The sequence below is a fragment of the Psychrobacter sp. TAE2020 genome (assembly GCF_018919485.1).
Lineage (GTDB): Bacteria > Pseudomonadota > Gammaproteobacteria > Pseudomonadales > Moraxellaceae > Psychrobacter.
This window is the reverse complement of the sequence record NZ_JAHLMU010000001.1, coordinates 557,697-615,367: the sequence shown is the minus strand read 5'-3', so window position 1 is coordinate 615,367 and position 57,671 is coordinate 557,697. Positions and strand designations below refer to the sequence as shown.

General features: G+C 42.8%; 42 protein-coding genes and 1 other RNA gene (2 of these 43 cut by a window edge). 33 read left to right on the top strand and 10 right to left on the bottom strand.

Annotation, left to right across the window (positions count from 1 at the left end):
- The 11 genes from KPY62_RS02400 to KPY62_RS02350 form a co-directional block, all read left to right on the top strand.
- Positions 1-1,056 carry the 3' portion of an NCS2 family permease gene (locus KPY62_RS02400; protein ID WP_216580662.1) on the top strand. It extends 240 nt beyond the left edge of the window, so only the last 1,056 of its 1,296 coding nucleotides appear in the window; its start codon lies beyond the left edge, outside the window; its stop codon occupies positions 1,054-1,056.
- Between the two features lie 739 nt (positions 1,057-1,795).
- The gene (gene putA, locus KPY62_RS02395) at positions 1,796-5,074 is read left to right on the top strand and encodes a bifunctional proline dehydrogenase/L-glutamate gamma-semialdehyde dehydrogenase PutA (protein ID WP_216580661.1); all 3,279 of its coding nucleotides are present in this window, start codon (positions 1,796-1,798) and stop codon (positions 5,072-5,074) included.
- 11 nt (positions 5,075-5,085) lie between these two features.
- Complete coding sequence (locus KPY62_RS02390; RefSeq protein ID WP_216580660.1) at positions 5,086-5,775, top strand: 1-pyrroline-5-carboxylate dehydrogenase; 690 nt, start codon at positions 5,086-5,088, stop codon at positions 5,773-5,775.
- A gap of 710 nt (positions 5,776-6,485) precedes the next feature.
- Positions 6,486-8,162 carry a xanthine dehydrogenase small subunit gene (locus KPY62_RS02385; protein WP_216580659.1) on the top strand — a complete coding sequence of 559 codons (1,677 nt, stop codon included), beginning with the start codon at positions 6,486-6,488 and terminating at the stop codon, positions 8,160-8,162.
- 94 nt (positions 8,163-8,256) lie between these two features.
- The gene (gene xdhB, locus KPY62_RS02380; protein WP_216580658.1) at positions 8,257-10,851 is read left to right on the top strand and encodes a xanthine dehydrogenase molybdopterin binding subunit; all 2,595 of its coding nucleotides are present in this window, start codon (positions 8,257-8,259) and stop codon (positions 10,849-10,851) included.
- Positions 10,844-11,806 (top strand): xanthine dehydrogenase accessory protein XdhC, encoded by a 963-nt coding sequence (gene xdhC, locus KPY62_RS02375; RefSeq protein WP_324033736.1) that lies wholly within the window; start codon positions 10,844-10,846, stop codon positions 11,804-11,806. Before xdhB ends, xdhC begins: the two co-directional genes overlap by 8 nt.
- A gap of 261 nt (positions 11,807-12,067) precedes the next feature.
- On the top strand, positions 12,068-13,471 hold the full coding sequence (gene guaD / locus KPY62_RS02370) for a guanine deaminase (protein ID WP_216580657.1): 1,404 nt from the start codon (positions 12,068-12,070) through the stop codon (positions 13,469-13,471).
- Between the two features lie 231 nt (positions 13,472-13,702).
- A complete protein-coding gene (locus KPY62_RS02365; protein ID WP_216580656.1) occupies positions 13,703-16,066 on the top strand; it encodes a WG repeat-containing protein in 2,364 nt (787 codons plus the stop codon).
- A gap of 80 nt (positions 16,067-16,146) precedes the next feature.
- The gene (locus KPY62_RS02360) at positions 16,147-17,157 is read left to right on the top strand and encodes an alpha/beta fold hydrolase (protein WP_228730530.1); all 1,011 of its coding nucleotides are present in this window, start codon (positions 16,147-16,149) and stop codon (positions 17,155-17,157) included.
- Between the two features lie 80 nt (positions 17,158-17,237).
- Positions 17,238-17,840, top strand: a complete 603-nt coding sequence (locus KPY62_RS02355; RefSeq protein ID WP_216580655.1) for a DUF1543 domain-containing protein — start codon at positions 17,238-17,240, stop codon at positions 17,838-17,840.
- A gap of 1 nt (position 17,841) precedes the next feature.
- Entirely contained in the window at positions 17,842-18,159 is a 318-nt protein-coding gene (locus KPY62_RS02350; RefSeq protein WP_216580654.1) for a hypothetical protein, read from the top strand.
- Between the two features lie 128 nt (positions 18,160-18,287).
- On the opposite strand, the gene KPY62_RS02345 is transcribed toward KPY62_RS02350, so the two are convergent.
- Positions 18,288-18,890 (bottom strand): hypothetical protein, encoded by a 603-nt coding sequence (locus KPY62_RS02345; protein WP_216580653.1) that lies wholly within the window; start codon positions 18,888-18,890, stop codon positions 18,288-18,290.
- 318 nt (positions 18,891-19,208) lie between these two features.
- On the opposite strand from KPY62_RS02345, the gene hrpA reads away from it, so the two are divergent.
- Together hrpA and KPY62_RS02335 are read left to right on the top strand one after the other, a co-directional pair.
- Positions 19,209-23,381: an ATP-dependent RNA helicase HrpA gene (gene hrpA / locus KPY62_RS02340; protein ID WP_216583042.1), complete on the top strand. Its 4,173-nt coding sequence runs from the start codon at positions 19,209-19,211 to the stop codon at positions 23,379-23,381.
- 293 nt (positions 23,382-23,674) lie between these two features.
- A complete protein-coding gene (locus tag KPY62_RS02335) occupies positions 23,675-24,328 on the top strand; it encodes a DUF4124 domain-containing protein (protein ID WP_216580652.1) in 654 nt (217 codons plus the stop codon).
- Between the two features lie 125 nt (positions 24,329-24,453).
- Here the strand turns inward: KPY62_RS02335 and KPY62_RS02330 are convergent, their stop codons facing one another.
- The gene (locus KPY62_RS02330; RefSeq protein WP_216580651.1) at positions 24,454-25,170 is read right to left on the bottom strand and encodes an SIMPL domain-containing protein; all 717 of its coding nucleotides are present in this window, start codon (positions 25,168-25,170) and stop codon (positions 24,454-24,456) included.
- A 291-nt stretch (positions 25,171-25,461) separates the two neighbouring features.
- Here KPY62_RS02330 and ffs point away from each other — a divergent pair.
- From ffs to KPY62_RS02275, 11 genes are all read left to right on the top strand, one after another.
- Positions 25,462-25,558: signal recognition particle sRNA small type (gene ffs, locus KPY62_RS02325), an RNA gene on the top strand.
- Positions 25,559-25,877: 319 nt separating this feature from the next.
- Entirely contained in the window at positions 25,878-26,750 is an 873-nt protein-coding gene (locus tag KPY62_RS02320) for a DNA polymerase III subunit psi (protein WP_216580650.1), read from the top strand.
- Between the two features lie 189 nt (positions 26,751-26,939).
- Positions 26,940-28,067 (top strand): 3-phosphoserine/phosphohydroxythreonine transaminase, encoded by a 1,128-nt coding sequence (gene serC / locus KPY62_RS02315; RefSeq protein ID WP_216580649.1) that lies wholly within the window; start codon positions 26,940-26,942, stop codon positions 28,065-28,067.
- Positions 28,068-28,443: 376 nt separating this feature from the next.
- Positions 28,444-30,273 (top strand): extracellular solute-binding protein, encoded by a 1,830-nt coding sequence (locus KPY62_RS02310; RefSeq protein WP_216580648.1) that lies wholly within the window; start codon positions 28,444-28,446, stop codon positions 30,271-30,273.
- Positions 30,274-30,480: 207 nt separating this feature from the next.
- Positions 30,481-31,260 carry a hydroxyacylglutathione hydrolase gene (gloB, locus tag KPY62_RS02305; RefSeq protein WP_216580647.1) on the top strand — a complete coding sequence of 260 codons (780 nt, stop codon included), beginning with the start codon at positions 30,481-30,483 and terminating at the stop codon, positions 31,258-31,260.
- 84 nt (positions 31,261-31,344) lie between these two features.
- A complete protein-coding gene (gene yejB / locus KPY62_RS02300; RefSeq protein ID WP_201624386.1) occupies positions 31,345-32,415 on the top strand; it encodes a microcin C ABC transporter permease YejB in 1,071 nt (356 codons plus the stop codon).
- The gene (locus KPY62_RS02295) at positions 32,415-33,503 is read left to right on the top strand and encodes an ABC transporter permease (RefSeq protein ID WP_216580646.1); all 1,089 of its coding nucleotides are present in this window, start codon (positions 32,415-32,417) and stop codon (positions 33,501-33,503) included. Before yejB ends, KPY62_RS02295 begins: the two co-directional genes overlap by 1 nt.
- Before the next feature lies 1 nt (position 33,504).
- Positions 33,505-35,148, top strand: a complete 1,644-nt coding sequence (locus KPY62_RS02290; RefSeq protein WP_216580645.1) for an ABC transporter ATP-binding protein — start codon at positions 33,505-33,507, stop codon at positions 35,146-35,148.
- A gap of 289 nt (positions 35,149-35,437) precedes the next feature.
- Positions 35,438-36,643: a peptide-methionine (R)-S-oxide reductase MsrB gene (gene msrB / locus KPY62_RS02285; protein WP_216580644.1), complete on the top strand. Its 1,206-nt coding sequence runs from the start codon at positions 35,438-35,440 to the stop codon at positions 36,641-36,643.
- A gap of 222 nt (positions 36,644-36,865) precedes the next feature.
- On the top strand, positions 36,866-37,660 hold the full coding sequence (locus KPY62_RS02280) for a YdcF family protein (protein WP_216580643.1): 795 nt from the start codon (positions 36,866-36,868) through the stop codon (positions 37,658-37,660).
- 176 nt (positions 37,661-37,836) lie between these two features.
- The gene (locus KPY62_RS02275; protein ID WP_216580642.1) at positions 37,837-38,967 is read left to right on the top strand and encodes an S-(hydroxymethyl)glutathione dehydrogenase/class III alcohol dehydrogenase; all 1,131 of its coding nucleotides are present in this window, start codon (positions 37,837-37,839) and stop codon (positions 38,965-38,967) included.
- Between the two features lie 296 nt (positions 38,968-39,263).
- Here the strand turns inward: KPY62_RS02275 and folE are convergent, their stop codons facing one another.
- Positions 39,264-39,860, bottom strand: coding sequence for a GTP cyclohydrolase I FolE (folE, locus tag KPY62_RS02270; protein WP_216580641.1), 597 nt, complete (start codon positions 39,858-39,860; stop codon positions 39,264-39,266).
- Positions 39,861-40,176: 316 nt separating this feature from the next.
- Between folE and KPY62_RS02265 the strand changes: the two genes are divergently transcribed.
- The gene (locus KPY62_RS02265; protein WP_216580640.1) at positions 40,177-40,986 is read left to right on the top strand and encodes an enoyl-ACP reductase FabI; all 810 of its coding nucleotides are present in this window, start codon (positions 40,177-40,179) and stop codon (positions 40,984-40,986) included.
- Between the two features lie 136 nt (positions 40,987-41,122).
- A complete protein-coding gene (locus KPY62_RS02260) occupies positions 41,123-41,821 on the top strand; it encodes a YoaK family protein (RefSeq protein ID WP_216580639.1) in 699 nt (232 codons plus the stop codon).
- Positions 41,822-41,889: 68 nt separating this feature from the next.
- Here the strand turns inward: KPY62_RS02260 and KPY62_RS02255 are convergent, their stop codons facing one another.
- Positions 41,890-42,051 (bottom strand): hypothetical protein, encoded by a 162-nt coding sequence (locus tag KPY62_RS02255; protein ID WP_201624371.1) that lies wholly within the window; start codon positions 42,049-42,051, stop codon positions 41,890-41,892.
- A 556-nt stretch (positions 42,052-42,607) separates the two neighbouring features.
- Between KPY62_RS02255 and KPY62_RS02250 the strand changes: the two genes are divergently transcribed.
- On the top strand, positions 42,608-44,029 hold the full coding sequence (locus KPY62_RS02250; protein WP_216580638.1) for an SLC13 family permease: 1,422 nt from the start codon (positions 42,608-42,610) through the stop codon (positions 44,027-44,029).
- A 127-nt stretch (positions 44,030-44,156) separates the two neighbouring features.
- On the opposite strand, the gene KPY62_RS02245 is transcribed toward KPY62_RS02250, so the two are convergent.
- Complete coding sequence (locus tag KPY62_RS02245) at positions 44,157-45,383, bottom strand: cupin domain-containing protein (RefSeq protein ID WP_216580637.1); 1,227 nt, start codon at positions 45,381-45,383, stop codon at positions 44,157-44,159.
- Between the two features lie 123 nt (positions 45,384-45,506).
- Here KPY62_RS02245 and KPY62_RS02240 point away from each other — a divergent pair, with 123 nt between their 5' ends.
- Positions 45,507-45,692: an NF038104 family lipoprotein gene (locus tag KPY62_RS02240; RefSeq protein WP_201622783.1), complete on the top strand. Its 186-nt coding sequence runs from the start codon at positions 45,507-45,509 to the stop codon at positions 45,690-45,692.
- 24 nt (positions 45,693-45,716) lie between these two features.
- On the opposite strand, the gene KPY62_RS02235 is transcribed toward KPY62_RS02240, so the two are convergent.
- The 3 genes from KPY62_RS02235 to mnmA all read right to left on the bottom strand — a co-directional run bounded on the left by KPY62_RS02235 (position 45,717) and on the right by mnmA (position 49,136).
- Positions 45,717-46,358 carry a DUF2238 domain-containing protein gene (locus tag KPY62_RS02235; RefSeq protein WP_216580636.1) on the bottom strand — a complete coding sequence of 214 codons (642 nt, stop codon included), beginning with the start codon at positions 46,356-46,358 and terminating at the stop codon, positions 45,717-45,719.
- Positions 46,359-46,378: 20 nt separating this feature from the next.
- Entirely contained in the window at positions 46,379-47,782 is a 1,404-nt protein-coding gene (gene purB / locus KPY62_RS02230) for an adenylosuccinate lyase (RefSeq protein WP_216580635.1), read from the bottom strand.
- Between the two features lie 154 nt (positions 47,783-47,936).
- Positions 47,937-49,136 carry a tRNA 2-thiouridine(34) synthase MnmA gene (mnmA, locus tag KPY62_RS02225; protein ID WP_216580634.1) on the bottom strand — a complete coding sequence of 400 codons (1,200 nt, stop codon included), beginning with the start codon at positions 49,134-49,136 and terminating at the stop codon, positions 47,937-47,939.
- Between the two features lie 146 nt (positions 49,137-49,282).
- Between mnmA and ispF the strand changes: the two genes are divergently transcribed.
- The 5 genes from ispF (at position 49,283) to KPY62_RS02200 (ending at position 54,593) form a co-directional block, all read left to right on the top strand.
- Entirely contained in the window at positions 49,283-49,777 is a 495-nt protein-coding gene (gene ispF / locus KPY62_RS02220) for a 2-C-methyl-D-erythritol 2,4-cyclodiphosphate synthase (protein ID WP_216580633.1), read from the top strand.
- A gap of 203 nt (positions 49,778-49,980) precedes the next feature.
- The gene (grxD, locus tag KPY62_RS02215) at positions 49,981-50,331 is read left to right on the top strand and encodes a Grx4 family monothiol glutaredoxin (RefSeq protein ID WP_216580632.1); all 351 of its coding nucleotides are present in this window, start codon (positions 49,981-49,983) and stop codon (positions 50,329-50,331) included.
- A gap of 257 nt (positions 50,332-50,588) precedes the next feature.
- On the top strand, positions 50,589-51,176 hold the full coding sequence (locus KPY62_RS02210) for a hypothetical protein (protein ID WP_416384023.1): 588 nt from the start codon (positions 50,589-50,591) through the stop codon (positions 51,174-51,176).
- Positions 51,177-51,519: 343 nt separating this feature from the next.
- On the top strand, positions 51,520-53,415 hold the full coding sequence (gene mnmG, locus KPY62_RS02205; RefSeq protein ID WP_216580631.1) for a tRNA uridine-5-carboxymethylaminomethyl(34) synthesis enzyme MnmG: 1,896 nt from the start codon (positions 51,520-51,522) through the stop codon (positions 53,413-53,415).
- A 218-nt stretch (positions 53,416-53,633) separates the two neighbouring features.
- Positions 53,634-54,593, top strand: a complete 960-nt coding sequence (locus KPY62_RS02200) for an AEC family transporter (RefSeq protein ID WP_216580630.1) — start codon at positions 53,634-53,636, stop codon at positions 54,591-54,593.
- A gap of 137 nt (positions 54,594-54,730) precedes the next feature.
- On the opposite strand, the gene KPY62_RS02195 is transcribed toward KPY62_RS02200, so the two are convergent.
- Together KPY62_RS02195 and KPY62_RS02190 are read right to left on the bottom strand one after the other, a co-directional pair.
- Complete coding sequence (locus tag KPY62_RS02195; protein ID WP_216580629.1) at positions 54,731-55,867, bottom strand: HmuY family protein; 1,137 nt, start codon at positions 55,865-55,867, stop codon at positions 54,731-54,733.
- A protein-coding gene (locus tag KPY62_RS02190) for a TonB-dependent receptor plug domain-containing protein (protein ID WP_216580628.1) crosses the window boundary here: on the bottom strand, positions 55,800-57,671 show its 3' portion. It continues 366 nt past the right edge of the window; the window shows 1,872 of its 2,238 coding nt (coding positions 367-2,238); its start codon lies off the right edge, out of view; its stop codon occupies positions 55,800-55,802. The genes KPY62_RS02195 and KPY62_RS02190 overlap by 68 nt, the downstream gene beginning before the upstream one ends.

The following is a 57,671-nucleotide window of genomic DNA, read 5'->3' as shown; positions in this document are numbered from 1 at the left end:
ATGGGTCTTAATGCTTTTTTTACTTATGGCGTAGTTTTAGGTATGGGTTACACTTGGCAAACCGCGCTTGGTGCGGTATTCCTGTCCGGTTGTATCTTTGTACTTTTAAGCCTGTTTAAGATTCGTGAGATAATTATTAATGCCATCCCGACTTGCCTTAAACAAGGTGTAGTCGCTGGTATTGGGGCGTTTTTAGCCTTCATTGCGATGCAAACTTCAGGCGTTATTGTCAATAACGATGCGACTTTGGTTAGTTTAGGTGATATGACCACCTTTTCACCAGCGATGGCAGCTTTAGGCTTTATTGTCATTATTGGCCTGTCTTATAAAAAGGTTCCAGGGGCGGTTACTATTGGTATCTTGCTGGTAGCTTTAATCAGCTTACTGACAGGCCATACTGAGTTTACCGGTATTATATCTGCACCACCAGCCATTGCGCCGACCCTTATGCAACTGGATATAGCTGGTGCCTTTGATGTGGGTATGATCAGTGTCATTTTTGCTTTCTTATTCGTGGATTTGTTTGATACAGCAGGTACTTTGATCGCCACTACTACTCAAGCAGGCTTAGTAGGTAAAGACGGCAAAATTCCTAACATGGGCAAGGCCTTACTTGCAGATTCAACAGCGACAGTAGCGGGTACGTTACTAGGCACTTCATCGACTACTAGTTACATTGAAAGTGGTGCTGGTATCGCCGCTGGTGGCCGTACTGGGTTAGTTGCTGTGGTAGTGGGAATCTTATTTTTACTAAGTATTTTCTTTGCCCCTCTAGCTAGTATGATTCCAGGCTATGCTACTGCTGGCGCTATTTTTTATGTGGCTGTATTAATGATGGCTACTCTAAAAGATATCGATTGGCATGATTTAACAGAATCAGCTCCAGTAGTAGTAGTGCTATTATTCACGCCACTAACGTATTCTATAGCCGATGGTATTGCGCTAGGCTTTATTACTTACACTGCGGTCAAAGTATTGGGGGGTAAGTTTACTGAAATTAGCGTTCCCGTTTGGTTATTGACGGCAGTGTTGCTAGCTAAAATTGTATTCATATAAGCCTTTATAATTTACTTTTTTAGGATGCGGGCGTACTGAATCGTCCTAATCAAAGAATGTGTTTATTGGCTACAATCATCCTCTTTACCTGTTATGGGTTGAGAGGATTTTTTTGTTTGAGCAGTTGATAGCCAATGTCAAGATATTCACTAGATATTAGTAGTAAAAATCAGCAGCGCTAGTGTCGCTGAGTACCTTTGTTAACTGAATATTATACTTATAATTAAAACTATAGTTAGGTGGTTGTTTTTAAGATAGAAATTTGCATAAAACCGTTAGTTTGAAAAAACCTTTCGTGCTAACATGGCAACGTTAAGCGCATCACCTCAATCAACGCCGTAGAGGTTTTTCTTACCAGTGAATTAGTTCTAAACAAGATGACGGATTTGGGTTCATTAAAGTATCGCTATATTGGACATTGCTTAGGTAAAAACCAGTATGGTTACTACTTTTAGCGTTAGTATTAGTTTTTATTAATATTACCCTTCAAGTATTACCCTTTATTCGATAGTGTTCTCATCAACTGTCTATCATACTCCTTTCACTACTAACAAGAAGAAGGCATTAATGCTGCTTAGCTGTTTGTTGTTGCCTTTGAATTGTTAACGTAGCCTGTTTAACATCAGACGACCTACTTGAGCTTATCTAGCTAATGCTGGATTTGCTGGTATTGTGATGAGACTTCTATTTTGGACGTCGCATTTATTATGGTTTTTTAAACGCTAGTTATGGAGTTGGTATGAATCCTGTAGAACAGTTTACCCCGCAAGAACCTATTTTATTTAGCCCAACAGCTATGTTGGATCCTGAGTATATTAGCCTGCCGATAGCAGAGCTCTACGCCCGTATATCGCCTTTATATAGTGTCGACGAACCGCGTTGGTTGTCAGAGTTATTGCCATTAGCTAAACCTAGTGATGAGGAGCGACAAGCTTCTGCTGACCAGACACGCAAACTGGTCGAGTACGTGCGTAATGATGGTAAAGCTATCAAAATGGTTGATTCGCTGTTGCTAGAGTACAGCTTAGATACCCAAGAAGGTATCTTGTTAATGAGTCTAGCTGAAGCTTTGATTCGGGTGCCTGATAATTACACTGCTGATGCGCTCATTCGCGATAAGATGAGTGTAGCGGACTGGAAAAAGCATCTTAAAGATGATAACGGTATGATCGTCAATGCCTCGACGTGGGGTCTGATGATGACCGGCCGGGTAGTAAACATAGATAATGGCACTACGGCTGCTGGATTTTTGGATAGAATGACCAAAAAGATGGGTGAGCCGATGATTCGTGCTGCTATGCAAAAAGCTATGCGCATTATGGGTCATCAGTTTGTATTGGGCGAGACTATTGAAGACGCTAATAAAAACAGCAAAGTCTACCGTGATAAAGGCTATACCTATTCGTTCGATATGCTTGGCGAAGCGGCTATAACTCATCATGATGCGGAAAAATATTTTAATGATTATTTGCATGCTATCAAAGCCACTGCCAATGTAAAAGTTAAAGAAGGTATGCCTAAACCTTCAGTTTCTATCAAGTTGTCGGCCTTGCATCCACGCTACGAAGCTACACAAGAAGCACAAGTTATGGGCTTGTTGCGTCAGCGTTGTATGTTGCTTATTGAGGCGGCGCGCGAGGTCAATGTCGATCTTAGTGTCGATGCTGAAGAAGCAGATCGTCTAGAGATCTCTCTAAAACTATTCGAATCACTATATCGTGATCCGCTAACCGCTGATTGGGATGGTTTGGGTATCGTAGTACAAGGCTATTCGAAACGTGCTATTGCTATTTTTGCTTGGCTAGCGAGCTTATCTACTGAAATCGGTGACCGTATTCCTATCCGTTTAGTCAAAGGCGCTTACTGGGATACTGAGATTAAACTGGCTCAGCAAAAAGGCTTATCAGGCTATCCAGTATGGACTCGTAAAGAAGGTACCGACACCGCCTATCTTGCTTGCGCTCGCTTCTTATTATCAGAGCACTTGCGTGGACTTATTTGGCCACAGTTTGCCACTCACAATGCGCATACTCTAGCGACTGTGATGACCATGAGCGCGCACCGAGACTTTGAGTTTCAGCGCCTGCATGGTATGGGTGATGCATTGTATGACCATATTTTGCAAACTTATCAGATACCTGTGCGTATCTATGCTCCTGTTGGTGCGCATAAAGACTTGCTGCCTTACTTAGTGCGCCGCTTGTTAGAAAACGGAGCTAACAGCTCATTCGTCCATCAGCTGCTAGACAAGTCTTATCCTATCGATAAGCTAGTAGTGCATCCGTATGACAAGCTACTAAGCAATGCCACTTTGCATAACCCAGATATTCCATTACCACTCGATGTTTATGGCGAGCGTAGAGCCAGTTTTGGTCCTAATATCTTTGTTGAATCGCAGTGGATGCCGTTTAAAGCGGCTATTGATAAACAGCTAGAAAAAACTTGGTCAGCAACATCTATTATTGACGGTCAAGCTATTAGTACCTACTCAGGTAATGGTACGTCTGAACATCTCGATAAGCACAGCATACGTGCGCCTTGGAATCATGAGGTAGTGGCTGGTGAAGTGTGCTATGCCAATGCCGCTATCGCTCGTCAGGCTATCGATGCCGCAGTTGCCGGTCAACAAGCATGGCAAGCAGTACCTGCTAGCAAGCGCGCTGATATACTACGCAAAACTGCTGATTTATTCGAAGAGAATTATGCTGAGCTCATGGCTTTATGCCAAGTTGAGGCTGGCAAGACTATACAAGATAGTATTGATGAAATCAAAGAAGCTGTTGATTTCTGTCGCTTCTATGCCGATGAGGCGGAGCGCTTAGACACTCATGCTTATGAATTCACTGACTTGGCTGGCAAGCTGACGCGTCAAGTCTATAAAGCGCGTGGTACTTTTGTTTGTATTAGCCCTTGGAACTTTCCATTAGCTATCTATACGGGTCAGATAGTAGCGGCATTAGCAGCAGGTAACACTGTTGTCGCTAAGCCTGCAGAACAAACCAGTCTGATCGCTCACTTCGGTGCGCAATTGATGTATCAAGCCGGTGTTCCTGCTACTGCGCTACAACTGGTTACTGGAGCGGGAGAGGTTGGTGCTGCCTTGACTATGGCGGATAATCTTTCAGGGGTTATTTTTACTGGCTCAACTCAAACCGCTCAACGCATCAATCAAAGCCTCAACAGTCATCCGCAAGCTAATGGTGAACTGCCAATCTTGATCGCTGAGACCGGCGGGCAAAACGCTATGATTGCCGATTCAACAGCACTACCTGAGCAAGTGGTTGGAGATGCGGTATTGTCCGCCTTTGGTTCAGCAGGTCAGCGTTGTTCTGCTTGTCGTATTCTATGCGTACAAGAAGAAGTCGCTGATGGCATAATCGAGCTATTGCAAGGTCATATGGCAGAGCTAGTAGTAGGCAACCCAACGCAAGTTTCTACTGATGTAGGTCCAGTGATTGATGCCGATGCCAAGCAAAGTCTTGAGCGCCATATCGAACGGATGACAAACGAGCCGACAGCCAATATCTTAGCTCAGACGCCAATGAGTGTTAGCTCAATGGTTAGCGAAGATCAGGCTACTTTTGTCCTGCCAACAGCGATTGAAGTTAACAGTATTGATGTGATTGGTGGTGAGCATTTTGGGCCGATATTACATGTATTGCGCTATAAAGCACGTGATTTAGATAAGTTAATTGATGCGATAAATGCTACGGGCTTTGGTCTGACCTTAGGCATCCATAGCCGTATCGAAAATATCACTGAGCACATCGAGCGCCGTGCTTATGTGGGTAATACTTACGTTAACCGTAATCAGATCGGGGCAGTAGTGAATGTCCAGCCTTTCGGCGGTTGCGGCTTATCAGGTACTGGCCCTAAAGCTGGCGGTCCTCATTATGTACCTCGCTTGATGCGTCTCAGCACTGAAGTCATTACTGCTGTTAATACTGACGCCAATACGCAAGCAGCTATTGAGACTGCACGCACCATTTCATCTAGCACTCAAACAGAACTCGCATAGGGACTAGCAACATGGCAACTGAATTCAAAAAAGATCATGGCCAAGTTTGTGAAGCTTGGCGTTTATTAACGGCAACCAATCGTGCTGCTCATCTTCAAGCCGCTATTGCTAAGCTGGCTCTGCTCACGGGTGATAGCAAAAAAGCACGTAAACTATTTAATCATTTATTAAGCTTTACGCCTATGCTTGATGAAGTACAACAGATGAATGGGGCTACTGGCGAGTCTAATGAGTTATATGTGACTGCCCGTGGCAAGACTATGGTCATCGGCGGTGAGTCAGCAAAAGCTTTGGTCGTACTAGGCCAGCTTGTTGCCGCATTATTGACTGGCAATGAAGTCATTCTACATTGCCCAAGCCAAGAAGAGATGTGCCTTGAGGCAGTGAAAGCGCTCTATGAGGTAGGCATTAGCGAAGATGTTATTAGTATCGCTAACGACTCACAGCTAGTGACTTTATTGCATATGGATCGTCTGTCACAAGTAGCCGTCGCTGGCATTACTAGCGAGGTGCAAAGCATCAGTCAAGAGTTGGCCAATACTGATGGTATTTTGACCCAAGTTATTGCAGTGACTGATATGGACGGTTTAGCAGATATGCTAACTCCAGATTATCTGTACCGCTTTGTCACTGAGCGGGTAAGAACTATTAACACTACCGCTATTGGGGGCAACGCTACTTTGCTTGAGCTGGGTACTTAATAGCTTAGCGTTAATTAGATAATTTTTAACTTTGCAAGCATTTTAGGGCTAGCAGTTTAGAATCTTATAAGCATTGGAAAACTAAGGTCAGTAGTTATTTATCAGGATTGAGCAAATCTATGATAAATAACTACTGGCCTTTTTTATCAGTTAATAAATCTTTATTGAGGATAGTTATTTTTGATGGTTGATAAAAAATCTTTCTTTGCAAAAATAAAAAAGTAGCCGTTACTCAAAGAATATAAGCCTAAAGAGTTAAGGTATAACAATTACCTTAATTTATAACAATTGGATAGTCAGTTATGCAAAAATAATTGACTAGCTGAAAATGAAGTGCTATAAATATTAGCTATCGCTACTGATATAGATATCTTTAAGGTATCTACTATCTTATCTAAAATCTCATGCATACTATATAGTGGATGACCTCCGCCTTTAGCTATCAAAGTTCTACTGCCATCAAATTGAAGGCTTTAAAACAGTAAAGTAACCCAATTACACATCATTATACTTATCTACCTATTTAGATATTATTAGTAATGTATGGGATTTATTGAACGGATAGCTACAGGCCATACCAAGGCGCACTATATACAGTCAAGCTACCCTCCAAGTTAGTTACTAGTATTTTTTAGTACTGAGCCGTCAATAAGTACCCGCATTTGCTGAATTTAATGATACCTCATTAATCCAGACAGCCGAGTATTGCCATGATTAGTTTTTATTTGAACGGAAAACAGCAGCAGATAACTGAGCTCAACCCTAATACCACAGTACTTGAGTACTTACGTTTAAACGCCCGTCAGATGGATACCAAAGAGGGCTGTGGCAGTGGTGACTGCGGGGCTTGTACGGTTATGGCTCAGCGTTTACCTATGAACAACAGTACTGATGCTAGCAGTAACCAGCCTTTTTATACCCTCAATGCTTGTATAACGCTATTATCGCTGATGGACAATCATCATCTGATGACGGCAGCTTATTTGGCAGATAACCCCAAACACCATCCTGAGCGTGCACAGCTGCATCCGGCTCAGCAAGCAATGGTGGACTGTCATGGCTCTCAGTGCGGCTTTTGTACCCCCGGGTTTGTGATGTCGCTGGCAAGTACTTATGAGAACCATCGTCTGCAAAAAAATCAACACAATAATGGCCTTAGCGATAAAGACTTAAGCTATGCAGACATTGTCGCCTCGATATCAGGTAATTTATGTCGTTGTACTGGCTATCGTCCTATCATTGAAGCCGGTCTTAGTATGCAAAAGATTGGTCAGCAGCGAGAGGCTGAGCAGCTAGTGGCAAAAGACTTGACCTTGACTCTAGCTACCGATGCAATGGCCAACACGCAATCTAAGACAACTGCTAGTGAATCAGCTACCAGCATGGATAATACTAATAGTGCCAGTAGCACTATAGCGCCAGCCCTTATCGAAGGCTCACGTCAGCTATTCATTCCACGATCTACCACTGAGCTTGATCAGCTATTGGCAGTCCATCCAAAAGCCACTATTTGGGCCGGAGGCACTGACTTAGGTTTAACGGTCACTCAGCAATTGATTGATCATGAAGTCATTATTCAATTGTCTGCTATCGAGTCACTAAAATCCTGGTCAGTCGCTGATGCTAATGCAGCAGGTGATAACTATTCAGCGACTGCAGCAGTACCAGAGCTGATATTTGGTGCTGGCATGAGCTATAAGAAGATGTTGCCAGCACTTGAACAGTTCTTCCCTGAATTCGCTGAATTATTTGAGCGTATTGCTTCACCGCAAATCCGCAACATGGGTACTATCGGTGGGAATGTAGCTAATGCATCGCCTATTGGCGATTTGCCACCGATTCTATTAGCTTTAGAATCACGTATTCATTTACGTCATTGTGCTCCTGCTGATGATAGTCAAAACAGTCAAGCTGCTGAAAAAACTTATAGTGATGAGTGGATGCCATTGTCAGCGTTCTTTTTAGATTATAAAAAGACTAAGCTACGTGCCGGCAGTTATGTGGTCGCTATTCATATTCCACTAATGCAAGACAACGAGCATTTATTTATTCATAAAATTAGCAAGCGTTATGAAGATGATATCTCAGCCTGTTTAGTCGCTGTCAAAATAGCTTTATCTAGCGATGGCATGACTATTGATGAGGCAAAAATTGGTTTAGGCGGCATGGCAGCTATACCTTTGCTAGTTAAAAACTCTCAGCAAGCCCTCATGGGCCAGCCTTTTACAGTCGCAAGCTTTGAGCGTGCGGCAAAGGCTCTACCTATGGATGTATCACCGTTGACTGATGTTCGAGCCAGCCGCGAATATCGCTTACATGTGGTACAGCGTTTATTAATCAAATGTGGTAAGCAACTGCTAAATAGTAGTCAAGCGCAAAGTGTTTAATAGCGCTATTTCAACTAGAGTTTTAAGCTAACAGAGCTTAGCGGTTACCACATTTTGTCTAACCCATTAGAGTCCTAAGAATAAGAGAACTATTATGAGCCATCATTCTTCATTATTTGACAGCTACAACATTCGCCGTGTGCGTCCACCCAAAAATAAAATCGGCACTAGCGCTAAGCACGATAGCGCTATAAGCCATGTTATGGGGAGCGCCACTTATGTGGATGATATCCTAAAGCCGCAAGATACTTTGCATGTAGCGATCGGCAAAAGTACTCAGGCTCATGCCCGCATATTAAGCATGGATTTGAGTGAGGTAAAAGCCGCCGCTGGGGTAGTAGATGTTATTACCTTTGCTGATTTACCAGCTAAAACGGATATTGGTCCCGTATTTGACGGCGATCCCTTAATGGTCGATCAGATCACAGAGTATGTGGGTCAGACCCTCTTTGCAGTAGTTGCTGTCAGCCACCGCGCTGCAAAAAAGGCCAGTCTAAAAGCGCTAGTAAATTATGAGCCTCTACCAGCGATACTGACTATTGAACAAGCGCTTGAGCAAGAGCAGTTTGTCCGTCCTAGCCATTTTATGCAGCGCGGTGATACTGAGGCTGAGCTTGATAAGGCAACCACGCGCATTGCAGGCCATATTCATATGTTGGGCCAAGAGCACTTTTACCTTGAAGGTCAAGTGTCTTATGTAGTGCCTTGTGATGATGGTGGACTAGAAGTCTATACCTCGTCGCAGCATCCGAGCGAAGTGCAGCAATTGGTTGCTGAAGTAGTCGATCTGCCTTTTCATGCGGTTACTACTATAGTACGTAGAATGGGTGGCGGCTTCGGTGGTAAGGAGACGCAAGCAGCAGCTTGGGCTTGTCTATGCGGTGTGGTTGCTAAACGTCACAACGTGCCAGTTAGCATGCGCTTAGATCGTCAAGATGACATGGTAGCGACGGGGAAGCGTCATGAGTTTGCTAACTGCTATGATGTCGGTATCAACGATGCTGGACAAATATTGGCTGTCGATATGCAGCTGTCGGCCCTATGTGGTTATTCACCAGATCTGTCGGATGCTATTGTCGATCGTGCTATGTTCCACTGTGACAATGCCTATTACTATCCAGCGGCACAAATAGCAGGGCATCGCTGTAAGACTCATACGGTATCTAACACTGCCTATCGAGGCTTTGGTGGGCCACAAGGGCTATTAACGGCTGAGTATATGATGGATCATATTGCTTATACTTTAGGCAAAGATCCGTTACAAGTGCGCTTAGCTAACTTATATCAAAACGGTCAAAGTACCCATTATGGGCAGCCGATTGAGCATTTTGATTTAGCCACTATCATGAATACTTTAGCCACAGACTGCGATTATGAACAGCGTCGTCAACAGATCATGGCAGCTAACAAAAAAGCTGAAGCTGAGGGCAGTGATAAGCGCTTAGGTCTAGCACTAACCCCAGTGAAGTTCGGCATCTCATTCACCGTGCAGCATTTGAATCAAGCTGGCGCCCTAGTGCACATCTATACTGACGGTACTATTCAAATTAATCATGGTGGTACTGAGATGGGACAAGGGCTGTATATCAAAATTGCCCAAATTGTCGCTAATGAATTTGATGTCGATTTAGACACCGTCAAAGCCACGGCTACTCGTACTGACAAAGTACCTAATACTTCACCAACAGCAGCTTCATCGGGTACCGATATCAACGGCAAAGCGGCACAAAACGCTTGTATTACTATTCGACAGCGCATTGTCGAGTTTGCAGCTGAGCATTTTGCAGTGGCCCCAGAAGCGATTCGTTTTGAAAATAATCATGTCTATATTGGTGATAAGGAAGAATTAACTTTTGCTGAAATGGTGCTATTGGCCTATCAGCACCGCGTTAGCTTGTCTGCTACTGGCTACTATAAAACCCCAAAGATATTTTATGATCGCTCGAAAGCTTGGGGTCGACCCTTCTTTTATTTTGCTTTAGGAGCCTCGTGTTCTGAAGTGGAAATCGATACTTTAACGGGGGAATATACCGTATTACGCTGCGATATCTTGCATGACGTCGGGCAGTCTATTAATCCGGCTATCGATATCGGTCAGATCGAAGGCGCTTTTGTCCAAGGTATGGGTTGGCTCACCGCAGAAGAGCTGGTGTGGGACAGCAAAGGTAATCTGGCTTCTAACAGTGCCGCCAATTACAAGATCCCAACTGCCCACGACTTGCCGAAGCAGTGGACTGTCAACCTATTCGATCGCAAAAATGAAGAACAGACTATTTATAATTCTAAAGCCGTCGGTGAGCCACCGTTTATGCTAGCGGCTAGCGTTTGGTGTGCTATCAATAATGCGGTAGCCAGCTTAGGGAATTACCATAAAAACCCAGAGCTGACTATGCCGGCAACGCCAGAAGCAGTGTTAAAAGCAGTAATGCGCATGCAAGGCGAGCCTTGGGAAATCGATACTGATGTTAATGCTGCTGCAATTGATAGCTTGACTAATAATGTTGACTATAACCATGTTAATCAAGACGGTGATGACGGTATCAACGACGATAAAGTCAAGCCGCAGCAAGTGTCGCACGGTAAAGATGTCAATCCGCCAGAGGTTGCTGGTCAGCTAGTAGATGATCAGCCTGAGGCTATAAAGAATCCTAATGTTTCAGTAAGTAGAGGACCGGCGCACAGTGAATGATCTATCTACTGCATCGATAGCGCCGACACGCTGGTACGACGGATTGGCTCAGTACCAGCAACAAGGAATCGCTCACGTCTTGGCCACTGTTGTTGCAGTCAATGGCTCAGCACCACGTGCGCTGCAAGCCAAGATGATTGTGACTCTTGAAGGTATCTGTGACACTTTGGGCGGCGGCGGTCTTGAGCATGACGTTACTACAACTGCAAGAGCGCTACTCAATGCTGAGCTAGATACGCCAATAGCAGCAAACTCTAAGCAAGCAAAACAAGGCAAGTTTGAGAAGGCTGAAGCTGTACGCCGAGAGTCTGTTTATACTAAGCATTATCCACTAGGAGCAAAGCTAGCACAGTGCTGCGGTGGTAGCGTCACGGTAATGTTTGAGTGCTTCAATGTCACGCCACCCTTATCGATATTGGTGTTCGGTGCGGGGCATGTAGCAGCTGCATTGATGACTATTTTGGCAGAGCTACCTTGTCAAGTGGATTGGGTGGACAGTCGTGCTGAGAGGTTTGAGCGTTATCTGATCGATGAGTCTGCAACTGAAAATCAGCCACCGTCTTATCATTTGCCTGCGCATATTCGACCACATATTAATGACGATCCTACTGAATTTGTTAAACCGTTTGTCAAAAAGCAAGGCAAGCGCTTTATTTTAGTAATGACTCATGATCATAGTGTTGATTTTGATCTGGTACGAGCAGTGCTAGATAGCTATATGGCACTTAATGCTGATAATACCAAGCAACAGCATATTGCAATGCCGTATATCGGTTGTATTAGCTCAGCGACTAAAGCTAAGCGTTTTCAAGATCGCCTATTACAGCGCGGTTATGATGAGCAGCTGGTTAATCAGATTACTATGCCTATCGGTTTGCCGCTTGGGGGTAAAGAGCCAATGGCAGTCGCTGTGTCTATTGCCGCGCAGATTTTGCAACAGTATCATCAGCCTTAGCTTTTTTAGTGATAATGATATTGATATCAGTTGTTAGCTTTAATGACTATTAGTAGCTATCAGTGAGTATCCATGACTATCAATTGCTATCAGTGACTATCAAAGCGATTAGCCATAATAAGCTATAGGCGGCTTTTTTTAACTTTCTGACTTTTTGACTTTGTGCTGAGGTTATGGTGATTGAATACTTGGCAGTCTTATCAAAGCTCTATTATTTAGCCTATTAGTTACCCTACTTATTGTTTCATTTGAGGTATATTTATGACCCTACACATTTATCAAGCGCAACTGCTCCATTACCTGACTGAGAGTGATAGTAATGAGCGCACAGAGTCTGCGCCTATGCAAACCTCAGGCATTGATAAACACACTATCCTTAACCCCGTTATAAAAGGCATTACTGTCTTTGCAGAGTATATCGCTGATGGCGCATTAGTCATTGATGATCAGACTGGCCTAGTGGTAGATTACGGTAGTAGCGCTAGCATAATGGCAGAGTATGGCCGTACTCAACAGGGACAACAGCCAGTACAAATCCATGACCACAAGCACAAGCTTATCCTGCCAGGCTTTATTGACACTCATGTGCACTATCCACAAATAGATATGATTGCCGCTTTTGGTGAGCAGCTACTAGATTGGCTTAATAACTATACCTTTGTGACGGAAGCAAACTTTGGCGATCCTAAAGTTGCCCACGATACCTCGAAGTTTTTTTTACAGCAACTGTTAGCTAATGGTACGACCAGCGCTATGGTATTTGCTACTAGCCACCCTGAATCGGTTGAAGCTTTTTTTACTCAGAGTACTCAGCTGAATATGCGTATGATTACTGGTAATGTGCTGATGGATCAAAACGCTCCTGAGCATCTGTGTGTACCTACTGAACAAGGTATACGCGACAGCCAAAACATTATTGATAAGTGGCATGGACGGGGTCGTCAGCATGTGGCTATTACGCCAAGGTTTGCCATTACCTCAAGCCCTAATCAGCTAAAGATGACGGGCGAGCTCTATGCTAGCTATAATGATGTCTATCTACAGACTCATCTGGCAGAAAACCTTGCTGAGGTGGCTTTTGTACGTGAGCTTTATCCCAATCATAAAGGCTATCTCGATGTTTATGCTGATATGGGTCTATTGGGTCGTTATACGACGTTGGCACATGGCATTTATCTTGACACCTCAGAGTATGAAGTGCTGCGTGATACTGGTACCCAAATAGCTCATTGCCCAACCTCTAATCTGTTCTTGGGCAGTGGTCTATTTGACCTGTCGAAGACTTTGAGCTATACCGGAGTGAGCATTGCTACTGATGTGGGAGCGGGGAATAGCTTGTCGATGCTCACTACGTTGTCAGAAGCCTATAAAGTTCAGCAATTACAAAGCAATCCTTTATCTGCTCATCAAGGGTTATATCAGATTACTTTAGGCAATGCTCAATCGCTGTTATTAGAGCAAAAAATAGGTAACTTTATGCCTAATAAAGAAGCAGATTTTGTGGTCATTGATTTAGGGGCTACAGCGTTACTTGAGCGTCGGATGACGCAGACCAGCTCACTAGAAGAAAAGCTATTTGTCCTGATGATGCTTGGTGATGATCGAGTGATTGAACAAACCGTCATTGCTGGGGTCAGTCGTTATAAAAACAGGACTCGCGTATAACTTCATTAGGGCTATATACCGATCAGAGTTTACTTTAGCAGCCTTTCATTTATAGATAAAATGGCCAGTAATTATTTGCTAAAGTTCTTAAGACAATGTTTCTTAGAGCCATGCAAGTAAATGCTGGTATTTTTTTATATTTTAAGATTGCACAATTTTCTATTTTTAGCTACTGTAATCACTTAACATAAGTTTAAAATTACTATTAACGCTACGACTAGGGAGCCGATTATGAAGCCTGTTGTTACTACTATTGATACTGATACTATTGATGTTAATAAAACCTTGTACCTCAAAAAGTCTCTGAAAGGTTTTTTAATAAAACCTCTAGTAGCGGCTATATTTATGATATCGGCGTTAACTACCTCAACGGCAGCGCTTGCGAGTGACTGCTCTTGTAGCAGCGATAGTTTACCTACTATGACTATTGAAGAGAGTAATGACACTCATCCCAATCAGCTAACTTTAAAGGCTAACAAAGCCTATTACCAACTGACTAATCAGAACGGACAAGTGTTGCAAGATCGCCTGTACGACGTGACTCCTTACGAAGATGGACGGATTATTGCCAAGCGTGATGGCCGCTTTGGGCTTATTGGTGCTGATGGGCAACTGATATTCGACTTTGCCTATGATGCTATAGAGATTCTGCCTGCTGACTTATATCGTTTATCAAAGTATCAAGGCGCTATCAGCATGGACGCATTGGTAAAAGGCGGCAAAGACTGGTTGTATCCCGCTAGCGGCAAATTTGAAAATAAGGTAGCTATCGAGCAGCTGTATCATGATGAAACCAATGATATTAGCTATTTTAAAGTGACTGAAAAGGGCAAAGTAGGTCTCATAAATGATAAAAAACAAACTTTAGTCCCTAGTATTTATGATGAGTTAAACTTACTAGATACTTGTCCTAATGAGCGTCTGTTTATGATGGTCAAATCAGGCGATAAAACAGGACTAATGGATCAGTATCAGAAGTTTGTGGTGCCACTGGCAACCAACCAGAGCATCGATAATTTTAACCGCGATGAGCAAGTATTCAAAGTCAGTAAGAATCATTACAGTAGTTATAATAGCGATGACAGGGATGAGGGTTTTATCAGCGACACGCTTATTAAGGGCAATGGCAAAACATTAGTTGAATCAGATTCACCTATAACAAATGCCTCTAATAATCTGTATCCATTTTCACAGGCGGGTAAGTACGGTATCATAAATAGTGACGGTAAAATCATATTGCCGGCCAGTTTTGAGTATATCTCTACCAGCTCGGATGCGCCTATAGTAGTTACTCAAAAGGGCAAGCAAGGCATTTTGAGACAAGATCAAACCACTAAGCAGTTTATAGTAGCCAACTACTATGATCAGTTACAAAGTGTCGATATTGCTGATCGATCTTTAGCAGAGCTACAGACACCGCTGGAAGAAGAACAGAGCGAATATGCGGTGAGCGATGATGCAGCAGAAGCAGTAGAAGCAGTAGAAGAGACAACAGCAGACTATGATCAAACAGCAGTAGATAGCGCAGAAGAGGCAGAAGTAGACTATACAGACAGTGAGTATGGTTTCGATAACACCCTATATATAGCCAAACTCAATAATAAATTTGGACTTATCGATGCAGAGGATAACGTTAGAATTCCTTTCTTTTACGATGAAATATCGGAGTCGATGAATGCTTTGCTAGTCAAGAAAAATCAAGAGTATGGTTTGCTAACTACGCACAATGAAACCGTTGCTGGTATTGTTTTCGATAGTATCGGTGTGATTGAGAATGCAGAGTCAGAGCCTTTATATATACTGACCCAAGGTGATAAGCAAAGTATTATTGACAGTGTAGGCCGACCGATTTTACCTCTATCCCCTTATCGTCTTGCGGCTGGAGAAGAAGACTCTCAGTTCGAGAGTCGCATTATAGTGGATAAAAATGGCAAATATGGGCTACTAAACGACCGTTATGATGCAGTATTAGTGCCTACTAGCTATGAAAAATTTGATTATGAGCTGTCAAATAAAAGCATCCTTGCACAAAAAGACGGTAGAAAGTTTTTACTTGATTCATCAGGTCAAATCATGCCCATTGACTTGAGTCCCTATACTGAAATTACTGAGATGTATGCCAGCGAAAACTTAAAAGTGGTTACTCAAAATGGTAAGCAAGGTGTAGTAACTCCCAACGGTAAAGTGCTTATCGCCCCCCTATATGATTCTGTAGATAACATTACGCTTGCATACTACTCTGATAATAGATCAGATTACTATATGGTTGAGCTTGATGAGCGCTATGGCTTATTAGATGATAAAGGTAAAACGATTATAAAGCCTAAGTATGCCGCTTTAAACCCTTTACAATATCTACCTTTTTTAGTGGTAAGTGACTACGATAGTAGTGCTGAAAACTCTAAGGTAGGACTGATAAATGCTCAAGGTAAAGTCGTTAAAGCCTTGAATTATGATGCTATCTATGAGAGTTATTACGATAACGATCAGCAAATTGTTCTAATCATACTTACTAATAACAAAGTTCAAATTTACAATCAAGACTTAAAGCTTATAAAGACTATGAGTGCTGAGGAGTATGAGCAAAGCCACTGATGAAATGGTTAGATTGCAAGATTGACTAGCATTAAATTAAGTACTAGCTCGTTCAACCTTAACCACCGAGAAGCTCGCGAATGATAAAGCGTTTGGCTAAAATACTATTACTGGCTATGGTTGGCACTGGTATATCGCTTATCATTTTGCTAACAGTGTTTTGGGCTCCTGACAGTAGTGTCGCTGAATTGCAGCAATGGCAATTACCTGACAGTGAGTTTATTAATATTGAAGGTATGCAAGTGCATATCCGGCGCTCACAAAAATGCGCTGTTGATGTCAACGATCAGTCACTAAGCTCTGCGTCTGTAGCTAGTATAGAACAAATCGATACTATCGTCTTGCTACATGGCACCTCAGCTAGTCTACATACTTGGGAGGGCTGGACAAAAGAGCTTAGCGATGACTATTGCGTGGTAAGTATGGACTTGCCAGGCTTTGGGTTGACTGGTCCTTTTGTTGATAAGCGTAGTACCTATAATAGTACAGACTATGCCGCATTCGTCACCCAAGTATTGGACACTTTGCAGCTACAACAAGTGACGCTAGTAGGCAATTCATTAGGCGGCAAAATTGCTTGGCGTACTGCTGCTTTATATCCCCATTATGTCAAAAACCTTATAGTAATCGATGCTGTTGGCTATCCAGCTATGCCAAAGAGTATCCCTATAGGTTTTAGACTAGCCAAGTACCCCATATTAAGCCCTATTTTAAATCATGTATTGCCACATGCAGTGGTGAGAAAAAGCCTTATTAGTGTCTATGCTGATAAGACTAAAGTCACTGATACCTTAGTCGAGCGCTATTATGACATGGCCTTACGGCAAGGGAACCGTCAGGCATTGATAGAGCGGTTGCGTGACTTTGATAACTTTGAAAATCAGGAGGAGATCAAGGCCTTAACGATACCGACGTTGATTTTATGGGGCGCAAAAGACGAGTTAATCCCAGTTGATAATGCTGAACTTTTTCATCGAGATATAACTAATAGCCAGCTAAAGATATTTGCTAATTTGGGCCATGTGCCGCACGAAGAAGACCCTGTTACTACTGTTAGGGTAGCGAAGCAGTTTTTAGAGCAGAATAGATAGTTTGTCGCCAAAGTACAGCTTGCTACTAAGTATAACCACACGGCCTAATAATGATGGTTTTTATTTTAAGGATTATGTTTATGCCTACAGTTTTTATGGTTCAACTTGGCGGTCGTCCTAAAGGGCGCTTGATTGAGCAGCATGATATGTTCTTTGGCGTGGCAGATACGCTTATCGAGCTGATACCAGCGATCAATCAGCATTGGCCTGAGGTGAAAGATAAATGGCATATCGACTCTTATCGTAAAGTCACTAGTGTGGGCGGCTATCATATTGATTGGGTTGCTAAAATCGATTCAGATGCTGCTCCTATAAGTAATGCAGGTGACGCAGCGGATTTAAAACTGTACTTCATTAACCTAGGAGGTTATCTGCCTGACGACTTTGAAGAGTATCATCATAAGTTACTGATCGTAGCGCCGACCCAAGCTGAGGCTGTTAAGCAAGCTAAGCAAAGTGATTTCTATAAGAGATTTACTTTTAAAGACAAAGACACGCCCTTTAATGCTGCTTCGCATATTGACGATAAGCTGCTGGTAGATGTCGATGAGATTCATAACGTCAATGAGTTGCTAGGCGCAGGAAGGTTGCAGATTAGCCTTGATAAGACAGCTGTTGAAAGAACAGAAGATAAGGCCTATATTGGTTATTTAAGCATCAAGAATTTAAGGAATTTACAATAATATGGCTGTTAACATGTACTACAAAAACGGTATGTTTCGTAAAGCACGCTGTCAAATCGCTGATGATTTAGTACCGACTCTTTACCAAGTTCGCAACAACCCTAAGTTTCCACAATTGACTTGGCTGATCGATAATCTTTATGAAAACCCGCAGATACCAGCTGAAGTTGCCAAGGCTTTAGCTGATGAAATGCTAGCGCTTGAGAGGCTGATACTATCGTTGCATTTGCCTTTCCCTAGGCTGCCTTTACAGCAGATGCAAACGTTTTTCGATTCCGCTGCTCAGAAACAACAGGTTATTTATGCTAGTAGTGACTAATAGTGTTATTGAAATCAAAGCGATAGCATATCTACAGCACTACTAATAAATTTGAAGTGTAATAAAGAATCTCTGTCAGTACTAGGATCGAAAACTTAGCCTGCTCTAATTAACAGTGGCACAAAGTATTAGAATCGATTGTAGAATGGAATCATTTTTTCAAATACTGGTGTAGTGTTCTCTGCTATAACTTTACTGGACTGAGTATCAATAATTTGAATCTGACAGCTAGTGTCTTCAGCTTCTATTTTTTCATTGATAAAGTTAGTTTTATTCCTAAAGTTTTTAGCCGTTGAATGAGCTTTTAAAATGTAGTTGCCGTTTGGAACTAAAGTAGCTTCTACAGTAACTACACATAACACTGGCCAGTCACCTAAGCCTTTAACCATCTTATGTTGGTAAGAAAATCTTAGTTTTTTATTGGCTTCAAAGGTATTTATTTCACTGAAAGCTCCTCGTTTAGCCAAATTCATATAAACAGTCTCAGGCTTATTATTAACGGCCAGTGCAATAGATAAAGGGCTGGGCACTAACTCTATATCAACTCTTTCTGCATATCCCTTATCGATGAATCTAGCAGGAGCATAGAAAGTTGCTGGGTCAATTTTATAAGTTAGGGTAGCTATAGCAGCGTTTTTTGGAGGCTCGTATGGTTTGGTGCTTAGACAACCTGTAAGCGTAACCGCTAAGATAGGTAAAATAGCTATTGTTTTGTAGAATTGAATAGACATCAGTCTGCCTTAATTGAGGTTTTCTTATGAATTTTAGGGTCCTATATATTAAGTTATCTCAACTAAATTACTAGAATTAAATTGATAATATTATCAAGCAAAAATAGCACATGACGGTAACACAGTGTTTTCTTATCAACATAATCGCAACTTGAATCACAGCCAAATTAACCCCATAATCTAACCACTTATAAACAATAAATAGCCTAAGTAAATATGCCTGATACCTTAAAAGATATAGAAAATATAGCAGAAGCCGATAACGCTAACCTAATAGAAAAGCTAACTAATAATGCTGAGGCTAATGCTGACGCTTTTGTGAATAATTTAGCAGAGATTCCCGTACTCGCCAAAGACAGCTATCAGCTAAGCCGCCTTGAGCGTGAGCTGGCTCGTGCAGCTGTCTATAGTAACAAACAGTCTAGTAAAGAGCCATCTAACAAAAATTCAACCGACGAAAAAGCCGACGAAATATTAGCGAAAAAGCGGGCGCAATACGATAAGCTCAAGAGTCGCTCGCAGCAAGCAGTACAAGCACGTATAGACAGCATTCCGCAAGATTTACCTGCTAAGTTAAACCTTGATTTGCCAGTGAGTCAACGTGCTGAGGATTTGATACAAGCCATTATCGATAATCAAGTGATTATTGTCGCCGGTGAGACCGGATCGGGTAAGACCACCCAGTTGCCTAAGCTGGCGATGCTAGCAGGACGGGGTATCACTGGACAGATAGGGCATACTCAGCCACGCCGGTTAGCGGCGCGTAGCGTATCGAATCGAATCGCAGAAGAGCTGGGCGAGAAACTAGGTCAAACCGTCAGCTTTAAGATTCGCTTTAATGAGCAAGGCACTGCTCAGTCGGTGATTAAGCTGATGACCGATGGTATCTTACTGGCTGAATTAGGCCATGATAGGTTTTTAAGTAAGTACGACACTATTATTATCGATGAGGCGCATGAGCGTAGCTTAAATATTGACTTTATTATGGGCTATCTAAAAAAACTGCTGCCCAAGCGTCCAGATCTAAAAGTAATCATCACCTCGGCAACTTTAGACACTAAGCGTTTTAGCGAATATTTTAGCCATTATGATGCTAAGCAAAGACGCCAAGTACCAGCGCCCATCTTCAATGTAGAAGGCCGTAGTTTTCCCGTTGAAGTGCGCTATCGTCCGCTCACTGAGGAGCCAGTAACTAGCTCGGATGATGACAGTTATGACGAGTTTGAAGAGAACCTACCACGTGCTATCGTGGCGGCGGTCGAAGAATGTTTTAGTGACGCGCAAAACAAAGGCCATGCTGATCATGCGGATATCTTGATATTCGCTGCCACCGAAGCTGAAATCCGTGAGACCCAAGAAGTTCTTGAGCGTCATGGACCTAAGCATACTGAAATACTGCCGTTGTTTGCCCGCCAAACTTATGAGGAGCAGCAACGTATTTTTCAGCCATCAGGCCGTGGTCGGCGTATCGTTATCGCTACCAACGTCGCTGAAACAGCGTTAACCGTACCCGGTATTCGTTACGTGATTGACTTAGGCTTTGCGCGGATTTCTCGTTATTCTTATCGTTCACGAGTGCAGCGTTTGCCGATCGAAGCGATTTCACAAGCCGCTGCTAATCAGCGTAAAGGGCGTTGTGGTCGTGTGGCCCCAGGCGTCTGTATTCGTCTATATAGCCAGGAGGACTTTACGGGTCGTCCTGAGTTTACCGAGCCTGAAATACTACGCACTAACTTAGCCTCTGTTATTTTGCAGATGGCGAATCTGCGTCTAGGTAGTGTTGATGACTTTGAGTTTATCGAGCCGCCTGATAGTCGTTTAGTAGCTGACGGACACAAACTACTTAATGAGCTAGGGGCCATCAATGAAAAAGACGATAAAGGCTCTGAGCAATCAGGCAAGCAGTCTAACGGCAAACCCAATAGCAGATCAGCACGTAAACCAGGTTTAGATCATTTACGTCTGACGGCTACTGGTCAAAAGATGGCGCGGATGCCAATCGATCCTAGGCTGGCACGTATGTTAGTCGCTGGTAGCGATTTTGATTGTATTCGTGAGATGCTTATTGTAGTGGCTGCGCTGGCAGTGCAAGATCCGCGTGAGCGTCCGGCTAATAAGCGTCAGCAGGCCGATCAAAAGCACGCAGAGTTCCGTCAAGATGACTCAGACTTTTTATTCTATCTAAGTTTGTGGAAGTCTTTGTTCGAGAACGACGAAGATGGTAATAAGCTCTCCGGTAATCAGCGTAAACAATTTACCAAAACCAACTACCTTAGTTTTCCACGGGTGCGCGAATGGCATCAGACTCATCGTCAGCTAGTACAGATGGTGACTGAGCTAAATCTTACCGACAATAATGATGACTCTAACAAGCCGAATAACAACGATCCGACCAGTATTGTTGATGAACAAGTTAAAGCGGTTAAGTATGCCAATTTGCATCGGGCCTTACTAACTGGTCTGTTATCGATTATCGCTCACAAGACAGAAAATCGCGGTGAGTATTTAGCAGCACGCCAACAAAAAGCTAAAATCTTCCCAGCCAGTACCGTATTTAAGCAGATACCCCCTTGGGTTATGGCCTTTGAGATGGTAGAGACTTCACAAGTCTTTATGCGTACTGTGGCTAAGATTGAACCCGAATGGATCATCTCAGCGGCAGGTGATTTACTAAAATACCATTATTTTGAGCCGCATTGGTCAAAGAAGACTGGTCGTGTTAAAGCTTACGCGCAGATTAGTCTGTTTGGGCTGATTGTCATTCCTAAGCAGCTGACTAACTATGAGCAAGTGAATCTAGTTGAGTCGCGTGAGATCTTTATTCGTGATGGTCTAGTCACCGGTAATTTTGGTCGACAAGCACCGTTCTTGCAGCATAATATGGATAAGGTTGCTGATGTCGAACGTATCGAAGATAAGCTACGTCGCCGTGATCTATTAGTCGATGAAGAAACGCTGTATCAGTTCTATGATAAAAAAATTCCTGAGCATGTCGCTAGCCGTAAAGCTTTTGAAGACTGGCGCGCTGAGATGGAAAAGAGTGATAGCAAGTATCTGTTCTTCACTGATGATGACGTATTAAATAGCCAAGCACCGACTACTGGCGACTTCCCAGAAGTATGGCAATTGGGCGATCTTAAACTGCCGCTACGCTACGTTTTTGATCCTTCTAGTGATGACGATGGGGTAACCATTCGGGTGCCATTAGTAGCGCTACCGCAGCTGGATGCTATCGAATTATTATGGGGCGTACCCGGCTGGCGCTTTGAGCTCGTATTACAGTTGCTAAAATCTCTACCTAAGGAGATCCGTCGTCAAATTGTCCCTATTCCTGATACCGCAGATAGTTTATTCGATGAGTTACAGCCTGCACAATCTCAGGGTTTGCTCAAACAATTATGCCAAGCGTTAAATCGTCGTGGTGTTATGTCGGTGACGCCAGATAGTTTCAATCCGTCCACTATTGATCGTTATTTACAACCACAAATCTGCGTGGTCGATGACAAGAACCGTATTATTGAAAAAGGTCGTGACCTAGAAACCTTGCAAATTCGTCATGCTAGTGAAACTAGGCAAGCGGTGAATGAGCAGCAAGGGGTGCATACTAGCTTCCCTGAACATTTTAACTTTAGCAAAAACCATCACAGCGCTGGGGTGGTGATGAAGCAGTTCGCCGCTTTAGTGGCTGATGAGGCAGGGGACGCGGTATCGATTCATCAGTATACGGATGTCACAGCTGCTCTACAGGCTCATCGTATCGGGGTATTAACCTTGATGAAAGCCAAATTAGGCGCTAAGAAAAAGCAGCTTACCAGTCAGATAGATAAAATATTTAAGCTGTCTTTTGCGCCACTTGGCGATATGGAAAAGCTAAAAACTATCGTCATTGATGCGGCGCTGGATGCGACTCTCGAGGAGCATTATGTATTATTCGATCACAGCGATGACTTACCGTTAAGTATCGATGATACCGTTGCAGGCTTGGCTGAGGAGTTGCCATTCACCCCTGAGGAGTATGAGCAAACCTTGCAGGTAGTAGTCAGTAACTTTTTATTGACTGGTCAAAATGTGATTAAAGTTCTTAAAAATGTCTACACTCGCTGGCAACGCATTCGTCAAAGCTTACTGATGCTCGATCGTGAGATATTTGGGGAGTCTATTGATGATATTGAAGATCAACTAGAGGACTTACATTTGGCTGACTTTGTTTATCGGATGGATTATAGTCAGTGGCAGCAGTATCCCCGCTATTTAGAAGCGCTGGAAGTTCGCATTGAGCGCCTTGAGCACAATATTGAAGCTGATTTAGAAGGAGTCTATGCGTTAGACTTACATATGGAGCGCTTGTCAGGTCGTGCTGATAAAGAGTCGATCAGCGCTTACCGCTGGATGGTTGAGGAGTATCGTATCCAGCTATTCGCCCAACCGATGAAGACTCGTATGGCGGTATCCCCTAAACGCCTTAGCAAGATATGGGATGAGATACGTTAAAAAATTGCACTGCAATTTTAGTATCGCAAGGAAAAATTCCTTAAAGGGGATTTTTTGGGATACGTTAAAAAATTGCTTGCCAGAAAATTATAAATTTTCTCTTGCGCTAGGATAAAGATTTCCCAAATCTTTATTTATTCCTAGCTCATAGTAGCGCAAGGAAGCTTTATTTAAAGTCAGCCTTAAAGGGGATTTTTTGGGATAAGTGAAAAAATTGCTTGCCAGAAAATCATAAATTTTCTCTTGTGCTACGATAAAGGTTCGCATATAAGCCATAAATAGGTTAACTGACTATGACTGTAGCATCTAAAGTAAATTTTCTAATAAATAATCTTACTGTAACAGTGTGGGCAGGGCTGTTCATTAGTAGTGCTAGCTTATACGTCCCTAGCGTAAATGCGGCAGCTATTTATAAAGTGGTTGACCACAAGACAGGACAAGTGACTTTTACTGATAATTTGCACAGTTACCAGCAGCAAGCAAACCAGCAGATCAGTCAGACCAATATCACAACTGGCTATGCTAGTGCGGCGGCTACTGACACTAGCCGTAGTGACAAAGCTAAAATCAGGACTCATTCAGCTCCTAAGCTACAGGACTTACCAGTAGGAGCAGTGCGGACTAACTATCAACTGACCATGATAGAACCAAGCGAAGAGCGTGCCTATCGGCGTCCTGCCCAGAATATCTTGCTCAATTTACAGTTGCAACCTGCGCTACACATAGATGATAGCGTGAATATTTATTTAGACAACGATTTAATTGCTCAGGGGTTAAAAGCGGCTATCGCTACGGTAGATATATTGCCTGGAGAGCATAAACTAAAAGCTGTGGTTAATAACAAACAAGGGCAAATCTTGCAGCAAGTTTCGCGCACGGTCTATGTGATTCAAAACAACGTAGCAATACCAGATAATAAAAAGATAAATCTAATAACTAATAACTAATAACTAACCAATAAGGGCAGTCACTGAACTCAGCGACTGCCCTTATTTATAAAGTTGACAAAGAACAACTATTGTCAGTCTGCCACAACTATTCATTAGCAAAATGAGCAATTGATAGTAACGGTCTATTTAGTTAACTCGATAGTACCGTTAGCCGTGACCGAAATCGTGCTATTACCTGATTCAAAGTTTTGGCTTGGCACCGAGGCATCAGCAGACTCACTTTTCATATTCATACTTGCATACATAGGGCGTGGATAGTTATTACCACTGCTAAGATTTACAGTGACCACACGATAGCCACGCGCATCCCAAGCTCGAGTTAGATTCTTAGCTTGTTGTTGAAAGGCGCGTGACGCTTCTGCCATCAGCTTTTGGTCGAGGGCATCTTTTTTGACATCTGAAACCCCAAAGTTCAAGTTATTCATCACTAAGGTTTGTTGCAGATCGGCAATCAGCTGGCTAGTAGCAGCAAAATCGGTACTCTTGATGTCTATATTAGCTTGTCCAGTCCAACCAATGATCTTGTCGTTCTTATCATAACGTGGGTAAGTGCTCTGCTGTCCAGTGCTAACTGTAACCGTAGGATAGCGTTTAGCAATAGCCAAGGCTTTATTGATCGATGTGTTAAGAGTAGTGGCTAAAGATTTGGCATCAGCAGCTTGTGCTTTTTTATATAAGCTGGCGCGTACTTCATCGTTAGCAATCTCCTCTTTGACTTCTGCCTGAAAGGTCAGCTGATCGTAACCCGTAGGCTCAGCGTGAGCACTACCCATCATAGCGGCAAATAGGCAAACGCTGCTAGTAGCAATAGCCGCTTTATTGAATAAAGTAGATTTCATAATAGCTCCTCAAATGTTGTTTATGAATAGTGTTTATAGCAAATTTTTATAATTTATAATCTTCTAAACTACTAATACATATAGTTTGATAATGCGTTATTAATATAACAAATATCTATTGCAAAAAAAGAAAAATTTATAGAGGGGGCTGTGAGGAAATTGTCAGTAAGTTACTGCTTTCTACGCTAACTTTTAATTTTTATAGCGATTATGCTGCTACTTTAAGTGCTGAGTTTTTACGCAGGGCTTGTAATATGCTAAAAACCTTGTATAATCTTCAGCTGGTGGCTCCATTGGTAGCCTCGCAACATTGTTCTATGAATCCCGCCAGGACCGGAAGGTAGCAACGGTAATAGATACTCTGTGTGCCGAGGATGTGCTGATGGAGTCGCTTTTTTTTGTCTGCGATTTCTTGTTAGTAGTATTTATAGGCCAATTGTTTTTATAATTAGTATAAATACTTAGCCTAAATTAGTTATAGCCGCAGTGCCTAGCAAACCAACTGTTAACCGTGTGATGACGCCCTTACTATGTAAAGGGTTTTTTTTGGTCAAGTTTTTATTTAATTCGCTTATGATTAGTTGAATTTATCGCTTAGTTAGCACTTAGTACCTTGCATAGCAGGCGCTTACAGGATACGATAATCAGGCAAAAATTTAGCCATCTCTTAACTCATTATAAATAGATAATTAGGATAATACAGAGCTATGAATGAGACCCAAGAGCCGCTAACATTGCAACAACGTCAAGCGCAACAGTCGATGCAACGTAGAGTACAACAGCGGCAGATTTTGGCGATGATGGGTATTAACCAGTGGATACAACCGAGTTCAGCCACTTTGAATATAGCTGATATAGACGCGGTTGCTGATAACGAGCCGCTACAACAGGTAGAACCACTATCGGCTACTAACCCTGTCTTCGAATCTACTAGCTCCCAAGATGCGCTTAGTTTAGCAGCGCCAGCGCATCCTGTGCTCACTAGCGTTGATGATGTTCAAGATATCAGTGAGCGCATCATTGAAGATAGCAGTCAAAACATTGAGCCACTACCGTCCTATTATATAGATTCTTTAGACAATAGCCCTCTATCTGCGCCTGTAGACTCTAGGGCGACAGTCACAGGTTTAGTGAAGCCACTAGTAACTAAGGCTACTGCCGCTGTTGACCCTTCTAATAACGACTCTACTGATAACTATAAAAAAACCTTAGATAAAGTAGTGCCCTTCGATCTGCAAGGGGGACGCTATGGCAATTGGCTGCTGCTGGTCGATATCCAAGCCCTTAGTAGCGATAGCCAGAAGCTATGGCAGAATATCAGCCAAGCACTATCACTAGACTGTGAAACTACCTCTTTTCCGATTTGCGCTGGTATGGATACCGCTGAGCTTGCTAATGCTAGTCTTGCTGGTTATATCTTTAAGATAGGCCGTAGTGAAGATATCCAAGTAGCGGCTCTGACTGAGCTGCCCAAGCTGTTGACGCATCCTAATATGGTCAGTGTGCCAAACTTAGAGGCGATGCTCACTGATAGTGCGCTTAAACGCCAACTGTGGCAGCAGATATCTAACCAAGCTTAGTGTTAGGGGCGTTAAGAGCATTAAGAATGCTCAGAGCATCAACAACGGGCAGCTGTCATTGTGACGCTTTGAGCTGAGATTAGTATATATTTAGATTAGATAATCGGCACTAGCACTCAAACCCTGTAACTTTAACTATCACTGTTCTCACTTTACCACCTAAAATCTATTATATTAAGGACTACCTATATGACTACTGATATAACTACTGATAACAAAGCTGCTGTTCATCGAGTCCCTAACTTTAGCGCTGGTCCTGCAACTTTACCTACTGAAGTATTGCAGCGGGCCCAAGATGAGTTGTTAGATTGGCAAGGTCGCGGGGTATCAGTGATGGAAGTGAGCCATCGCAGTAAAGAGTATTTGGCAATCACCGAAAAAGCCGAAGCCAAACTACGCTCGCTAATGCAAATACCTGATAACTATAAAGTATTATTTTTACAAGGTGGCGGTAGTCTACAGTTCTCTGCTATTCCTTTGAACTTACTTAATGGTAAACGTGCAGATTACTTAACTACGGGTACTTGGTCAGCCAAAGCGATCAAAGAAGCCCAACGCTACGCCAAATTGGGTCTAGGTGAAGTCAATTTAGTAGCAACCGGTAAAGATCATAATTTCACTGATGTGCCTGCACGCAGCTCATGGAATACTACTAAAGATGCCGCTTATTTTCACTATTGTGCTAACGAAACTATCCATGGTCTGCAAATATTTGAGCCGCCACAAGTCGACGTACCGCTGATTGTCGATATGTCGTCATGTATCTTGTCGCAGCCGATTGACGTCTCTAAGTTTGGGATGATTTACGCTGGCGCACAAAAGAATATTGGCCCAGCAGGTCTAGTTATTATTATTATTCGTGAAGACTTATTAGGGCAAGCAAGCGACTGGTGTCCACTACTGCTTAACTATGAGCATCAAGTAGAAAAAGAATCAATGTCGAATACGCCAGCGACTTATTCTTGGTATCTAGCGGGTCTCGTCTTTGATTGGTTGGAAGAGCAAGGTGGGGTTGAAGCTATCGGTAAAATCAATCAACAAAAAGCCGCATTGCTTTATGATGCTATAGACAACAGCGAGTTCTACCATAATGCAATAGCCCCTGAGTATCGCTCTATCATGAACGTGCCTTTTACTTTAGCTGATAGCACTCTTGATAAAGTATTCCTTGAGGAGTCAGAGCAGGCGGGACTGCTAAGCCTAAAAGGCCATCGTGAAGTTGGCGGTATGCGTGCTAGTATTTATAATGCAGTACCGCTGCAATGGGTACAGCTGCTGGTAGACTTTATGAAAGCCTTTGAAAAAAAGTATGGTTAATAGCTAAAGTGGTTTACCTCTACTAAAGGCGTAGTTGCTAATGACTGCGCCTTTTTTTGCAGTAGTACTTACTATAAAAAACTTACTATAAAAAACTTGCTATCAAAGCATTAACCCTAAAAATGTGACATCAAAAGCTTGGCACAGTGTGGCAATAAGATAAGCATAGTGTGGGCAATCATAAACCCTGTATTACCGAATACTGTCTGCTGAACGGATCGCTTGCTAAGCTCATCTTCGTAAAGCATTAGGTTAAAAAAGCGAAGTTTGTTATGATAAATTTTTGTAATTCAAATATTTTTAGTCAGCAGCTAAAGTAACTTGCTATATAAATTTGCTTTCATACTGCTGGTGATAATAAGTTACGACACTAACCATGATAAAAAATATTCTACTAAAAACAGTGCTATTGAGTGTGGCTATCGGCTGGATACCAGCTAGTATAGCCAAGTCTATTACTATTACGGCGCTTGGGCACAATAGTACTGCTAAATATGTAGATGTCCCTTATATGCCCTATGCTAATCCTAAAGCACCAACTGGTGGTACGCTATCGCTTGATGCGCGTGGCACTTTCAATGCCGCCAATAAGTGGATGACCACTGGGGTGGCGATGATAGGTACTGACTATCTTTACGATACCTTAATGACGGGCTCGTTAAACGAAGCCTTTACTATGTATCCGCAGTTAGCCAATAAAGTCACTTATGACCCTGATGATACCAGCTGGATTATTTATCATGTCGATCCAAGTGCGCGCTTTTGGGATGGCACGCCAGTGACTAGTGCCGATGTAAAGGCAACTTATGAGGCGCTGCTAACCAAAGGCCCGATGTTTATTCGCAGCTATTTAGGTGATATTAAAGAGATTCAAATCGTCGATAAGCAGCGAGTGAAGTTCACCTTTGTCTCCAGTGATAATAAGGAAATTCTGTTAACGGTCGGTCAGTTTCCAGTATTTGCTAAGTCGTCGATTGATGCTAATTTTGAAAAAATTAGTCTCACGCCTTTGATGGGTAGTGGCCCTTATAAGTTAGGTCGAGTAGAAGCAGGGCGTTCAGTCAGTTATGTGCGTGATCCTAACTATTGGGGTCGGAACTTGATGGTCAATCGTGGACGATATAACTTTGATAGGATTAAGTTTGTCTATTATCAAAGCGACGAGATTGCCTTTGAAGGCTTTAAATCAGGTCAATATCGTTTTCGTCCGGAGAATAAAGCCTCTAACTGGGCTACCGGTTATAATTTCCCGGCAGTAACCGCCGGCATGATCGATAAAGAAGCCATTAGCAGTCAAAATCCAGTACCGATGCAAGGTCTGATTATGAATATGCGTCGGCCCCTTTTTCAAGATATCCGTGTGCGTCAGGCTTTGAGTGCTGCTTACGATTTTGAATGGATGAATAAAACCCTATTTCATGATCAATATGAGCGCTTGCAAAGCTTCTTTCATGGTTCGGAGCTAGCCGCTTTAGGTACGCCATCAGAGGCGGAGATGAAAGTAATCAGCCCATTGTTGTCTGAGCTTGAGCCTATACAGCGGCAGGGCGTATTGGAGGCGTGGCAACTACCTACTAGTGATGGCACTGGCTTTAATCGCCAGGGACTATTAAAGGCTCGGCAGTTATTATTATCGGCAGGGTTCTATTACGAGGATATGAAACTATATCAACCTGATGGTAAGCCGGCGCAGATTGAAATACTGATGACTGGTGATACCTTAAGCCGAGTATTACTACCTTACATTCGTAATATTGAGCGTTTAGGGTTCGATACCAAGCTACGCCAAGTAGATGGGCCACAATACTATGAGCGTATGCGTAGCTATGATTATGATATGACTGTAGATGTGTTTGCTCAGAGCTTATCGCCTGGTGCCGAGCAAGCTAGCTATTGGGGCAGCGCCGCCGCTGAGCAAGTTGGCAATAACAACACTATAGGCATCAACAATAAGGCGATAGATCAAGTGACCAAAGCGCTTGCAGATGCCAAAAGCCGTGATGAGATTATTGTATATACTCACGTGCTCGACCGTCTACTTCGTGCCGGTCATTATTTAGTGCCGTTATATGGTAAGTCAGGCACTAACGTGGCTTATTGGAAACAATACCGTCATGCCGCCCTACCGACTAATGCTGTGGGCATAGATTACTGGTGGGCAGATAAAGCTGCCGAGGCAAAAGTAGACAAGTATTTAGGGCGTTAAACTAGTCTAAGATATAAAAGGTATTTAAAAAGTTAAAGCTATCTATGACCTTAAAGCTATTTATGATATTTAAGTTATTAGCTAGGATAAGTCACTATTTATAATTTTAAATTAACCTCAATCAAGCTCAGTTGACCAAACCCGTTCAGCTTAAAGCGATGGTTGCGGATAAAAACTAAAGACAGTTGCTAATAACAAGGATTTACTATGAGTATTGAAATTCATCCCATTAAAGCTTTTAATGACAATTATATTTGGACATTGATCAATAAGAACAATAAACAAGCTATTGTGATTGATCCTGGTCAATCGGCTCCGGTAGTCACCTATATGGAACAGCAGGGACTTGAGCTGACTTCAATTTGGACCACTCATCATCATTTCGATCATACTGGCGGCGTGATGGAGCTGCAAGAGCACTTTCCAATGACTCATATCGTGGCACACAGTGAGCATGGGGTGGAGGAAGATCAAACTATCAAAGATGGTAGCACAGTAAGTGCTTGGGGCTGCTCAGCACAAGTTTGGGATATCTCAGGACACACTAACAGCCATATTGCTTATATCTTAGACATTGATAATCAAAAGCATTGTTTCTGTGGTGATACTCTATTTAGTGGCGGCTGTGGTCGAGTATTCACTGGCACTATCGAGCAGCTGTACCAGAGCTTTAAGCGCATCGATGAGTTGCCGGCTGAAACTTTATTGTACCCAGCGCACGAATACACTGCTAATAACTTACGTTTTGCCTTAATTATTGAGCCGGAAAATGTAGCCATACAGCAAGCGCTAGCACAAGCTGAACAGCAAACCGCGCAAGGTGTACCGACTTTGCCAGTCACTTTGGAGCATGAGCGGGCCATCAATGTGTTCCTGCGAGTAAAAGAAGCTAGCGTAATAGCAGGGGTGCAAGCGCAAATGACTATTGCCGACGAAGAGCCATTAACGGTATTTGCCGCACTACGTGAGCTGAAAAATAATTTTTAGTTCTATGTTATGTAAGGTTATGTGTAGAATTATTGAGTAGTCTGCTATTTCTCTCCTCTATTTTCCGGTCAGGAAGTTGCCATTATGGGTCGTTATATCTTAAAGAGACTACTGCTGATATTACCGACGCTGTTTTTGATATTATTGGCAAACTTTGTCATCGTGCAAGCTGCTCCCGGTGGCCCAGTGGAGCAGCAACTGGCTCTTATTGAGCAAGGAGCCAAAGATAATGCGCTTAATGGCAGTGTAGGTGCGGGTAGCTCTGGTGCTAATAGTAGTACTTATCAAGGAACACGTGGTCTATCAGAGGAGATGATCGCTGCTATTAATGCCCAGTATGGCTTTGATAAGTCAGCGCCAGAACGCTTTTGGTTAATGCTGAAGAATTATGCTCGCTTAGATTTTGGTGAGTCATTCTTTAAGGGTCAATCAGTGACTGAGCTGATTATAGAGAAGCTACCCGTGTCAATCTCGCTTGGACTGTGGAGTACTTTACTGATTTACCTAATAGCTATTCCGTTAGGGGTATACAAGGCCATGCATCATGGCTCGTCTATTGATAAAGTGACGGCGATGCTATTGGCGATCGGTCATGCGATACCTGTGTTTGTGTTTGCGGTTATTTTACTAGTTTTTTTTGCCGGTGGTAGCTACTGGAATATCTTTCCGCTACAAGGGCTGACTTCAGAGAATTTTGATCAACTCTCAGCGCTTGGCAAAATAAAAGATTATTTTTGGCATTTAGCTTTGCCGTTGCTGGCTAGTACAGTTGGCGGCTTTGCAGGCCTTACTTATTTGACGAAATTTAGCTTTTTAGAAGAGCTGGGCAAGCAGTATGTATTGACGGCTCGTGCCAAAGGTTTAGCAGAGCGCCAAGTGTTATATGGCCACGTATTTCGTAATGCTATGTTGATTATCATTGCTGGTATTCCAGCGGCTATCGTCGGTATTTTCTTTGCTGGCAATTTTCTCATTGAGATTATCTTTAAGCTAGATGGGCTAGGGCTGCTAGGCTTTGAGGCTATCCAACAGCGTGATTATCCAGTGATCTTTGGTACTTTATTCATCTTTACTTTATTAGGTCTATTATTGCAGCTGATTAGTGACCTAAGTTATCACTTGATAGATCCACGTATTGATTTTGAGGGGCGCTAATGTCTAATGCGCAAATACCACCTACTAGTAGCGATACTATAGGCAAGCAAGAGCCTAAATCAAAAAAGCCACGCCTAAACCCAATCTGGCAAGCTCGTCTCAAACGCTTCGGTAATAATCGCTTAGGTGTTATATCGTTAGTGGTTTTTAGCTTAATATTTATTATTTGTATGGCCGCTAATGTGATTGCTAACGATAAGCCTTTGTTAGTGCAGTATGACAACAGTTATTACTTTCCAGTAGCTAAGGCTTACCCTGAGACTACCTTTGGTGGTATTTTTGAAACTGAGACTAATTATAAAGATCCAGCGGTACAAGCGTTAATCAATGCTAAAGGCTATTATGTTATGCCGATTATCGCCTTCGCTGACCAAACGCCCAATGTCGAACTAGCGATTCCTTATCCAGCCGCGCCCAATAGCCAGAACTGGTTAGGCACTGATGATCAAGGTCGTGATGTGCTGGCACGGATACTTTATGGTATGCGGGTATCCTTATTATTCGGTTTAGCTCTGACTTTAGTAGGAGCATTGATTGGGATTATCGTAGGGGCTATTCAAGGCTATTATGGCGGTTGGGTGGATTTGGCAGGCCAGCGCTTTATGGAAGTCTGGGGCGGTATGCCACAGCTATTTATGATTATAATTTTGGTCAGCTTATTCAGTCCTAGTATCAGCGTATTATTTGCGTTAATGCTGCTATTCGGTTGGATGGGACTAGTTGGCTTAGTGCGTGCTGAGTTTTTACGCGCACGTAATTTTGATTATGTGCGGGCGGCGCGTAACTTAGGAGTCGCCGATAGCCAAATCATGTGGCGACATATCTTACCTAATGCACTGGCATCGAGCTTATCGCAACTGCCCTTTATTTTAACCGCTAATATCATTGCCCTGACCGCCTTAGACTTTTTAGGATATGGTCTGCCACCAGGTTCACCCTCGCTAGGGGAGCTGATGGTACAAGGTAAAAACAACTTAGACGCTCCTTGGCTGGCGTTATCAGGATTCTTTAGTTTGACCTTTATTTTATCGTTGCTAATCTTTATTGGCGAAGCGCTACGTGATGCGTTTGATCCGAGGCGCGGTTAATATGATGACAAATAATAAAACAGCGCCGATTTTGACAGTGAATGAGCTGAGTATCGTCACTAATACTGGCATGACCTTAGTAGATAAGCTGGGTTATCAGCTGCACCAAGGCCAAACGCTGGCTATCGTTGGGGAATCAGGATCAGGGAAGTCTATTGCTAGCTTAGCGTTATTAGGGCTATTACCTGAGAGTCTAAACGTTACTGGCGATGTAGAGCTGGCAAGTTCAGCAGAGCAGTCGACTATGCTTGCCTTGCCGATAGCTAACCATGATTCACGAGATAAGGTATTGCGAGCCATCCGTGGTCAGCGTATCGGCATGATATTTCAAGAGCCGATGACCGCCCTTAATCCACTGCATACGGTTGCCAAGCAAATCGCTGAGTCGCTGCGCTTGAGGGGCGTAGCCAAAAAACAATGGCGGATGCAGACCATTAAGCTGCTAAACGACGTCAATATTACTGACCCTGAAGATAAGCTAAATCGCTATCCGCATGAGCTTTCCGGCGGTCAGCGTCAGCGAGTGATGATAGCGATGGCGTTAGCGCAGCAGCCGGATATCTTGATTGCTGATGAACCAACAACTGCCCTTGATGTGACCCTGCAACATGAGGTTTTGGCGCTGCTCAATGACTTAAAGCGTGAGCATAATATGGCAATGATACTTATTAGCCATGATCTTAATCTGGTTAGGCGCTATAGTGATGAAGTTATCGTAATGCGTCAAGGGCAGACTATTGAGCACGGAACAACGGCAGCGGTTTTTGCCAATCCAAAAGCCGACTATACTCGTACTTTGATGCGGCAAGACTTTGGTCAAGCATTAGATATCCAGCAGAGTAGTTCAGACAAGCCGGCTATAGTGCTACGAGTTAAGCAGTTACAAGTACAATTTCCAGTGCAAAAAAACTTGTTTGGCACGACCAAGCGCTGGTTTGATGCAGTAACAGACATAGACATGAGCTTAGCGTCAGGACAAGCATTAGGCATCATTGGAGAGTCTGGTTCTGGCAAGACTACTATTGCGTTGGCTCTAAGTCAGCTGCTCAGTAATCAAGCTAAGGTCAGTGGTCAGATAATAGTCAATGGTCAAGATATGTCCTTATTGTCTAACAGCGAGCTACGCAAATTTCGCGCCCAAATTCAGATGGTATTTCAAGATCCATTTGCTAGTATCAATCCTCGTATGACAGTGATGCAAATCATTGAAGAAGGGCTATTAGTGCAAGGTGTTGAAAAGGCAGCTCGAATACAAGCGGTTATAGACAGCTTAGAGACGGTACACTTACCCAGCGAGTTTGTGCATCGTTACCCTCATGAGTTATCAGGCGGTCAACGGCAACGAGTGGCGCTAGCTAGAGCATTAGTGATGCAGCCACGGTTAATGATTCTAGATGAGCCCACTTCAGCGCTTGATAGCACCACTCAAGTAACCGTCGTCAATCTACTACGCGAAATTCAACAGCAGCGGCAAATCAGCTATGTGTTTATTAGCCACGACTTAAAAGTAGTGCGAGCTTTATGTCAGCATATTATGGTGCTAAAAGACGGTATGTGCGTCGAATCAGGAGCCACTGAAGTAGTGTTTAAGCATCCGCAGCATCCTTATGCCAAGCGCTTGTTACAAACTAGTGTCAATAGTTAAAAAAACAGCCTAAGTAAAAAATTTTTGCTCGATGAGATGATTCACTCCATGAGATAAGATAACTTAATATAAATTAAGATAAATAATTACTAATGTGGATTGTTATAAAATATCTATACTGCTTATTAGTTAATTATTCTTCAAAGTCAGACAGCATTAGTAATGTATTCTAAAGGTAACTGTGAGCTTTAAAACCGCCTAAATACTGTAAACATATAACATAATAGGAATATTTCAGTGATACCTAAGGGTTACAATGGCAACATAAAATCATTATTAGGATTTTCTGATGACATTCAAATCACAAGCCAAAATAATTGGCATCGCTTTAGTAGCCACTAGTGCTCTATATGCCGGTTGTACTGCAGCTGACAATAGCGCTACGGTAAAGAACCCTAGTGCGGCTAATCCTTATGCGCCTACTGATCCAAATCTGGCAGTGGCAACTGTAGCTGGTGGTTGCTTTTGGTGTGTGGAAGCCGGTTATGAAAAGATACCTGGGGTAGTAGAAGTGGTCTCAGGTTATACAGGCGGTAAGTCTGCAAACCCAACTTATACTACCGTATCAGCCGGAGGTACTGGCCACACTGAAGCGGCGCAGATATATTATGATCCAAAGCAAATTAGCTACGATGGGTTACTACAAGCGCTTTGGCGCATTGCAGATCCTACCGACAGTGAGGGTCAGTTCGTAGATCGTGGTACTCAATATCGTCCCGCTATTTTTTATAATGATAAGCAAGAGCAGCAACAAGCAGAAGCGGCTAAGAAGGCGCTACAGGCTTCTGGAGTATATGAGAAACCAGTAGTGATTGAAGTGGTTCCTGTCGGCGATTTTTATCCCGCTGAAGAGTATCATCAAGATTATTATAAAAAGAACCCGCTACGCTATAAGGCATACACTTTTAACTCCGGTCGTTACCAGTTTATCGAAAGCGTATATGGCAAAGATTACGAATTAGATTTTGCCAAGTTTAAACCTGCCGCTGATAGTAGTGCGGCGCAGACAACGGCAAGCACTAAAGCTGGCGTAGGCTTTAATGCAGATGCCTTTGTAAAACCAAGCCAAGATGAGCTAAAAAAGTCACTTAGTAGTATGCAATATAAAGTCACGCAAAAGGACGGTACTGAACGTGCTTTTGATAACGAATATTGGGATAATAAACAGCCTGGTTTGTATGTTGATGTGGTATCAGGTGAGCCGTTATATTCCTCACGTGATCAATTTGACTCTGGTACTGGCTGGCCAAGCTTCATCCGGCCGCTAAATGCTGAAATGGTTGTTGAAAAAGCAGACTTAGGTATTTTTGGTAATCGTACTGAAATACGTAGCCGTTATGCTGATTCGCATGTAGGCCATGTATTTGATGATGGTCCAGCACCTACTGGCAAGCGCTATTGCATGAACTCAGCAGCGATGCGTTTTGTGCCTTTAGCAGAAATGCAAGCAGCGGGTTATGGTAACTGGATTGACGATGTGAAGGCGGTCGGTTAAACTTACTGGGTCGATTTTGTAACTAGTCTTCTAATAACTGATCATTTAATAGCTGATCATTCAATAACAGTATGTTAGTCAAAAATCGTTCCCCATTTTCTATTTATTGAGATGGTGAGCGATTTTTTGCTGTTAAAAGCCGGTTGATAAGAGCATTCACTAAATCAAAACTATCCGCCTTTTAGTAAACTCTAAAAATAATAAACTCTAAAAAGCTCATTTATGTTAAAAGTACTGTTCACTGTATTACGGATCATGGTGGGCGCTATCGGCTTAGTGCTGATTATAGATTGTGTACTATTAATCGCTGCTGGCAAGATTAATTTTGGTACCTTAGTGCCGCTGGGGTTAGGCGTTGTGTTGGTTATCCATAGCGTGTACTGGCGATCTATTTATAGCTATGTAACAAAACCCCGCTGGCTTAAGTATGGCTGGTATAGTCTATGGGGCTTATTGCTGATTTGGCTAATTAGCTTTACGCTATTCATTCAATCCTTGCAGCAGAAAATCAAACTCAGTGCACAGCCTCTACCACCAGTTGCGGCGATTATTGTGTTAGGCTCAGGTACAGTAGCAGGCAAGCCCACAGCCACTTTAGCTAAACGTTTAGATACGGCAGTAACTATCATCGATGCTCAACCATCGGCCATGATAATGACTAGTGGGGGTATTGGTTATGGGCGGCAACGTAGTGAAGCAGATATTATGGCCAGCTATTTGCATACTGAGCATAGCGTGCCCTTTGAGCGCATTTTGCAAGAAGGCACTAGTACTAGCACTCAAGAGAACTTGTCGAACAGCAAGATTATTTTAGCGGCTCAAGGGGTGGATTTAGCGGAGCCTATTGCTATTGTTACTAGTGATTTTCATATTATTCGAGCAGCGGCTATAGCCCGTCATCAAGGTTATGAGCAGCCAGTAACCGTAGCCAGTCCAACGCCGTTATCGATTCGCTATAACGCTTGGTTCCGAGAGTATTTTGCCTTTATCAGCGGCTGGCTTTTAGGGGAGTATTAACCCGAGTATTATTGTGCTACATAACACTAAACAATGCTAAACCTACAATACTTTTATTGAGCGTCAAATCATATACAATGACCGCACTAATCTAAAATTCTAATGCATTATATCAATGTATCGACAATTCAGTGCATCAATAAACACTGGTGCAGCAATTAATAAGAGAGAGGATTATGTCAGATAAATTCATTAAGTCAAAAGCGGCTATTGCTTGGGGCCCTAACCAGCCATTATCCATCGAAGAAGTGGATGTCATGTTGCCACGCAAAGGTGAAGTATTAGTAAAAATTCTTGCCAGTGGCGTTTGCCATACTGATGCTTATACGCTATCTGGTGAAGACCCAGAAGGCGTGTTCCCAGCGATCTTAGGACATGAAGGTGGTGGTATTGTTGAGCAAATCGGCGAAGGGGTGACTAGCGTACAAGTCGGCGATCATGTGATTCCTTTGTATACCGCAGAGTGTGGGGTGTGCAAAATGTGTACCTCAGGCAAAACTAACCTTTGCTCAGCAGTGCGCGAAACCCAAGGCAAAGGCTTAATGCCAGATGGCACTACTAGATTCTATAAAGATGGTCAGCCTATTTATCATTATATGGGTTGCTCAACCTTCTCTGAATATACAGTACTGCCAGAGATTTCTTTAGCCAAAGTTAATAAAGAGGCTGCATTAGAAAAAGTCTGCCTGCTCGGTTGCGGGGTAACTACCGGTATGGGCGCCGTAATGAATACTGCTAAAGTTGAAGAAGGCTCTACGGTAGCTATTTTTGGTCTTGGTGGTATTGGTCTAGCGGCCGTTATCGGTGCAAAAATGGCCAAAGCTAGTCGCATTATTGGCGTTGATATTAACGCAGATAAATTTGAATTGGCCAAAAAGCTAGGCGCAACGGATTGTATCAACTCTAAAGACTATGACAAACCGATTCAAGAGGTCATCGTTGAGATGACTGATGGTGGTGTTGATTACTCGTTTGAGTGTATTGGTAACGTCGATGTTATGCGTTCAGCGCTTGAATGCTGCCATAAAGGTTGGGGCGAGTCAGTTATCATTGGAGTGGCTGGCGCTGGCAAAGAGATCTCTACTCGTCCATTCCAGCTAGTGACTGGTCGAGTCTGGCGTGGTTCAGCATTTGGCGGTGTTAAAGGTCGTTCAGAATTACCAGGCTATGTTGAGCGTTATTTAGATGGCGAGATTCCATTGAATGACTTTATTACTCATACGATGCCACTAGAAGATATCAATAAAGCCTTTGAGCTGATGCACAATGGTGAGAGTATTCGCAGTGTTATTCACTTTGATGCTTAAAGCTCAATGCTCAATGCTCAATGCTTAAAAATTAGCTACTTTTGCTAGTCCCTGTTACTACAGTTTTTAGCAAAGCTGTTTATAACCGCTCTTTATAATACTGATGCTATCTCGCAACGAGGTGGCATTTTTTATGCTAAAAGGTAAGGCTCAAATGTTGAAAAGTATGTTTTGATTTGAGTTATTTTGACTCGAAATAATGGACTAAATGGCTACTAAACAAAGAAAAATTAAACAAAAAAAGAAAGCCTAAGCCTCCTTTTTTATCTCAATACAGTCACTATGCTAGTAGTAGTCTAAAATGCAGCTTGACGCTTGGGTAATGCACCTAAGAATTCATTGCGCGCTTGATTGTCATGAACATATTCACCTAACATCGCCGTACTACGAGTGGTCGAATGCTGCTTGCTGACCCCACGCATCATCATACACATGTGCGAAGCATCCATAACGACAGCAACGCCGCGACAACCAGTGACATCCATAATAGCTTGTGCTACTTGCTCACTTAAGTTCTCTTGAACTTGCAAGCGCCGAGCGAACATATCGACAATACGGGCAAACTTAGATAACCCTAGTACTTGTCCATTAGGCAGATAACCTATATGGGCAACACCATGAAAAGGTAACATGTGATGCTCGCACAGTGAATAAAATTCAATGTTCTGTACTAACACTAGCTCACGATTGGTCGATGGGAATATAGCGTCATTGACTACTTCGTCTAAGTTCTGATGATAGCCTTTGGTTAAATGGGCAAAGGCTTTTGCCGCCCGTTTAGGGGTGTCTTCAAGACCAGGACGCTCCAAATCTTCGCCTGTCGAAACAATAAGCTGACGATAGGATTCAATACTTTCATGGTAGTTTGAAGTTGCAATTGGGGTATTACTCATAAGGTTGTCAGCCGTCCAAAATGTGGGTATAACTTAATGCTAAATCCTATAGTGCTAACAGCTGTCAGCAAGGGCTTTAAAACTGTGCAAGCTTGGAAGGATTGTGATTATACGTGAAAATAGATTAACTTCATACTGCTATAGATAAGTCTTCCGGGTTATGGGCTGAGGATAACCAATAATGGCAATAATCACCATCAGTTTACGTCTGTTTACTTAATATGATTCGTGTATAATAAGCGAATAATCGATTGACCATTTATACTGTTGAACCACAATACTTCTAACTACTTTTATTGGTTAACAAGGACCTATTATGCTACTTCAAGGACAACGTTTTGTCGTCACTGGTATCGCCAGTAAGCTATCTATTGCTTGGGCTATCGCTGAAGCGCTGCACCGTGAGGGTGCTTCTTTAATTTTGACTTATCCAAATGAGAAGATCAAAAAGCGGGTAGACATGGCAGCGGAACATTTTGAAGCGGACTTAGTGCTAGAGTGTGATGTCGCTTCGGATGAGTCTATAGCGGCTTGCTTTGAACAAGTGGCCGCTCATTGGAGCGATGGCATCGATGGGGTAGTACATGCCATTGGCTTTGCACCGATGGATCAGCTCGACGGCGATTTCGTTAATGCCACCACTCGCGAAGGCAGTCATATCGCTCATGATATCTCAAGCTATAGCTTCGTAGCACTAGCAAAAGCCGCACGTGAACTGTTAGCTATGCGTCATGGTTCTATGCTCACTCTAACTTACGAAGGTAGTATTTCGGTATTACCAAACTACAATGTCATGGGTATGGCAAAAGCCAGCTTAGAGGCTAGTGTTCGCTATCTTGCTACTTCAATGGGCGGCGAAGGTATTCGCGTTAATGCTATCTCAGCTGGTCCTATCCGTACCTTAGCGGCGAGCGGTATCAAATCCTTCCGTAAGATGCTCGATATCAGTGAGAAAATTGCCCCATTACAGCGTAATGTTAGCCAGATGGAAGTAGGTAATGCCGCCTTATTCTTGTTATCGCCATGGGCTTCTGGTATTACTGGTGAGATTATGTTTGTTGATGCGGGCTTTAACACAGTGGCTATCAGCGAGCAGTTAATGATATTAGGTGAAGCAGAGAAGTAATTTGACAGTTGTTTTAGCGGTTAATTTATAGCGGCTAATTTATAGCAGTTAAGATAAGTACTAGTGAGGCAGCCGTTGGGCTGCCTTTTTTGGTTATACTATGGCAATTTTGCCGTAATAAGCTTAGGTAGTAGCTATGATAACCAGACTTCCAAAATGGATCCTATGGGGCGGAGCAGTATTAGCATTTAGTGCCGGCTGCCTGAATACTGCAGCGCTTATGGGTTTCACTAATCTCTCAGTCTCGCATGTCACTGGTAACGTGAGCTTATTTTCAGCTGCTATCGCTCACTTTGATTCGCGCAGTATTTTGTATATTGGTGCCGCACTATTATCATTTTTGGCCGGTGCTATACTGAGTGGCTTTGTCATCGGGCAAACTTCCTTAAAGCTAGGTCGACGTTACGGGACTGCGCTCTATATTGAAGCCGCACTATTACTAATCAGCTATTTTTTATATCAGCAGCATGATTATTTTGGGCAACTGGCAGCCGCTATGGCTTGCGGGTTACAAAACGCTATGGTAGCCACTTACAGCGGCGCGGTTATTCGTACTACTCATCTGACAGGTCTAACCTCAGATATGGGAGCAACTATCGGCAATTGGTTAGCTGGCCGAACTATTAGTAAGCCGACTCTGGGCTTTCAGGCTATTATCTGGTATTGCTTTTGTGGTGGCGGAGTAGTCGGTGCATTTTTGTATGCCAGAGTAGGCTATGGTGCGCTATTTGTGCCAATTACTATAGTATTAGTGGCGGCCTTTATTTATAACTACGCTTCTGAGCATCTACCAGAGAAGCGTCAACCTAGACAAAAAAAGCGCTCATCAAAATGATGAGCGCTTTTTAATTAATAGTGAACGAAATAGCCGTTAATTCATAGCCTCAGTACTGTTTATCAGTACTATTCGTCCTCATCTTCTTCATGATCTTCATGCTCATGCATAGCCTTCATCATACCTAGTGCTGAGTCATCAGTACGTTGTTGATCTTCTTTGGCCAAACCGTCCTGATTAATATCTGTTGGTGCCATTTTCGTCGTTGGATCGATCTTATCGCGTGACATAAAGTGCTCCTTATAAAGGGGTTCTTATTGATATTTATTTTAATAAATTAACAATTCAGCTATTTAGTATGTTTCAAACCTTTGTGCTTGTATAGGATGCAACTGCATTTATTTGATAACGATATGTAACGACATTATTATCGCTATCCGCTATGGCCATCTATCACGATGCTGACTTTTTACAACAGTAAGAAACCTTTCCTCAAAGCACAGTGGCGACGCAAACCCGCTAAACACCAACAAAAGATTCCTTAGCAAAGCTGCTACGTTTCTACCATTAGGCTGGTATTAAGACTAATAAAAAAACTTGCCGATCATAAGATGGTTATTACTTTTAACAGTAGCCTAGTTATTTCTGTAAATAATAGTTCAGGAAAGTAATATCATTGAGGATATTTTTTCATAACTATTTTTTTAATAAGCCTTTTGTAATGGTAAAGTGTATGACAGTAGAGAGAAATAGAGTTATAGCTAAAACCAGCCAGCCTTTTTGGGTTTTTATATATTTTTCATCCTTTATTCTTGATGAACCCTCTTTGCACAATAAGGACGTCTTATGTCAGAGCAAAAATTAGATAGCCATCTTCCTGATGATGGCGCTGGATATTTATTTACCGACACCTTTCCTAAAGGTACAGGTAAAGGCCTAATCGTGGTGGCGATAGCAGCGATCATCAGTATACTCATTTACAATGTATTACCTTACGATGATAGTGCGAATAAAGGGCTAGCTTTGCTGTTTTTCATTGGTGCGCTGTGGCTAACTGAAGCCTTGCACGTGACTATTACCGCATTACTAGTGATAGTAATTGGCGCACTAATCGGTATACCAGATTTTGATGCTAAAATAGGTTTGCAGAGTTTTGCTAGTCCTATTATTTATCTATTTTTTGGTGGCTTCGCCCTAGCAGCAGCTTTGCATGTGCAACAGCTGGATAAAAAGATTGCGCTAAAGATCTTGTCACTGTCAGGAGGTAAGCTGGGCACTGCAGTATTTTTGATATTTGGGGTCACTGCATTCTTATCAATGTGGATTTCTAATACCGCTACTGCTGCTATGATGTTGCCCTTAGCCCTAGGTATTTTGACTCAAGTTGACCGTGAAGAAGACCGAGGTACTTTCGTATTTGTGCTACTAGGTATCGCTTATTCTGCCAGCTTAGGAGGGTTAGGGACTATCGTCGGTTCCCCTCCCAATGCCATTGCTGCCAAGGCACTGGATATCACCTTTATTGAATGGATGAAATTTGGTATTCCTATTATGTTGGTACTATTGCCAGTGGTGATAGGGTCGATGTACTTAGTACTCAAGCCTAACCTCAAGCGTAAGGTCACTCTTACTCAAGCTGAGCCTATTGCTTGGACTAAGCCCCGCGTAGTGACCATTATCGTATTTATAGTGACGGCATTGAGCTGGATATTCTCCAAGAAGATTGGCGCTGCATTGGATATTACTGATACTGATGCTCTCGTTGCCTTAACGGCAGCAGCAGCGGTTGTCAGCTTAGGGTTAGTCTCATGGAAAGAGGTGTCTGATAATACGGACTGGGGCGTGCTTATGCTGTTCGGTGGAGGTATTGCTTTATCCACAGTGCTGGAGGTTTCAGGTGCATCGCTAGTATTAGGTACTACGGTCGCCAATGCCTTAGCAGCATCGCCTATCATTGTAGTTATGATTGCCGTATCGGGATTTATTATATTCTTAACAGAGTTTGCCTCAAATACTGCATCAGCCGCTCTATTAGTACCAGTATTTGCAGCTATTTCTCAACAAATGGGCTTACCAAAAGAAGTGTTAGTATTAATCATAGGTATTGGTGCTTCTTGTGCCTTTATGCTACCTGTGGCCACGCCACCCAATGCCATTGTGTTTGGTACTGGGCTGATTAAGCAGACCGAGATGATACGTGTTGGGGTAGTTCTTAATATCATTTGTACGGTGATCGTAGGGCTGTGGGCGTATTTTTTCTTACTGTAATCAAATGACTATTGCTGTCATTTAAGCTAGTAATAGCCGATAAAAAAACCCGATGTCTAGCGTCTATCATCTCTAGTCATCGGGTTCTTAGTGTGTATAAGCTCAATCTAACAGCCGCTAAGTGACATTACTCTGGATAATCTAGCCATATCCAACCATTGTCTAACCATTCCATTAACTCGTCAGCATCAACATCATTTACGTCATCTTCCTTAATAACTTCACCATCCGCTAAGCGCATTAAAAGCTTAGTTGCGGTTTCATCCAAGCCGTCAAGTCGTTGACCATTAGCGTATAGGGTCACTAAATTATTCTTTGGCTTAGCACCAGCTTTATTATAAAGAAGCCGATTACTATAGTCTGCTTGTAAGGTCGCCCCTTCAGCTAAGGCTTGTATCAGCTCATCAGTAGTTAAGTTTTCTTCTGGAACTAGTACATCGTATTGACGCTTACTGACTACTTCGCAGACGGCTTGCCGAATGATATCAGCACCCAAGTCTGACTGCAGTAGCTGTAGTAATTGAGCGGTAATAGCCTCAATACTAGCGGCTTGCAATTCACCTGACGCCTGCACGGTTTGTGGTAATAACATTGGAATAAACAGCTTACTATCATTAGTGGCTACATCAGCTAAGCTATCGATGATTTGCATCAGGTTTGGACGGCGACAGCCAAATGAAAAAGTGAGGCAGTCATCTTCTGCTAAGCCAAAATGAGCTAGCTTGGGCGGTACGTATAGCACATCACCAGCAGCTAAAATTTCATCAAAGATCATCTCACCCATATCATCAAAGATACGAATAGGCTCACCTTCGACGAACTCAGTATGCTCATCACAGAATTTACCTAATTGCCAGCGTCTAGAGCCATAGCCTTGTGCTAAAAATACATCGTAATCATCATAATGTTTACCTACTGACCCGCCTTTAGGAGCGTAAGATACCATAATGTCATCACGCTGCCACTGCGGAATGAAGTCAAAAGCTTGCCACAACTGTCCAAGCTCAGGCGACCATTGCTCAAGGTTTTGTACTAGCACTGTCCATTGCTCTGGTAAGCCATCAAAGTCAGCAGGGCTTAAAGGACTTTTCTTTACTTGCCATTGAGCATGGTTTTCTTTATCAGGGTCACCATTTTTGAGGCTAGTGGAGGCTGATGAAGGGGATGCTTGCTGAGTTAATAATCTAGCAGTAGCATCTTCATCTAGCGCCAAGTTCAAAATATCATCAGGTTCAAACATAGCTATGAGCTGCGGCAAACCTTGTCTAATTAGTAACGGTTTTTTTTGCCAGTAGTCGCTTAAAAACTGCTCTGGGGTTATCGAGTCAGGCAAGCATAATTTTAAAGAGCTCATTAATAAATCCGTATTATTTAAGGGGTTAAAAAACAACTATTTGCATAAAAATGCTAGCTTTGCTTTAGAAAAATATTTTAATAGTTTATGATTGTTTATTATTCTACTTACAGTAAGAAGCTCATGAAAAAATTACAGATTATCGCCATAATTGCTAGCCTATTTTTCCTACAAGCTTGTGTACACAAGTTAGTCACTGTACCAGTAAAAGTGGCTTATAAAACCACTAAAGGTATTGCCAAAGGCACGGTAGCCGTTGGTAAAGCCATTATTCCTGGTGATAGTAGTAAAAAGCACGATAAGGAGTAAGACTAACGGCCAGTGCTATAGGTTTTATGGGTACTTATTTATGGCGTTTACTCTTAGGCGCTTAGCATAAAAAATCGCTGCAATAATACCACCAGCTAAGGCTAGTGCCATATCCTTATGCGCATCCCAAACATCCCCTTGTTGACCATTATAGGCTTCAGCGGCATCTGGCGATAGTGTAGTGGCGATACCCCATTCAAAAAGCTCATAGAGTAAGCTAGTAGACATATTGAGCATTAAAGTAATGACGATCAATTGCTTTGGCGATGGTATTTTCAGTAAGTGTTGTAGGCTTTGATACATTGCGCTAAATAATAATAAGCCGTAGCTGAAATGCACTAAGCGATCGTACATATTACGTTGCCAGCCAAATAGCGTGCTTAGCTTTATATTGAATAACTGCTGTGTCCATTCATCATAAGGTACGTACGAATACAAGTAGTGTGCCCCGACAATATGAACTAGCAAAAACAAAGTCGCGAGCACATAGGCTCGCGAAGTTATTAGCCAGTAACGATATAGCGCCAATAGCATAGCTAAAAATACTAAGGTACCTGCTTGATGTAGCAAGTAGCTCGACCATTCTAATGGGTTGATACTGGCCAGCAGTATTATGATTACTACCATAATACTGCTTATCACTACCGCCTTTGAGGGTCGAATCATTTGGCCTGCTATTGGATTATCTATAGCTTAGCAATCCACTCTTTAATAGTACGTGCTTGTGCAGCGGCATTACCGATATAAGTGGCAGGTGTTAGGGCACGAAGGCGAGCTTTATCCTCAGCACTTACCGCAGATAGCTCATCACTTTCGACAAAAGTCAGCATCGCTTCACGAGTCATAGCATTACCACGAGTCAATGCTTTTAGCTTCTCATAAGGGTTTTCAACACGGTAGCGGCGCATAACGGTTTGAATCGGTTCTGCTAGCACTTCTTGCGCTTGATCAAGATCGCTATCTAAACGTTGTGCATTGAGCTCAAGCTTACTGACGCCTTTTAGGCAGGCATCATAGGCAATCATGCTTTGGGCTAGACCTACACCGATATTACGTAATACTGTCGAATCTGATAAATCACGCTGCATCCGTGAAATAGGTAATTTTTCGCCCAAATGAGCCAGCACGGCATTAGCTACTCCTAAATTGCCCTCTGAGTTTTCAAAGTCAATAGGGTTTACTTTATGCGGCATAGTAGAAGAGCCCACTTCACCCTCTTTTAGACGCTGTTTGAAATAGCCTAAGCTAATATACTGCCAAATATCACGGTTAAAATCGATCAGAATAGTGTTGAAGCGCTTAATAGCATCGAACAGTTCAGCGATATAGTCATGCGGCTCAATCTGAGTAGTATACGGGTTGAAAGTCAATGCCAAACGCTCATCGATAAAGGCTTCAGCATGAGACTGCCAGTCAACATCAGGATATGCCGAGTAATGGGCATTATAATTACCTACTGCACCATTAATTTTACCTAATAATTCAACTTTTTCGATCTGTTTGATTTGACGAGCTAAACGATAAGCGACGTTGGCCATCTCTTTACCTAAAGTAGTAGGACTAGCGGTTTGACCATGCGTACGTGACAGCATAGGTTGGTCGGCATGCGTAATCGCTAAATCGACAATACTATCGGTCATTTGCTGCATTTTATCTAACACGATGCTACGGCTGTCTTTAAGCATCAAGGCATAAGACAAGTTATTGATATCTTCACTAGTACAAGCAAAATGAATAAACTCTAGAGAATCGTTTAGCGCTGCTTGGCCACGGAACTTATCTTTTATAAAGTACTCAACTGCTTTGACATCGTGATTGGTTGTCGCTTCGATATCTTTGATTGCTTGTGCATCTTCTTCACTAAAGTTATCAACGATAGCATTCAAGAAGGCATTAGTAGCCGTATCAAAAGCGGCTAATTCGCCGATTTCATTATTATCAGCTAACGACTGTAACCAACGAATTTCAACAGTAACGCGAGCTTTAATAAGACCGAATTCAGACAAATAAGGACGGAGACTGTCAGCTTTCGATGCATAGCGGCCATCGATTGGAGAGAGGGCAGTCAAGGCAGATAAAGGGGTAGTCATAGCAATACCTTTCAATTAACAGTAAGTGAAACAATTTATGGTGCGGTTGGGAGGTTTTGGTGATTATAACAAGAGTTAGCACAAAAAACTGAGGATTAAAGCGGGTTATGGCTTCTTTTGGTCAGTAGCTAGTATTGCACTTCGATAAGTGGCTTCAGAGGTGGCGAGGCGCATTAATAGAGGCAATGACTCCACCACCTAAGCACACTTCATTGATATAAAATACCGCTGACTGACCTGGGGTGACTGCACGTTGGAGCTCATCAAATACTACCTTTACCTCGCTACCATCAGCGTTAGTAGCAAACACTCGGCAGCTTTGATCCGGTTGACGATAGCGTGATTTTGCCATACAAGGTAAACCTTCAGCACTGAAGATAGCAGCAGGCGGTAGACCATCGACCCAATCAAGCTTATAAGCCTGCAACTGAGTACTCATCATCATTGGGTGTTCATGACCTTGACCGACGATGAGACGATTGTCATCTAAGTCTTTGGCTAGTACAAACCATGGCTCTTCTGGACGGTCTTTAACACCACCGATACCAATACCACCACGCTGACCCAAAGTGTAATACATCAGTCCATCATGAGTGCCTATTACGTGACCATCATCAGTGAGCACCTTACCTTTTTGTGCTGGTAAATACTGCTGTAAAAAGTCCTTAAAACGACGTTCACCAATGAAACAAATACCAGTAGAGTCTTTTTTATTAGCCGTAATCAAATCATGCTGTTCAGCGATTTGACGGACAATTGGCTTTTCAAGCTCACCAACAGGGAACAGCGTCTTGGCAAGCTTATCGCCACCAACCGCATGTAAAAAGTAACTCTGATCTTTATTGTTATCTAAGCCACGTAATAACTGCGCAACTTCAATTCCATTGCTGTTGGTATAATTGACACTGCGACGGGTATAATGACCAGTGGCAATATAATCAGCGCCAAGGGTTAAGGCGTAGTCCAAAAAGGCTTTGAACTTAATCTCTTTATTGCATAAGATATCAGGATTAGGGGTGCGACCAGCTTTATACTCCGCTAAAAAGTGCTCAAAGACACGATCCCAATATTCCATAGCAAAGTTAGCAGTATGCAGCTTGATGCCGATCTTATCGCAGACAGACTGTGCGTCGGCTAAGTCGTCCATCGCTGTACAGTATTCACTACCGTCGTCCTCTTCCCAGTTCTTCATAAACAGCCCTTCGACGATAAAGCCGGCTTGCTGTAACAATACTGCAGATACAGAGGAATCAACCCCGCCTGACATACCAACGATAACTCGTGTGGCTGTTGGGTTAGCAATATTGCTTAAGGTTAGGGGAGCATGAGAACAAAAATTTTGGGTAGCTGACATAGTGCACTCAACAACGTATGATAAAATAAGCGTCATATTATAGCAGTTAATTAAAACAACTGACGAGCTGAGCCGTGTAACCGTTTTAGAAATTTGCTAACGGCTTTAGAAATTTGCTAATAGTTTTGCTAAACTTTGGAGTTATCATGATAAAAATCGGTCAAGGTATCGATGTTCACGCTTTTTATAATAATGGTGAGCAGCAGCAGCAGGTGATGCTGGCAGGGGTGGCGATTGAACACAGCCACAGCTTGTTGGCACACTCTGATGGCGATGTGGTACTACATGCACTAGCTGATGCTTTGCTTGGTGCTTTGGCGCTAGGCGATATCGGTCAACATTTTCCTGATACTGATATGGCGCATGCTGGTTTGGATTCGCGGATATTACTGCGTTATGTCCATGGCAAAATAGCGGCGGCAGGGTATCGTTTAGGTAACGCTGATATTACTATTATCTGTGAGCGGCCAAAAATTGCTCCTCACAACCAAGCTATGCGCACTAACATCGCCAGCGACTTACAGACAGATATCTCCTGTATTAGCGTTAAGGCGACTACCAGCGAAAAGTTAGGCTTTACTGGTCGCCAAGAGGGCATAATGGCTAATGCCGTGGTACTATTGATAAAAAATGATCAATAGCCAAATAAAAATGAGCTGTGGTTTGCTTGATACAGACAAATCAATGGCCTAGTGCTTGTAATAGGGTAATGACTGCCTCATCTATCAGCAATAGCTCAATTAGACTTTAAACACGGCGTTTAAACCTGTTTTCCAAATTTTCAACTTTAACATTTTTTAAATACTATTACTTTTAACAAACCGTCTAACCGATAGGAGCTTTTATGAGCGAACAGACCCCAAATACTGCTGCAAATGATGTCGAACAATTGATCCGTGATCAAATTAAAGACAATAAAGTTATCTTGTACATGAAAGGCACGCCACAATTTCCGCAATGTGGCTTTTCAGCGCGTTCTATCGAAGTGTTGACTCAGATCGGTCGTCCATTTGCCTTTGTAAACATTTTAGAAAACCCAGAAATTCGTGCAACTTTACCTAAAGTAGCTAACTGGCCAACTTTTCCACAATTGTGGATTGGTGGTGAATTGATGGGTGGTTCTGATATTATCTTGCAAATGTATCAATCAGGTGAGCTTAAGCCTTTAGTTGAAGCTAATAGCCCAGCTGCTTAATTTGAGTAAGATTGTTTGTGCGTTTTATAGTACTTGAATAGCTGTTTTTTAAGGGTTAATAAAGCTAAGCACAAGTGACAGACCTAAGTATTAAGCCTAAGTAATCTGTAGTAAGCCCAAGTGATCTGCTAATGATTGCTTGGGCTTTTTGCTATGAGTACCAAGCTGGCGGGGTTTATTGTTTTTATGGCTTATAACCCCATATAGGGCATAAGATAATTAGTGCATTAACACAGAATAAATAATAAGAGGCATCAATGACTAACCAAACTACTGATATGACTAGCCAAGCTAGTGAGCACCAAGCTAATACTCAAGACGATAGCGCACAACAAGCTATAGAGATTCGACGTGAACGGCTAAAACTGGATTCAACACGTATCATTGATATTGCTGATAATGAAGCGAATTCAGCACTGAAATGTATTCATCAGCTCAGTGTAGCAGGGGGTGCAACTGAAGCCACTTATTTAGCGATTGAACGTCGGGTGGTTGCCGATCAAGATGCAGCGGGCGCTTATCATTTGGCTTTGCTAGCTCAGAGTACACCAGATTTGCCTATTGATGTGCGTCAGTTAATCGAGATGGTCGTTGATAAGGGTGATAATCAGCAACGCTTAGCTCTGTTGAAAAATTTACCTTTTCCGCCAGTTGATATCATTAAAGCACAAATTTTGCTAAGTGATGATGGTGATGCTATAGGTGAGATGAACGCTTATTTACAAATTAATCCTGAAGGTTATGGCAGCCAGCATATGGTGGCCAGTCAACCGGATAGCGTGGCTTCTATGGGCACTGGTATGAGTAATGGCTTTGATGATACTGATAACAGCAATGATTTTTGATGGCTAAATTATAAGGGTATTGTTTACACTGCTATGATTTAAGAAGTTATAGTTCATAGCGCTATAGTTTAGGGCAATATCAGTTATAGCGCTGAGATTTTTGCTACGAAGGTTCATTCTGCTACTGCTCATAATCATGCTGTCTATTACATACGGTTTGCTATAAAGATAGTTTTTATAATCAGTCTTATAGTTATTACCAGTATAGTGACAAAAATTGCTATAATTAATGGTTATCTATTTTTTACATACGATTGACGCTTATCTAATACTCAATAAGGTATCAGCTAAATAATGGCTGGAATTTATAGTAGTACCGTATAGCCAATCAAGCGAGGCAAACATGCAATACCCAAAAATTTACGATGTGGTAGTGATCGGTGGTGGTCATGCCGGAACAGAAGCGGCATTAGCGGCTGCACGTATGGGGGCGCAGACTTTGCTATTGACTCATAATATTGAGACGCTTGGGCAGATGAGCTGTAATCCAGCTATTGGCGGTATCGGAAAATCGCATCTAGTGCGTGAAATCGATGCGCTTGGTGGCGCTATGGCACTAGCTACTGACAAGTCTGGTATTCAGTTTCGAGTATTGAACAGTCGTAAAGGTGCTGCGGTACGAGCGACCCGTGCGCAGGCCGATCGCGTCCTATTCAAAGCCGCTATCCGTCATACTCTGGAGAATCAAGCCAATCTCGATATATTCCAGCAAGCCGCTGATGATATTTTAGTAGAAAACGGTCGCGCCACTGCAGTAGTGACTTCTACTGGTATTATCTTCAAAACGGAAACCGTTGTTTTGACTACAGGAACTTTTCTAGGCGGGGTGATACATATTGGTTTAGAGAACTCAAAAGGCGGACGAGCAGGGGATCAGCCTTCCATTAAGCTCGCCGATCGTTTGCGTGAACTAAAGCTACCAGTAGGCCGTCTCAAAACCGGCACGCCAGCACGTATTGATGCGCGTAGTGTTGATTTTAGTGTGATGAGCGTTCAGCCTGGTGATACCCCATTGCCAGTGATGAGTTATATGGGTGACGTCTCCATGCACCCACAACAAGTCAATTGTTATATTACGCATACTAACGCGCGTACTCACGACATCATTCGTGAAAATTTAGATCGCTCGCCGATGTTTTCGGGAAAAATAGAAGGCGTAGGACCACGCTACTGCCCGTCTATCGAAGACAAGATACATCGCTTTGCAGATAAAGACAGCCATCAGATATTTATCGAGCCTGAAGGCTTAACTACTCACGAGCTATATCCAAATGGTATCTCCACTAGCTTGCCGTTCGATGTGCAACTAGAGTTTATTCATAGTATGAAAGGCCTAGAGAATGCCCATATTACACGTCCGGGCTATGCCATTGAATATGACTACTTTGATCCACAAAACCTAAAGCCAACCTTAGAGACTAAGTCTATCGATGGGCTGTACTTCGCCGGTCAAATCAACGGCACTACTGGCTATGAAGAGGCTGGCGTGCAAGGGCTACTGGCAGGAACTAACGCGGCGTTAGTGACTAGCAATAATAGCGAGTTCGATACTTGGACCCCGCGTCGTGATCAAGCTTATTTAGGTGTGCTAGTCGACGATCTAATCACTCATGGGACTACTGAGCCGTATCGGATGTTTACTAGCCGAGCTGAATATCGTCTACTGCTACGTGAAGATAACGCCGATCAGCGTTTGACAGAAATTGGTCGAAAATTAGGCTTAGTCGATGATACACGCTGGCAAGCTTATGAAGAAAAAATGGACGCTATCAGTACTGAAACAGCGCGTTTAAAAGACATGTGGGCAACGCCAAGCAATGCGTTAGGCAAGCAAGTTACTGAGCAGACTGGTGAAGTACTATCGAAAGAATCAACTGCTTATGATTTGCTCAAGCGCCCCCAAATACACTTCGCTGATATCGCGACTATCACTGATTCCCAAGTGGCCACCCAAGTCGGTGAGCAGATTGAAATATCGGTCAAATATGCCGGCTACATTGACCGTCAACAAGAAGATATCGAGCAGATGAAACGGCTTGAGAACACGGCGCTACCAGTAGATTTTGACTATAGCGTAGTGTCAGGCTTGTCCAATGAAGTGGTACAAAAGCTAAGCCAAGTACGTCCGGCAACTTTAGCGCAGGCTAGCCGAGTAAGTGGCGTGACACCAGCCGCTATTCAATTGCTGGCGATGACTGTCAAAAAACAGAAAAAAGCCAAAGCTGCTTTAGGGTCTTAATAAAAGCCTAATAATGGTAGTATAGAGTGCGTCTTTATCGTTATGATAAAGGCGCATTATTTATTAGAGTCAATTATAGTTACTATTGCGCCAAGCTGGTATTTAGTGTCTAAGCTTTTTGGTACTCAGTCCAGTTATCAGTAACGATGGCTTTTTTATACTTTTATTTTATACTATGATTTTATATTGTAAGCTACCTTATTGATCTGAGCCTATATATGACCGCTGCTATTGTTTTTGCGATTACTATTGTACTGCCCAACCTTACTCTAATGGGGTTGGGTTTTTTTATGCGTCGCAAAGGACAAGCCAGTCAAGCCTTCATTGACCAAGCATCAGGTTTTGTCTTTAACTATTGCCTGCCAGCCTTATTATTCTTTAGTGTGGTTGACAGTGAAGTTGATTATGCCAAACAAGTGACTCTGATCATTGCTGGTATTATTATTACTTTTATTCTGTTTTTTGGCTCCGAGGCTTATGCCAAGCGCTTCATTAATGCGCCTGCTGACCAAGGGGTTTTCGTTCAAGGTATATTCCGTAGTAACATGGCCATTATCGGTCTAGCTACTGTGGCCAATGCTTATGGCGAAATAGGATTAAGTATCGGTGCCGTGTATATGGGCATTGTAACGATACTATTTAATATTTTAGCAGTCATTACTTTGAGTCGGGTGTCCAAAAGTGTTAATGACACTTGGATCAGTCGTGGCCTAATGATTGCTAAAAAGTTAGCGACTAATCCGCTAATGATTGCCTTGCTAGCAGCTTTTGCCTATAAAGCACTAGCGTTACCGCCTATAACGGGCGTCATTCATACCACTGGTGATTTGCTGGCTGCCGTAGCGTTACCTTTAGCATTGATTTGTGCAGGGGCCAGTATTGATTTGAAGGCTATGCTTAGCCCTTCAGGATTGTCCATGCAGGCTAGTGTGGGTCGTATTGTGGTTGCGCCTCTACTAGCGATCGCAGTCGGGTTAGGCTTTGGGTTATCTGGGGTGCATATGGGGGTATTATTTTTGATGGTAGCGTCACCCACTGCCGCCGCCAGCTATGTAATGGCCAAAGCGATGGGTGGTAACGATACCTTGGCGGCTAATATTTTAGGATTTACTACGGTAATTGGCATGTTTGGTATGGCGATTGGTGCGGCTATATTGCGCGGCTTTGGCCTAATGTAGCGCTTATAGAGTTAACACAGACCCCTATCAGTAAAAACCAGTATCGCACTCAATAACGATACTGGTTTTTTTTGCTTTAGCTCCCATCTTATAGCTTTAAGTGTAGGGTTTGGCAGTCTCAAGCTATTGTATGGGGGTTACTTCGCTGGCTGAATATCAATATTGAATACCCATGAGCTAGGAGTTGTTCCTGTAACATTAGGATAGTTGATTTTATCCAGACTTACACGGGCATAACTGTTGCTTGCTGCTGATCTGAGCAATACGCCTTGACTATCGTTAATAGCTTTTGCAGTCAGTTGATGCGTTACACCACTATAAGTGTACCAACCAAAGTCTAAGTTAAGTTTATGAGCAATAAGTTTGCCTTGGCCATCATAGGAGCCTGTAGGGGTAGCAGCGAGATAACCGCCGATCTTTCTAGTACCTGAGTCGCCACCGTTTAAGATAACATCGCTGCGCTTAAAGCCTACTTGCCAAGCACCATTTTTATCAGTAGTGGTCTGTTCAGTGGCTAGATCAAAGTAGAGCCAGTCATCCTTATTAGAGGTATTGATAGTTTGGCTCTGTACTTTGTTAAACAAGGCAGTATCAATCCAGTGCACAGTTGGATATCCTGATGCGCCACTATCATTATAGTAGTTAACAATTTGCATAGCATAAATAGGCTGTAAAATGCTGCTCTCAACCGCAGGGCTGCCGCTATCGCTAGTAATAAGATAAACCTGATTATTCGGATATAACTGGTGCATACCCTTTAAGTTATATTTATACCAAGGCTGCTGATCAAAGATACCACCACTATGATCTGCATTATAATGCATAGTGATATCATGACCGCTAACCGAGTCTTGCGTTCCATTGTCATAGCGAACCAAGTCAGACCAATCCATAGGACCAAATACACCACCGTCACCTGTTCCAGAACCCCCACTATTCGACCATAATTTGATACCACGAGGTTGATTTTCAAGCTTAATATCCCAGTTGTTATCGCTACAATCGCTAGCTACTTGGGTGTCAAAATTATAACAAGACATAGCTTCAGCAGAGAAGTCTGTGACCGTCCAAGTTGCCGTTTGACTAAAACTTGGGTTGCTATCAGGTGGCATAGCGCCTCCGCCATTACTGCCCCTGCCACTATTATTGCTGCTGCTGTCATCGCTACTGTCGCCACAGCTGATTAAGCTTAGAGATAAGATGGCGCTACCAATGATAGCTGGCGCCCAGTAACCACTCGCGGTTATCGAGTGGACGATAGTCAGAAGGGTCACGGATATCACGTTGGACATCGAAGATATTATTAATAGCGCCATACAAGCTTAAGTGGGCATTGGCGTCATAGTTGAGCTTAGTATCCAGCGTCCACCACGACGGTGAATAACTCTGATCGCTAGTGCTGATCAGCTGCTTAGATTCATAACTGAGACGAGGTATCAGCTGTAATTTGTTATTGATACGGTAATCGAGTGCTAGCATGGCCTTGTGGTTAGGCTTATAAGTCAGCTCAGTATCTGTGAGCTTATTATTAGTACTGATATAGGCGTAGCTGGCGTTTAGTTTGGTACGCTTATCTAGTTGCCAGTCAACACCGATATCACCGCCATAAGTCTTAGCACTATTGACATTCTTAAATTTATAAATAGCAATGTTATCTTCAAAGCTTGCGTTATCTTTATCGGTTTGGATCAAGTCCTCTATATCATTATAAAAGCCATTGATACTCAGATTGAGGGTAGGGCTAAGTTGACCTTGGTAGCCGACTTGATAGCTGGTTGAGGTCTCAGGTTGTAGCTCAGGGTTGCCCATGACTTTATAGCCTAAATTACTATGGTCAAATACGTAGTAGCGCTCTTTTAGATTGGGCACGCGATAACCGCCACCGATACTGGCGCGCAAGATGTGGTCACGACCATGACTGTCTAAATGGTTGTACTTAAGCGCCACTTTTGGTGCGAGATGATCGCCGAAGTCCTCATCGTTTTGATAGCGAATGCCGCTAAGTATTTCCCAGTTATTACCAACTAACCAGTCATCTTGTAGATAAATCTCGCCTACATCACGGCTGACCTGATCTTGCGTCAGCTCATTAATTTTATTGTTAGTTTGACTGAGTTTATCTTGCTGCACTTGTCCACCCACTTGTAGCAAATGGATATTGTCATCGGATATCGCCCATGCTGGGAAGTCAAGCTGAGCCTGAGCGAGGGCAGTACTGATGTCAGCATCGCGGGTACTAGTAAGAGTTTGCTGAGTTTTGGTATTAGAGAGGCTTTGATAGTCTTCATACAGCGCCTGCGCGGACAGTTTATAAGTTTTGCTACGTACGCCATCAGGGTCCGTTGGACTTATATCTGTACGCGCCCCGATACTAAAGCGCTGCTTAGTGATGTCTTCATTCCTTTGCTGGGCTAAATTGCGTGGGGCGACATAGTAATTAAAACGGCTAACGTCATCTTCTTTATAATGACTGGCCTCTAACCAATACTCTGAATGACTAAAAAGCTGCTTATCTTTTGCCTCAGCTCCTGCCCCACTATTATTAGCTCCATCAGGGCTATAAGTTAAACGGGCACTAACTTGTGACTGCTCGCTGGCGTCTTTTAGCCGTGGCCAGCCCTCATTGTCTACACTCAGGCCCGCATTATCTAAATAGGAGCCGGACAATCTGGCGTGTATACGATTACCTTTATCCAATGCGCCTTCAATACTGGCTTCTACATAACGCTTATTGGCAGCAATACTATTACCAGATGGATTCTGCTTACCGTTAGTCGCCACCTCCGTAGTGAAGTGTGCTCTAGTAGTACTAATGGGTTTGGTGATGATATTAATAACGCCACCCATCGCAGAGCTACCAAACTGTGCGGAGGCTGCACCTTGGACGATTTCGATCTGCTCGATATCCATAGTCATATACTGATTTAGATTGACTGTCGAGCCCGTACTGGCGGTGATAGGCAAGCCATCAATCAGTACTAATACTTGATCCCCGCTGAAGCCTTGCATACTCACCTCATAACCGGTCTTACCATGCACTTCACGTAGGTAGACGTTGGGTAATAAGGCCAGAGCATC

Coding starts and splice junctions, on each gene's coding strand:
- KPY62_RS02200 (WP_216580630.1), top strand. CDS start 53,634: ATGACCGCTGCTATTGTTTTTGCGATTACTATTGTACTGCCCAACCTT.
- KPY62_RS02310 (WP_216580648.1), top strand. CDS start 28,444: ATGATAAAAAATATTCTACTAAAAACAGTGCTATTGAGTGTGGCTATC.
- serC (WP_216580649.1), top strand. CDS start 26,940: ATGACTACTGATATAACTACTGATAACAAAGCTGCTGTTCATCGAGTC.
- KPY62_RS02240 (WP_201622783.1), top strand. CDS start 45,507: ATGAAAAAATTACAGATTATCGCCATAATTGCTAGCCTATTTTTCCTA.
- KPY62_RS02330 (WP_216580651.1), bottom strand. CDS start 25,170: ATGAAATCTACTTTATTCAATAAAGCGGCTATTGCTACTAGCAGCGTT.
- mnmG (WP_216580631.1), top strand. CDS start 51,520: ATGCAATACCCAAAAATTTACGATGTGGTAGTGATCGGTGGTGGTCAT.
- xdhB (WP_216580658.1), top strand. CDS start 8,257: ATGAGCCATCATTCTTCATTATTTGACAGCTACAACATTCGCCGTGTG.
- KPY62_RS02245 (WP_216580637.1), bottom strand. CDS start 45,383: ATGAGCTCTTTAAAATTATGCTTGCCTGACTCGATAACCCCAGAGCAG.
- putA (WP_216580661.1), top strand. CDS start 1,796: ATGAATCCTGTAGAACAGTTTACCCCGCAAGAACCTATTTTATTTAGC.
- KPY62_RS02360 (WP_228730530.1), top strand. CDS start 16,147: ATGATAAAGCGTTTGGCTAAAATACTATTACTGGCTATGGTTGGCACT.
- KPY62_RS02275 (WP_216580642.1), top strand. CDS start 37,837: ATGTCAGATAAATTCATTAAGTCAAAAGCGGCTATTGCTTGGGGCCCT.
- gloB (WP_216580647.1), top strand. CDS start 30,481: ATGAGTATTGAAATTCATCCCATTAAAGCTTTTAATGACAATTATATT.
- purB (WP_216580635.1), bottom strand. CDS start 47,782: ATGACTACCCCTTTATCTGCCTTGACTGCCCTCTCTCCAATCGATGGC.
- KPY62_RS02235 (WP_216580636.1), bottom strand. CDS start 46,358: ATGATTCGACCCTCAAAGGCGGTAGTGATAAGCAGTATTATGGTAGTA.
- mnmA (WP_216580634.1), bottom strand. CDS start 49,136: ATGTCAGCTACCCAAAATTTTTGTTCTCATGCTCCCCTAACCTTAAGC.
- KPY62_RS02365 (WP_216580656.1), top strand. CDS start 13,703: ATGAAGCCTGTTGTTACTACTATTGATACTGATACTATTGATGTTAAT.
- KPY62_RS02210 (WP_416384023.1), top strand. CDS start 50,589: ATGACTAACCAAACTACTGATATGACTAGCCAAGCTAGTGAGCACCAA.
- KPY62_RS02385 (WP_216580659.1), top strand. CDS start 6,486: ATGATTAGTTTTTATTTGAACGGAAAACAGCAGCAGATAACTGAGCTC.
- KPY62_RS02390 (WP_216580660.1), top strand. CDS start 5,086: ATGGCAACTGAATTCAAAAAAGATCATGGCCAAGTTTGTGAAGCTTGG.
- KPY62_RS02335 (WP_216580652.1), top strand. CDS start 23,675: ATGACTGTAGCATCTAAAGTAAATTTTCTAATAAATAATCTTACTGTA.
- ispF (WP_216580633.1), top strand. CDS start 49,283: ATGATAAAAATCGGTCAAGGTATCGATGTTCACGCTTTTTATAATAAT.
- msrB (WP_216580644.1), top strand. CDS start 35,438: ATGACATTCAAATCACAAGCCAAAATAATTGGCATCGCTTTAGTAGCC.
- KPY62_RS02355 (WP_216580655.1), top strand. CDS start 17,238: ATGCCTACAGTTTTTATGGTTCAACTTGGCGGTCGTCCTAAAGGGCGC.
- KPY62_RS02345 (WP_216580653.1), bottom strand. CDS start 18,890: ATGTCTATTCAATTCTACAAAACAATAGCTATTTTACCTATCTTAGCG.
- KPY62_RS02290 (WP_216580645.1), top strand. CDS start 33,505: ATGATGACAAATAATAAAACAGCGCCGATTTTGACAGTGAATGAGCTG.
- yejB (WP_201624386.1), top strand. CDS start 31,345: ATGGGTCGTTATATCTTAAAGAGACTACTGCTGATATTACCGACGCTG.
- KPY62_RS02250 (WP_216580638.1), top strand. CDS start 42,608: ATGTCAGAGCAAAAATTAGATAGCCATCTTCCTGATGATGGCGCTGGA.
- grxD (WP_216580632.1), top strand. CDS start 49,981: ATGAGCGAACAGACCCCAAATACTGCTGCAAATGATGTCGAACAATTG.
- KPY62_RS02265 (WP_216580640.1), top strand. CDS start 40,177: ATGCTACTTCAAGGACAACGTTTTGTCGTCACTGGTATCGCCAGTAAG.
- folE (WP_216580641.1), bottom strand. CDS start 39,860: ATGAGTAATACCCCAATTGCAACTTCAAACTACCATGAAAGTATTGAA.
- KPY62_RS02350 (WP_216580654.1), top strand. CDS start 17,842: ATGGCTGTTAACATGTACTACAAAAACGGTATGTTTCGTAAAGCACGC.
- KPY62_RS02295 (WP_216580646.1), top strand. CDS start 32,415: ATGTCTAATGCGCAAATACCACCTACTAGTAGCGATACTATAGGCAAG.
- KPY62_RS02255 (WP_201624371.1), bottom strand. CDS start 42,051: ATGTCACGCGATAAGATCGATCCAACGACGAAAATGGCACCAACAGAT.
- KPY62_RS02260 (WP_216580639.1), top strand. CDS start 41,123: ATGATAACCAGACTTCCAAAATGGATCCTATGGGGCGGAGCAGTATTA.
- guaD (WP_216580657.1), top strand. CDS start 12,068: ATGACCCTACACATTTATCAAGCGCAACTGCTCCATTACCTGACTGAG.
- KPY62_RS02280 (WP_216580643.1), top strand. CDS start 36,866: ATGTTAAAAGTACTGTTCACTGTATTACGGATCATGGTGGGCGCTATC.
- KPY62_RS02320 (WP_216580650.1), top strand. CDS start 25,878: ATGAATGAGACCCAAGAGCCGCTAACATTGCAACAACGTCAAGCGCAA.